This is a genomic window from Desulfoconvexum algidum (assembly GCF_055382125.1).
This window is the reverse complement of the sequence record NZ_AP042394.1, coordinates 4,379,728-4,437,398: the sequence shown is the minus strand read 5'-3', so window position 1 is coordinate 4,437,398 and position 57,671 is coordinate 4,379,728. Positions and strand designations below refer to the sequence as shown.

58 protein-coding genes are annotated in these 57,671 nt (G+C 46.6%); 45 read left to right on the top strand and 13 right to left on the bottom strand.

Annotated elements, in window-relative coordinates:
- Window positions 1-11: 11 nt before the first annotated feature.
- Window positions 12-461 (bottom strand): DUF2231 domain-containing protein, encoded by a 450-nt coding sequence (locus ACZ45G_RS20125; RefSeq protein ID WP_464172289.1) that lies wholly within the window; start codon window positions 459-461, stop codon window positions 12-14.
- Window positions 462-795: 334 nt separating this feature from the next.
- Here ACZ45G_RS20125 and ACZ45G_RS20120 point away from each other — a divergent pair, with 334 nt between their 5' ends.
- From ACZ45G_RS20120 to ACZ45G_RS20095, 6 genes are all read left to right on the top strand, one after another.
- A complete protein-coding gene (locus ACZ45G_RS20120) occupies window positions 796-1,344 on the top strand; it encodes a DOMON domain-containing protein (RefSeq protein ID WP_464172288.1) in 549 nt (182 codons plus the stop codon).
- Between the two features lie 47 nt (window positions 1,345-1,391).
- Window positions 1,392-2,798: a cytochrome ubiquinol oxidase subunit I gene (locus ACZ45G_RS20115; RefSeq protein ID WP_464172287.1), complete on the top strand. Its 1,407-nt coding sequence runs from the start codon at window positions 1,392-1,394 to the stop codon at window positions 2,796-2,798.
- Window positions 2,791-3,810 carry a cytochrome d ubiquinol oxidase subunit II gene (gene cydB, locus ACZ45G_RS20110; RefSeq protein ID WP_464172286.1) on the top strand — a complete coding sequence of 340 codons (1,020 nt, stop codon included), beginning with the start codon at window positions 2,791-2,793 and terminating at the stop codon, window positions 3,808-3,810. Before ACZ45G_RS20115 ends, cydB begins: the two co-directional genes overlap by 8 nt.
- Complete coding sequence (locus tag ACZ45G_RS20105; RefSeq protein WP_464172285.1) at window positions 3,794-3,922, top strand: hypothetical protein; 129 nt, start codon at window positions 3,794-3,796, stop codon at window positions 3,920-3,922. Before cydB ends, ACZ45G_RS20105 begins: the two co-directional genes overlap by 17 nt.
- A 28-nt stretch (window positions 3,923-3,950) precedes the next feature.
- On the top strand, window positions 3,951-4,835 hold the full coding sequence (locus ACZ45G_RS20100) for a TIGR01777 family oxidoreductase (RefSeq protein WP_464172284.1): 885 nt from the start codon (window positions 3,951-3,953) through the stop codon (window positions 4,833-4,835).
- Window positions 4,836-4,923: 88 nt separating this feature from the next.
- Complete coding sequence (locus tag ACZ45G_RS20095) at window positions 4,924-5,889, top strand: nitrous oxide reductase accessory protein NosL (RefSeq protein WP_464172283.1); 966 nt, start codon at window positions 4,924-4,926, stop codon at window positions 5,887-5,889.
- Window positions 5,890-5,905: 16 nt separating this feature from the next.
- Here the strand turns inward: ACZ45G_RS20095 and ACZ45G_RS20090 are convergent, their stop codons facing one another.
- Complete coding sequence (locus ACZ45G_RS20090; protein WP_464172282.1) at window positions 5,906-6,610, bottom strand: sulfite exporter TauE/SafE family protein; 705 nt, start codon at window positions 6,608-6,610, stop codon at window positions 5,906-5,908.
- Between the two features lie 152 nt (window positions 6,611-6,762).
- Between ACZ45G_RS20090 and ACZ45G_RS20085 the strand changes: the two genes are divergently transcribed.
- Genes ACZ45G_RS20085 through ACZ45G_RS20065 form a run of 5 tightly spaced genes read left to right on the top strand, consistent with a single transcriptional unit; the run spans window position 6,763 to window position 10,560 of the window.
- The gene (locus tag ACZ45G_RS20085) at window positions 6,763-7,332 is read left to right on the top strand and encodes a nitrous oxide reductase accessory protein NosL (RefSeq protein WP_464172280.1); all 570 of its coding nucleotides are present in this window, start codon (window positions 6,763-6,765) and stop codon (window positions 7,330-7,332) included.
- Entirely contained in the window at window positions 7,333-7,671 is a 339-nt protein-coding gene (locus ACZ45G_RS20080) for a hypothetical protein (RefSeq protein WP_464172279.1), read from the top strand. It begins immediately after the preceding gene.
- Window positions 7,672-7,709: 38 nt separating this feature from the next.
- Window positions 7,710-8,828, top strand: a complete 1,119-nt coding sequence (locus tag ACZ45G_RS20075; RefSeq protein ID WP_464172278.1) for an ABC transporter permease — start codon at window positions 7,710-7,712, stop codon at window positions 8,826-8,828.
- Window positions 8,828-9,514, top strand: a complete 687-nt coding sequence (locus ACZ45G_RS20070; RefSeq protein ID WP_464172277.1) for an ABC transporter ATP-binding protein — start codon at window positions 8,828-8,830, stop codon at window positions 9,512-9,514. Before ACZ45G_RS20075 ends, ACZ45G_RS20070 begins: the two co-directional genes overlap by 1 nt.
- An 8-nt stretch (window positions 9,515-9,522) precedes the next feature.
- Complete coding sequence (locus ACZ45G_RS20065; protein WP_464172276.1) at window positions 9,523-10,560, top strand: hypothetical protein; 1,038 nt, start codon at window positions 9,523-9,525, stop codon at window positions 10,558-10,560.
- Between the two features lie 21 nt (window positions 10,561-10,581).
- Here the strand turns inward: ACZ45G_RS20065 and msrB are convergent, their stop codons facing one another.
- The 3 genes from msrB to ACZ45G_RS20050 all read right to left on the bottom strand — a co-directional run bounded on the left by msrB (window position 10,582) and on the right by ACZ45G_RS20050 (window position 13,073).
- Window positions 10,582-11,718: a peptide-methionine (R)-S-oxide reductase MsrB gene (gene msrB / locus ACZ45G_RS20060; protein ID WP_464172275.1), complete on the bottom strand. Its 1,137-nt coding sequence runs from the start codon at window positions 11,716-11,718 to the stop codon at window positions 10,582-10,584.
- Window positions 11,719-11,831: 113 nt separating this feature from the next.
- On the bottom strand, window positions 11,832-12,875 hold the full coding sequence (locus ACZ45G_RS20055) for a phosphagen kinase (protein WP_464172274.1): 1,044 nt from the start codon (window positions 12,873-12,875) through the stop codon (window positions 11,832-11,834).
- 12 nt (window positions 12,876-12,887) lie between these two features.
- The gene (locus tag ACZ45G_RS20050; protein ID WP_464172273.1) at window positions 12,888-13,073 is read right to left on the bottom strand and encodes a hypothetical protein; all 186 of its coding nucleotides are present in this window, start codon (window positions 13,071-13,073) and stop codon (window positions 12,888-12,890) included.
- A 349-nt stretch (window positions 13,074-13,422) separates the two neighbouring features.
- Here ACZ45G_RS20050 and ACZ45G_RS20045 point away from each other — a divergent pair, with 349 nt between their 5' ends.
- The 8 genes from ACZ45G_RS20045 to ACZ45G_RS20010 all read left to right on the top strand — a co-directional run bounded on the left by ACZ45G_RS20045 (window position 13,423) and on the right by ACZ45G_RS20010 (window position 23,200).
- Window positions 13,423-14,040, top strand: coding sequence for a TetR/AcrR family transcriptional regulator (locus ACZ45G_RS20045; RefSeq protein ID WP_464172272.1), 618 nt, complete (start codon window positions 13,423-13,425; stop codon window positions 14,038-14,040).
- 131 nt (window positions 14,041-14,171) lie between these two features.
- Complete coding sequence (locus ACZ45G_RS20040; protein WP_464172271.1) at window positions 14,172-15,146, top strand: AAA family ATPase; 975 nt, start codon at window positions 14,172-14,174, stop codon at window positions 15,144-15,146.
- A 7-nt stretch (window positions 15,147-15,153) separates the two neighbouring features.
- Window positions 15,154-16,032, top strand: coding sequence for a DUF58 domain-containing protein (locus ACZ45G_RS20035; RefSeq protein ID WP_464172270.1), 879 nt, complete (start codon window positions 15,154-15,156; stop codon window positions 16,030-16,032).
- Entirely contained in the window at window positions 16,033-16,614 is a 582-nt protein-coding gene (locus ACZ45G_RS20030) for a hypothetical protein (protein ID WP_464172269.1), read from the top strand.
- Window positions 16,614-17,609: a vWA domain-containing protein gene (locus ACZ45G_RS20025; RefSeq protein WP_464172268.1), complete on the top strand. Its 996-nt coding sequence runs from the start codon at window positions 16,614-16,616 to the stop codon at window positions 17,607-17,609. The genes ACZ45G_RS20030 and ACZ45G_RS20025 overlap by 1 nt, the downstream gene beginning before the upstream one ends.
- A gap of 32 nt (window positions 17,610-17,641) precedes the next feature.
- On the top strand, window positions 17,642-19,552 hold the full coding sequence (locus ACZ45G_RS20020) for a vWA domain-containing protein (protein WP_464172267.1): 1,911 nt from the start codon (window positions 17,642-17,644) through the stop codon (window positions 19,550-19,552).
- 4 nt (window positions 19,553-19,556) lie between these two features.
- Window positions 19,557-22,133, top strand: coding sequence for a BatD family protein (locus tag ACZ45G_RS20015; protein ID WP_464172266.1), 2,577 nt, complete (start codon window positions 19,557-19,559; stop codon window positions 22,131-22,133).
- Window positions 22,134-22,174: 41 nt separating this feature from the next.
- Window positions 22,175-23,200 carry an NAD(P)H-dependent glycerol-3-phosphate dehydrogenase gene (locus ACZ45G_RS20010; RefSeq protein ID WP_464179979.1) on the top strand — a complete coding sequence of 342 codons (1,026 nt, stop codon included), beginning with the start codon at window positions 22,175-22,177 and terminating at the stop codon, window positions 23,198-23,200.
- A gap of 95 nt (window positions 23,201-23,295) precedes the next feature.
- Here ACZ45G_RS20010 and ACZ45G_RS20005 read toward each other — a convergent pair whose 3' ends face one another.
- The 4 genes from ACZ45G_RS20005 to ACZ45G_RS19990 form a co-directional block, all read right to left on the bottom strand.
- Window positions 23,296-23,754: a ferritin family protein gene (locus tag ACZ45G_RS20005; protein ID WP_464172265.1), complete on the bottom strand. Its 459-nt coding sequence runs from the start codon at window positions 23,752-23,754 to the stop codon at window positions 23,296-23,298.
- Between the two features lie 195 nt (window positions 23,755-23,949).
- Window positions 23,950-24,093, bottom strand: a complete 144-nt coding sequence (locus tag ACZ45G_RS20000; protein ID WP_464172264.1) for a hypothetical protein — start codon at window positions 24,091-24,093, stop codon at window positions 23,950-23,952.
- Window positions 24,094-24,194: 101 nt separating this feature from the next.
- A complete protein-coding gene (locus tag ACZ45G_RS19995; RefSeq protein WP_464172263.1) occupies window positions 24,195-24,395 on the bottom strand; it encodes a cold-shock protein in 201 nt (66 codons plus the stop codon).
- A 105-nt stretch (window positions 24,396-24,500) separates the two neighbouring features.
- Window positions 24,501-25,793, bottom strand: a complete 1,293-nt coding sequence (locus ACZ45G_RS19990) for a DEAD/DEAH box helicase (RefSeq protein WP_464172262.1) — start codon at window positions 25,791-25,793, stop codon at window positions 24,501-24,503.
- A 472-nt stretch (window positions 25,794-26,265) separates the two neighbouring features.
- Here ACZ45G_RS19990 and ACZ45G_RS19985 point away from each other — a divergent pair, with 472 nt between their 5' ends.
- Window positions 26,266-27,135, top strand: coding sequence for a glutaredoxin family protein (locus ACZ45G_RS19985; protein WP_464172261.1), 870 nt, complete (start codon window positions 26,266-26,268; stop codon window positions 27,133-27,135).
- An 80-nt stretch (window positions 27,136-27,215) separates the two neighbouring features.
- On the opposite strand, the gene ACZ45G_RS19980 is transcribed toward ACZ45G_RS19985, so the two are convergent.
- The 3 genes from ACZ45G_RS19980 to ACZ45G_RS19970 are packed head-to-tail and all read right to left on the bottom strand — an operon-like array spanning window position 27,216 to window position 31,693.
- Entirely contained in the window at window positions 27,216-28,658 is a 1,443-nt protein-coding gene (locus ACZ45G_RS19980) for an aryl-sulfate sulfotransferase (protein WP_464172260.1), read from the bottom strand.
- Between the two features lie 32 nt (window positions 28,659-28,690).
- Complete coding sequence (locus tag ACZ45G_RS19975; protein ID WP_464172259.1) at window positions 28,691-30,592, bottom strand: TRAP transporter large permease; 1,902 nt, start codon at window positions 30,590-30,592, stop codon at window positions 28,691-28,693.
- Window positions 30,593-30,622: 30 nt separating this feature from the next.
- Window positions 30,623-31,693 (bottom strand): TRAP transporter substrate-binding protein, encoded by a 1,071-nt coding sequence (locus ACZ45G_RS19970; protein WP_464172258.1) that lies wholly within the window; start codon window positions 31,691-31,693, stop codon window positions 30,623-30,625.
- 715 nt (window positions 31,694-32,408) lie between these two features.
- On the opposite strand from ACZ45G_RS19970, the gene ACZ45G_RS19965 reads away from it, so the two are divergent.
- The 14 genes from ACZ45G_RS19965 (at window position 32,409) to ACZ45G_RS19900 (ending at window position 46,321) form a co-directional block, all read left to right on the top strand.
- Complete coding sequence (locus ACZ45G_RS19965; protein WP_464172257.1) at window positions 32,409-33,392, top strand: AAA family ATPase; 984 nt, start codon at window positions 32,409-32,411, stop codon at window positions 33,390-33,392.
- Window positions 33,393-33,435: 43 nt separating this feature from the next.
- Window positions 33,436-34,377: a DUF58 domain-containing protein gene (locus ACZ45G_RS19960; protein WP_464172256.1), complete on the top strand. Its 942-nt coding sequence runs from the start codon at window positions 33,436-33,438 to the stop codon at window positions 34,375-34,377.
- On the top strand, window positions 34,374-34,898 hold the full coding sequence (locus ACZ45G_RS19955) for a DUF4381 domain-containing protein (protein WP_464172255.1): 525 nt from the start codon (window positions 34,374-34,376) through the stop codon (window positions 34,896-34,898). Before ACZ45G_RS19960 ends, ACZ45G_RS19955 begins: the two co-directional genes overlap by 4 nt.
- Window positions 34,899-34,905: 7 nt before the next feature.
- Entirely contained in the window at window positions 34,906-35,895 is a 990-nt protein-coding gene (locus ACZ45G_RS19950) for a VWA domain-containing protein (protein ID WP_464172254.1), read from the top strand.
- A complete protein-coding gene (locus ACZ45G_RS19945; RefSeq protein WP_464172253.1) occupies window positions 35,876-36,814 on the top strand; it encodes a VWA domain-containing protein in 939 nt (312 codons plus the stop codon). Before ACZ45G_RS19950 ends, ACZ45G_RS19945 begins: the two co-directional genes overlap by 20 nt.
- A 4-nt stretch (window positions 36,815-36,818) precedes the next feature.
- Window positions 36,819-37,514 (top strand): hypothetical protein, encoded by a 696-nt coding sequence (locus ACZ45G_RS19940; RefSeq protein ID WP_464172252.1) that lies wholly within the window; start codon window positions 36,819-36,821, stop codon window positions 37,512-37,514.
- Between the two features lie 2 nt (window positions 37,515-37,516).
- Window positions 37,517-38,881: a BatD family protein gene (locus ACZ45G_RS19935; protein ID WP_464172251.1), complete on the top strand. Its 1,365-nt coding sequence runs from the start codon at window positions 37,517-37,519 to the stop codon at window positions 38,879-38,881.
- Between the two features lie 61 nt (window positions 38,882-38,942).
- Window positions 38,943-39,650 carry an alkaline phosphatase family protein gene (locus ACZ45G_RS19930; protein ID WP_464172250.1) on the top strand — a complete coding sequence of 236 codons (708 nt, stop codon included), beginning with the start codon at window positions 38,943-38,945 and terminating at the stop codon, window positions 39,648-39,650.
- Window positions 39,647-39,931 (top strand): hypothetical protein, encoded by a 285-nt coding sequence (locus ACZ45G_RS19925; protein ID WP_464172249.1) that lies wholly within the window; start codon window positions 39,647-39,649, stop codon window positions 39,929-39,931. The genes ACZ45G_RS19930 and ACZ45G_RS19925 overlap by 4 nt, the downstream gene beginning before the upstream one ends.
- A 79-nt stretch (window positions 39,932-40,010) precedes the next feature.
- Window positions 40,011-41,540, top strand: a complete 1,530-nt coding sequence (locus ACZ45G_RS19920; RefSeq protein ID WP_464172248.1) for an arylsulfatase — start codon at window positions 40,011-40,013, stop codon at window positions 41,538-41,540.
- A gap of 104 nt (window positions 41,541-41,644) precedes the next feature.
- Window positions 41,645-42,076, top strand: coding sequence for a hypothetical protein (locus tag ACZ45G_RS19915; protein ID WP_464172247.1), 432 nt, complete (start codon window positions 41,645-41,647; stop codon window positions 42,074-42,076).
- Between the two features lie 107 nt (window positions 42,077-42,183).
- Window positions 42,184-43,452, top strand: a complete 1,269-nt coding sequence (locus tag ACZ45G_RS19910) for a cytochrome b N-terminal domain-containing protein (protein WP_464172246.1) — start codon at window positions 42,184-42,186, stop codon at window positions 43,450-43,452.
- Entirely contained in the window at window positions 43,452-43,997 is a 546-nt protein-coding gene (locus tag ACZ45G_RS19905; RefSeq protein ID WP_464172245.1) for a Rieske 2Fe-2S domain-containing protein, read from the top strand. The genes ACZ45G_RS19910 and ACZ45G_RS19905 overlap by 1 nt, the downstream gene beginning before the upstream one ends.
- Entirely contained in the window at window positions 43,994-46,321 is a 2,328-nt protein-coding gene (locus ACZ45G_RS19900) for a tetratricopeptide repeat protein (protein WP_464172244.1), read from the top strand. Before ACZ45G_RS19905 ends, ACZ45G_RS19900 begins: the two co-directional genes overlap by 4 nt.
- Before the next feature lie 105 nt (window positions 46,322-46,426).
- Here ACZ45G_RS19900 and ACZ45G_RS19895 read toward each other — a convergent pair whose 3' ends face one another.
- Window positions 46,427-47,749 (bottom strand): 3-deoxy-D-manno-octulosonic acid transferase, encoded by a 1,323-nt coding sequence (locus ACZ45G_RS19895; protein ID WP_464172243.1) that lies wholly within the window; start codon window positions 47,747-47,749, stop codon window positions 46,427-46,429.
- An 87-nt stretch (window positions 47,750-47,836) separates the two neighbouring features.
- On the opposite strand from ACZ45G_RS19895, the gene ACZ45G_RS19890 reads away from it, so the two are divergent.
- The 11 genes from ACZ45G_RS19890 to ACZ45G_RS19840 all read left to right on the top strand — a co-directional run bounded on the left by ACZ45G_RS19890 (window position 47,837) and on the right by ACZ45G_RS19840 (window position 57,426).
- Window positions 47,837-49,600, top strand: a complete 1,764-nt coding sequence (locus tag ACZ45G_RS19890) for an ABC transporter ATP-binding protein (RefSeq protein ID WP_464172242.1) — start codon at window positions 47,837-47,839, stop codon at window positions 49,598-49,600.
- A gap of 48 nt (window positions 49,601-49,648) precedes the next feature.
- Complete coding sequence (locus ACZ45G_RS19885; RefSeq protein ID WP_464172241.1) at window positions 49,649-49,816, top strand: Trm112 family protein; 168 nt, start codon at window positions 49,649-49,651, stop codon at window positions 49,814-49,816.
- A 2-nt stretch (window positions 49,817-49,818) separates the two neighbouring features.
- A complete protein-coding gene (locus ACZ45G_RS19880) occupies window positions 49,819-50,355 on the top strand; it encodes a DUF4416 family protein (protein ID WP_464172240.1) in 537 nt (178 codons plus the stop codon).
- Window positions 50,352-51,233 carry a YicC/YloC family endoribonuclease gene (locus ACZ45G_RS19875; protein ID WP_464172239.1) on the top strand — a complete coding sequence of 294 codons (882 nt, stop codon included), beginning with the start codon at window positions 50,352-50,354 and terminating at the stop codon, window positions 51,231-51,233. The genes ACZ45G_RS19880 and ACZ45G_RS19875 overlap by 4 nt, the downstream gene beginning before the upstream one ends.
- A 41-nt stretch (window positions 51,234-51,274) precedes the next feature.
- Window positions 51,275-51,601: a DUF370 domain-containing protein gene (locus ACZ45G_RS19870; RefSeq protein WP_464172238.1), complete on the top strand. Its 327-nt coding sequence runs from the start codon at window positions 51,275-51,277 to the stop codon at window positions 51,599-51,601.
- Between the two features lie 44 nt (window positions 51,602-51,645).
- Entirely contained in the window at window positions 51,646-52,215 is a 570-nt protein-coding gene (gene gmk / locus ACZ45G_RS19865) for a guanylate kinase (protein WP_464172237.1), read from the top strand.
- A gap of 5 nt (window positions 52,216-52,220) precedes the next feature.
- Window positions 52,221-52,985: a 23S rRNA (guanosine(2251)-2'-O)-methyltransferase RlmB gene (rlmB, locus tag ACZ45G_RS19860; protein WP_464172236.1), complete on the top strand. Its 765-nt coding sequence runs from the start codon at window positions 52,221-52,223 to the stop codon at window positions 52,983-52,985.
- A gap of 3 nt (window positions 52,986-52,988) precedes the next feature.
- Entirely contained in the window at window positions 52,989-54,260 is a 1,272-nt protein-coding gene (gene icd, locus ACZ45G_RS19855) for an isocitrate dehydrogenase (NADP(+)) (RefSeq protein ID WP_464172235.1), read from the top strand.
- 203 nt (window positions 54,261-54,463) lie between these two features.
- The gene (locus tag ACZ45G_RS19850) at window positions 54,464-55,063 is read left to right on the top strand and encodes a ComF family protein (protein WP_464172234.1); all 600 of its coding nucleotides are present in this window, start codon (window positions 54,464-54,466) and stop codon (window positions 55,061-55,063) included.
- Window positions 55,064-55,636: 573 nt separating this feature from the next.
- Complete coding sequence (locus ACZ45G_RS19845; RefSeq protein ID WP_464172233.1) at window positions 55,637-56,674, top strand: DUF2235 domain-containing protein; 1,038 nt, start codon at window positions 55,637-55,639, stop codon at window positions 56,672-56,674.
- Window positions 56,675-56,784: 110 nt separating this feature from the next.
- Window positions 56,785-57,426, top strand: coding sequence for a hypothetical protein (locus tag ACZ45G_RS19840; protein ID WP_464172232.1), 642 nt, complete (start codon window positions 56,785-56,787; stop codon window positions 57,424-57,426).
- The last annotated feature ends 245 nt before the right edge of the window (window positions 57,427-57,671 follow it).

Genomic DNA, 57,671 nt, shown 5'->3' with positions numbered 1-57,671 from the left:
CATCCTTTTTTCTATCCGTGCAGGGCAGCTTGCAAGAGCTGATGGGTTAGTTCGCCACCGGAGAATCCCAGGCCGATGGCCAGAAGGAGGGTTAAAAAATAAAAAAGTGTCGTTTTATCAAATCGGGGATTTTCAGGATCATCCACAATGGCGATGGTTGCCAGGAGAACCGTCAAAATAATCGCAAGAATCATTTTCAGAATGATCAAAAAATCCCAGTTGCCGCCAAAGGTATGCTGCCAGTCCAGGTATCCTGAAAAAGCTGTCGGGAACATGCCCAAAAGGCCAAGGATAATACAATGATACCCTGTTCTGGCCAGAACCTTTAACCTGGGTAAAAAAGATACCAGCCTGAACGTGACCGCACCCATTACCATTCCCATGGGAATATGTGTCAATGCGGGGTGTAAGGGATGAACAAATCCGATTTTGTTTAGAAACTCAAAAATAACTTCTGTCATGTTATCACCTTTGATTTGATTTGATTTTTTTAAATATAGCGCAGGTAAATCCTGTGGCCGAATTCCTTATGTCTTATTCTTTTACGGTTTTTTCCATGCTGAACTAAAGAACAACTCTCCCAGGCTTGCTCTTCATAAATACGTTTAAGGCCATATCATGTCAAGGAAATTAACCATTGCAACGGGTGTCATATGAAAAATCCAGAATTTAATCATTCCTTGTTTTTGTGTTGACAGCTTATAAGAGAATGATGATAATGACTTGGAATTTGCCCTTTGGTTTCAATAACTTTTCTGGTGGTGAACCGCAATTCAAGGATAAAGGAGTAATCCTATGATGAAAATGATGAAACAATTTGTTTTGATCGCTGCAGCACTCAGCGTCCTCTTCCCCGCATATGCGGGTGCAATGGAATACCAGCATACACTTGAAGCAAAAGATATGACAGTTTCCTGGTCCATTGACAAGGACCAGATCCATGTACGACTGACGGCCAAAACAACCGGATGGGTTTCCATTGGGTTTGATCCTGAATCCGCCATGCGGGGAGCTGATATTATCATTGGTGCCGTGAAAAACGGCAAGGTAGAGATCCAGGATCACTATGGCGTCCGGAGTCGGGCCCATTCCCAGGATGAAAAGCTGGGGGGGGAAAATAATGTGCTCAACCCGGCTGGAGAGGAGGTCGATGGGGTCACAACGATTCGTTTTTCCCGGGCCCTGGGCAGCACAGACAAATGGGACAACCCCATTGTTCCTGAAGGGACCAGCCGGATAATGGTTGCCTATGGATCCGGATCAGATTCTTTTAATTCCGGCCATAGATACAGGGGTGTTTACGATATCAACTATTCAACCGGCGAAACCAAAAGAATAAAATGATGCAGTTTTACGTCAAGCGTTAATCGGTCAAGCAAAAGGAAAATCTCATGACACTTCATTTGGACCCTGCCATGCTGGCAAGACTTCAGTTTGGCTTTACCATATCGTTTCACATCCTATTTCCGGCGTTTACCATAGGGCTTGCAAGCTGGCTGGCTGTGGTGGAATGGCGATGGCTGAAAACCGGCGATGAAATCTACAGGGATGTCTACCAGATGTGGGTGAAAATATTTGCTGTGACATTCGGTATGGGCGTTGTCTCCGGGGTGGTACTCTCCTACCAGTTTGGCACAAACTGGTCCGTATTTTCAGACAAGGTCGGCAATGTTCTGGGGCCCCTTCTGGGGTTTGAAGTACTGACCGCCTTTTTCCTGGAAGCCTCTTTTCTTGGAATCATGCTGTTCGGGTGGAACCGCGTCAGCCCTATAATGCATTTCTTTGCCACGGCGATGGTTGCCGCAGGAACTCTGGTTTCTGCCTTCTGGATCCTGGCAGCCAATTCCTGGATGCAGACCCCCCAGGGATTTTTGATAGGCGATGACGGTCTTTACTATCCCACCAACTGGCTGGCCATTATTTTTAATTCCTCTTTTCCCTATCGCATGATCCATATGGTGACCGCTACATACCTGACAACCGCCTTTGCCGTGAGCGGGATCGGCGCCTTTTATCTGTGGCGCAAAAAATTTATCCCCCAGGCAAGGGTCATGTTCGGCATGGCCATGCTCATGGCGGTATTTGTGGCACCGCTTCAGCTGTTGTTCGGCGATCTTCACGGCCAGAACACGTTCAAGGAGCAGCCGGTCAAGGTGGCTGCCATGGAAGGGTTGTGGGAGACCCAGCAGGGTGCACCGATGGTATTGTTCGGCTGGCCGGATGAACATATGGAAACCACCCGGTTTGCCATTGAAATCCCTAAAGTGTCCAGTCTTATTCTCACCCATAGCCTGGACGGAGAGGTCAAAGGCCTCAAAGAGTGGCCAAAAGACCGTCGACCGCCGGTTGCGTCTGTTTTCTGGTCGTTTCGGATCATGGTGGGGGTGGGCATGCTAATGATTCTGACCGGTGTGTTTGCCCTTCTGCTGTATTGGAAAAAACGTCTGTTTGACACCCCGTGGTTTCACGGATGGTGCATGCTGATGACGCCGGCCGGGTTTGTTGCGGTCCTTACAGGATGGTTTGTTACGGAAATAGGCCGCCAGCCGTATATCGTGTTTAATTCTCTTTTAACCGCTGAGGCCATATCCCCGGTGGCAGGTATCCATGTCGCTCTTTCGCTGCTTGCCTTTATTATTATTTATGGATTTGTGTTTGGGGCCGGGATTTATTATATTGTCCGCCTTGTTCTGAAAGGACCGGTTGCTGAAACGGAAACACCCTACGGCGGTCATGGCATTACACAACCCCCCATTGTTTCGGATGCTGTAAAGGCATCAGGAGGAGACCATGTTTAGTTTTCAAGGATTCATTGATCTGCCCCTTGTCTGGTATGCGTTGATCGGCACTGCCATTTTTTTATATGTGTTGCTGGACGGATTTGATCTGGGTATCGGCATCCTGTTTCCCTTTGCACCGTCTGAAAAATGTCAGGACCGCATGATGTCATCCATGGCACCGTTTTGGGATGGGAATGAAACCTGGCTTGTGATGGGCGGCGGTGGACTTTTTGCCGCCTTTCCCCTGGCCTATGCCATTTTGCTGCCGGCGTTCTACATTCCTGTCATTCTGATGCTTTTCGGGCTTATTCTAAGGGGGGTATCCTTTGAATTCAGGTTCAAGGCGCACGCCCGGTCTAAAAAGCGCTGGGGCTATGTTTTTCACGTTGGATCACTGGTTGCCACCCTGACCCAGGGAATGATCCTGGGGGCGTTTGTCCAGGGGATCAGCGTCACCGGAAGATCGTTTAGCGGCGGGGCCTTTGACTGGCTCAATGCCTTCAGTGTCATGACCGGGGTTGCTCTGGTGGCGGGCTATGCCCTTTTGGGGGCGGCCTGGCTGATCATGAAAACCGAAGATGTGACCCAAGCCTGGGCCCGCAGATGCACCGGATACCTGTTCTGGCATGTGGCCTTTTTCATGGGTCTGGTCAGTTTTTGCATGCCGATCATGGATCCGAGGATTCGGGCATTGTGGTTCAGTCTGCCCAATTTCTTTTATCTCGGGGTCATGCCGGTCGCGTGCATGATTCTGTTCTGGATGGTGTGGCACGATCTTCGTCACAAAAATGAATACCGGCCGTTCTTTCTGATTCAGGGGATTTTCCTGATGAACTACATCGGCATCGGCATCAGTACCTGGCCCTGGCTGGTGCCCTACCAGGTGACCTTGCACCAGGCCGCGGCCGCACCGGAATCACAGTCTCTCCTGCTGGTGGGGGCGGTGATCATGTTGCCGGTTGTGCTTGCCTATACCGGTTATTGCTATTGGATATTTCGGGGCAAAAGTTCTCATGAAACCGCGTACTGATACCCTCCGGCAATGGCTCTGGTTTGCCGCGCTCTGGTGCGGCGGCCTGTTATCCGTTGCCCTGTTGGCTGCCATTACCCGCTGGATTGTCCTAGTGGGAAAAATAACCTGAGAAATCTTTAACCCGGAGCTTAAAAAAAATGAATATACTTATTACCGGCGGCACCGGATTTATCGGGTCAGCCCTTTGTTCCCGGTTGCTGGACGCTCAGCATCATCTGGTGGTGTTGAGCCGACATCCGGAAACGCTCCAATCGCCTGTCCAGGGGATTGGTTCTCTGGCAGACCTGACCGACGAGATGATATTTGATGCCGTGATTAACCTGGCCGGTGAACCGATTGTGGAAAAACGGTGGAGCGACGGCCAAAAACAACGGATCCTTCGCAGTCGTCTGGATACAACACAAGAGTTGATTGCATATTTTGCCAGGATAGCGCCAAAACCCCGAGTGTTCATCAGCGGCTCAGCCATTGGGTATTATGGTACCGGCAGAACAAACGAGCCCATTGACGAAACAGGAATTGGCGATGACAGCTTTTCCAGCCAGATCTGCCGACAATGGGAAACGCTTGCCCTTCAGGCCCAGCCGCTTGGCATCCGTACCTGTTTATTGCGCACGGGTATTGTCCTTGGAAACGGCGGGGCATTGGGCAAAATGCTGGGCCCGTTTAAGCTGGGGGCAGGGGGGCGGATGGGTGATGGGACCCAATGGATGTCCTGGATTCATATCAATGATTTGATTGGTATTATACTGCATTGTATTGAACACGACAGCATTGAAGGCCCGGTTAACGGCACCTCACCCCATCCTGTAACAAACCAGCAGTTCACCGAGGCATTGGGAAAGGTGCTGAACCGCCCGACTTTTTTTTCAATGCCAGGAGTCGTCATCAAGCTTTTGATGGGGCAGATGGGGGAAGAATTGCTGCTCAAAGGCAAGAAAATTCTGCCCAAAAAAATTCAGGCAGCCGGGTATGCCTTCGTGTATGAGAACCTGGAACAAGCCCTGGCAGATGTGGTATAAAACAAGACTGCCTTCAATCACAGCCTTCAATCACAGCCTTCAATCATGGTCAGTTCAATTATTATGAACACTTTTGAAAGGATATGAAATGAGATCTCTTAAACGTCGCCAATTTTTGAAAATCCTTTCTTTAACGCCTTTGTCCCTGGCCGTATTCCTCCCTGCTGCCCGGGCAATGGAGTGTAAGGTACCGCATCCCTTGATGCCGCCGCAAACTCAGTTTCAAGGACAATGTCCGGTTTGCGGTATGGTTCGGCCCATGTGGGCCCGAACCTGGATCAGGTTTAAGCCGTTTCAGGGGGTAGAACAGGTCTGCTCTTTCCATTGTCTGGCCGACTGGAGTATAAAAACAGGTCAGGACCCAAGTGATATTATGCTCGCGGTGTATCACGAACCCGGGAAGATGATACCAGCTGGCAGCGCCTTTGTTGTTTCAGGGTCGGCTGCAGCAGGCACCATGAGTCCGGTTTCTAAAATTGTGTTTGATAATAGGACAACCGCCACAGAATTTGCGCAACGATGCGGTGGTGACCTCCTTGATTTTTCGGGCGCGCTTGCAGCGGCTAAATCCAGCGTTTTAAAAGAAAACAAGATGATCAAGGTCCGGCAGATTAAAAAGGGTAAGATTGTTGAACCGTCCGAAACAGACAGATGCCCTGTTTGCAATATGGTTCCGGCCCGCTACCCCTATGGAAAATGTCAGATACAAATAAAGAGCGGGAAAACGTTTCACTTCTGCTCGACCCAGTGTTTATTCGCTTTTATGGGCGAGTCGTCTCTATATGTTGACCCGCCAATGAACCCTTTCTTGATTTGGGTGGTGGATCGCAATTCCGGGATGTGGACCAGTGGCCGGACCGCATTCTATGTGACCGGCTCTTCAAAAGTATTCGGCCCCATGGGGTATGAGGCGTTCCCCTTCAACTCAATGGCGGAAGCGTCAGAATTTGCTGCTGAAAACGGCGGTACTGCGGTCAACTATGGTGATGTCACCATTGAAAAAATTGTGCCGGGGTGGGTGTATCCGCTCAAGATTTTCAGAACAGAGGACTGATTAAAAAAAGGACTGATTAAAAAAGGGCTGCCACCCCTTCTATGATAAGCGATGCCGCCATTTCGATCATGAGCATGCCGGAGAAAAGATCGAAATGCCGTCGGTATCGGCGGGCAATGACCGAGGCGCCCGTACCCAGCAGCAGCAGGCCGGGCAGTGTGCCCAGGCCAAAAGCCAGCAGAAACGCGCCGCCTTCCAGCGGTCGGCTGGCAGCCAATGCGCTTGAAAAGGCAGCAAAAGACAGGCCGCAGGGGATAAAGCCCATAAACATCCCGGTAATGACCATTAACCAGCGATCAGATCTCTGGAAGGCGGATCGCACAACAAAGCGGTAGCCGGGTATTCTCTGGGGATTGGATATGATAAGCCATTCAGACTGACCGATGATGCCCAGCTGGCCAAGGCCAAAGAGCGCCAAAAAAATTCCTGCCAGCAAAGAAAAAACTATCTGGATGCGGGCCAGGGTTTCCAGGTAGTTCAGCCCTGCAACAGAGACAAGTTTTGCCAGTGCCAGACCCAGACTTCCCATGAGGACCCCTATGAGCATGTAGGTGATAATCCTACCGGCATGGTAACATAGATGGGAATCGAATCTTCCGGTTTTGCCGGGAAAAGCCAGGACCAGCGGACCACACATGCCGAGGCAATGGCCTGTTCCAGAAAGGCCGAGAAGAAATAAAGTCAACAGGGAGGATGCTTCCATAATCCAAAAGGGTTCCATTGATCTGTCATGAATTAATTGCATTGATTATCACTTGTGAGTATAGTACAGATTGTTTGATATTGCGTCAAGCCAGAAGCGCCTGCCTCTTGGTGATAACAGGTGATAACAGGATTCGGGACAGCAGGACACCAGATAAAAAAGGAACGGATTTGTTAAATGTCTTTATAAAAAAAGCAATGGGATTCACGACAGTTTTATTTGCAGTGCTGCTTTTACTGTCTGTGGGATTGCCTTTTGGGGTGTCCGAGGCGTTTGACGGGAAGCATCCCCGGATCGGCCTTACGCCGTTAGACGAAAACCATCAGATGCAGGTAAGCCCCTCGGATCGTTGCCCGGTTTGCGGAATGCGGGTCATTCAGTATTCGAAATTTAATGGTGCGATCCAGTTAAAAGATACCACTACCTATTATTTTTGCAGTACCGGTTGTCTGATTCGGTCGTGGATGCACCCTGAAATTTACCTGGGGCTGGCAAGGGACAGACTTGAACGACCGATTGTTCGGGAATACTTTTCCGGCCGGCAGATGGATGGCCGTGACATGATATTTGTATATGGTTCGGATGTCATCGGCCCCATGGGACCGGCGCTTGTGCCTGTTCTGGATGAACGTCATCTCAGGGTGTTTAAACGACGGCATGGGGGTAAGACCCAGGTTCTGCTCAAGGATCTGAATGATGCCCGCTGGTATGAAATGACCGGCAAAAAAATGGCAGAATAAATGAAACCATCCTGCGATCGACTCGATACATCCGGAAACGGCCTCGTGGTGATAGCCCTGGTAAGCTTCATCGCACTTGCTGTTATTGCCATACTCAGCGTTCATACCCATCGCGATTCACAGCAGACAACACAATTGTGGATTACCTATTTAGCACTCCAGACCCCTGCTATTGTTCCATCAGGGCATGTGATGCGCAATGCCGGTTATGCTGGTCTGGCAATCGACCGGCGTCAGAGCCCCCACCTGCCATTGATGCCATTGGCGGATTTTTCCCTGGAAAACGAGATGGCGGGCAGCTCTAAACCGGCGAGAGGAGAGATGCCATTAAAAGACTAACGTTCAGTACCCTGCAAATCTGGGCCTTCCGGGATCTTTTGCGGCGGCCCTATGAAGCCCTTCTCCTAGGCATCACTTTGACATTGACCATTGCCATTGTTGGCACCCTGCTGCTGTTTCCACGGGCAGTGCAGGATACGCTGAACACCTTGTTAGACGCCTCGCCTTCCATTGTCCTGAGACGATTTGATGCCGCAGGCTTTTGCCCCCTGCCGGTTCCGGCGTCGGTTCTGGCGGCACAAACGGTTGTCGGGGTTGTTTCTGTGAGGCCCAGAATCTGGGGCCTGGTCAATGGCCCGGATGGACTGTTGACCATGGTGGGGGTACAACGAGAGGGGATGCCCCAAGGGCTGGCCGGCCAGCTGACCCGGCTGCCGGAAAGGGGGGAAGTGATCATCGGGTTTGGCGTTGCATCAGGTCAACCTGCCGGTCAATCTGCCGGCACTCTGCAATTGGAAGGGGTGGTCCGCCAAACTTACCAGGTCATCGATCGCCTGCCGGAAAAAACCAGCTTGTTTACCCATGATCTGGTCTTGATGAATCCCGAGGATGCCCGGCACCTGATCGGCCTTCCCAAGGGGTATGCCAGTGATCTGGCCATTGACGTTTTTCATGAGGAAGAGCAGGACGCCATCCTGTCAGACCTGGCCGCTGCATTCGCCTGGCCGGTGAGATGTGTCACAAGACGGCAGAGCCAGGGAATGTCTGCCAGCCGTTTGAATCGCGCAAGAACCCTTGTCGCCATCACCGTGATTCCTGCGGTGCTGGCCTTGTGCCTTCTGGTTGCGGTAAACACCCGAAAATCAATGGGGCGGCAATCGGATCTTGGCATTATGAAGGCAACGGGCTGGACCACCGGTGATATTATCCGGTTTCAAATGTACCGGGAATTGTTTGTCTGCCTGCCTTCGGCCGTTGTTGGCATCTGCCTGTCCTTTGTTCTGGTTTACGGACCCGGTGCCGGCTGGGTGGCTGATTTTTTTTTCGGTTGGAAAACCATACCCCCATCCTTTTATCTGGAAACAACGGGTGCTGCAACCGTTGTGCTGGAAGTGGCTGCCTTGATGCTGGTACCGGTGATTGCGTCTGCTTTTTTACCTGCATTAAAGGGGGCAACCTCGGATGTTCATGATATGATCAAAGGGGCAGACCGCTGATGAGTTCCAAAATTACATGCCGCGATCTAAGCGTTTCCTTTACCTTGGGAAACAAAAAAAAACGCAAGGTCCTGGACAGGATCACTGCCGGTTTTCAGGCGGGGAAAATGAGCATTATCACCGGCCCTGTTGGTACAGGCAAAACCACTCTGCTCAATACTCTGGCAGGGCTCACCCGCCCGACATCGGGCGAGGTGATGGTAAACGACCAGGCAATTTCCCGCTGGACCGGACCGCACAGGGACCGATGGCGGCGGCAGGCAGGCATTGTCTTTCAGCACGACCATCTTGTTCAGGATCTGACGGTCCTGGAAAATGTCATGCTGCCGTTGATTCCTCTGGGTCGCACCCTGTCCGCATGCCGAATTCAAAGCATGGACGCACTTGAACGAGTGGGATTGTTGAACCATGCCGGCAATCCGGTCGCCTCACTTTCAGGGGGAGAACGAAAGAAAACAGCCATGGCCAGGGCAATTGTCAACCAGCCGGACTTTATATTTGCCGACGAACCCACATCTCATCTGGATGCCCAAAGCAGCAGACAGATGATGGACCTGCTGTACCATCATACCTGCCGGAATGCGGTTGTGATCGTTGCCGCACATGGATTAGCCCTGGACACGCTTCCGGGGCCGTCTCTGTGTTACCGGCTGGAACACGGTGTCCTGAATCTATTGATTTCCTGAGGCGTATCATGTTTTGGCATCCCCTATTGCTGGCCATCCTATCTGCACAGTTTATGTCGCTGCTTCTTATGCTGGCGGCCTGCCCAACATGGGTGAACACGGTACTTAACTGGCAGCCGCTTGTGGCTGACTCTGGTCAGCTGTCCCTGGAAGCCAAAGCGGAAGGCGCCTCTATCCTGGGAAGAGCGGCTTGCGGGTTAGCCTTGTTCGCTGCGGGTCTGCTTATTTTCGGAATTGCCAATATCTTTTGCGAAGATATTCCAGGCGCAATGTGCGGTACCGGCGTTTGTCAGGCAATGGCGGCCAACGGCAGCACCCGGTTGCTGCTGTATTCCGGTCTTTTGCTGCTGCTGATGAAACTTTGGTATGAATTGGACAGACTGAATCGAATGCTCCCTGAGATGCCGTTGACCCAGACGTCTGCCCGTCTGTTTCTGGTCATCCCTGTGGTGGCTGTCTTAACCTTAAAGCAGACCTATGAAGCATTTGCAGGGATCAGACCCCACCAGCCGGTGGACTGCTGTGCGGTTGTTTACGATCAGTTTTCAACCCTGGAACAGGCAAGCAGTATTTTCGGCATAGGGGACACTGTGTGGGCGGGCGCCTTCATTGTTCTGAATATTCTGCTTTTCGTGCTGTCTGTGGGTTTAATCGTTTTAAGGAGGGATCGCCCCCGGGCAAGGTCTCTACTTGCCGCCGTCACCTGGTTGTGGCTGCCGGTTGCGGCTCTGATGCTGGTCAATGTTCTATCCGCCTATCACTATCGCGTGCTTCATCATCATTGCCCCTGGTGCCTGTTCCTTCCTGAACATCATCTGGTCGGGTATCCGCTGTATGGTGCAATGGCCATTATCGGAATGGAGGGGCTTACGATCTTCCTGCTGCCATGTTTAGTGAAGCACGACACCGGCATTTATTGGATCGGACTGGATCGCTGCTGGCACGCAGCAAAAAGAATCACCATGGCACAGCTTGTCTTTTTGATCCTGGCCGTTCTGCCGGCCATTGTCTGGCGGCTGCGCCATGGCGTCTGGATGTCTGGATAAAAATCAAAGGGATACGGCCTGCTATTCAAAAAGATGACCGAGATTTGAATACCCCTCTTTGTCCAGGTTTTCTTTTGGTATAAATCGAAGGGAGGCTGAATTAATGCAATACCGCAATTTTGTGGGGGCCGGGCCGTCATCAAACACATGGCCCAGGTGGGCATCGCCTGTTTTGCTTCTCACCTCCACCCGTCGCATGAAAAATGAATTGTCCTCAACCTCAACCACTTCAACCTTGTCAATGGGTTTGGTGAAACTGGGCCAGCCGGTTCCGGAATCAAATTTATCCGTGGAGGAAAACAAGGGTTTGTTGGAAATAATGTCCACATAGATGCCCTGTTGTTTATTGTCCCAGTAGGTGTTGTCAAAGGCAGGTTCTGTTCCGTTTTTACGGGTTACCTGATACTGGAGCTCCGTGAGCTTTTTTTTCAGATCCGTATCTGTTGGGGGAGTGGTTGACGATGGGGTTGCTGTCGAACCGGTAGCACTGTTTGGCATTTGATCAAAGATTTGACTGTTTTTGTTCCAGAAGTTTTTAATGAAACTGTCCCTGCCGGATCCGGACCGGTAAAATTTATACCGGATGGGGTTTTTTCGATGATAATCCTGATGATAGGCCTCTGCCGCGTAAAAGGCGCCTGCGGGAAGTACCTGTGTGGCAACAGGGCTGTCAAATATTTTTGCAGTGTCAATCAGCCGGATGGTTTCTTCGGTTTGGTCTCGTTGAGCCTCGGTGTGGAAAAAGACAGCAGATCTGTAATGGTCTCCCCTGTCCACAAAGGATCCCTGGCCATCCGTGGGATCGATCTGTTTAAAAAAAATCTCCAACAGGGATTTATAGGAAATGATACCCGGGTCATAGGTGATCTGGATGGCTTCTAAATGGCCTGTGGTGCCGGAGGATACCTGCTCATAACTCGGATTTTTTTCAGGTCCCCCTGTATAGCCTGAGATCACATCTAATACGCCGTTTTGTCTTTCAAATGTTGATTCCACACACCAGAAACATCCGCCTGCAAAGGTCGCTGTTTCAACTTTATCGGTTTTTTTCACACCTTCCTCCTTTGCCACGACTTTGGTTTGGTTGCCGGCAGACAGCAGAACACCTGCTGGTATGACAAGGGCCAATGTCACTAAAAATAGGGTTAATAATTTCATGGCTCACTCCGTAATTATAAGTTAAACCTAACTTTATTTTATGCATTAAACAAGGCTTGGCAAGTACCAGGTCGAAAAAAGGATGCAAAAGCCGGATGAAAAAGAATGGGGGGTTAGAGGCTTTTTTCCGCTTCAATAATGGCGGCAAGTCCTGAATGGAGGTTCTGGATGATCCGGGTTTCAGGGATTCCCAGTCGTTGTTTGTTGGAGATATCAAAAACACCCTTTTCCACAGATGTTTTTTCTCCACCGGTTCCCCGGATTTGGAGATGGTATTTGTCTACCAGTGTTTTTAAGCGGGCCTGATTTTTTTCAAGTTTTCTTAACCGAATGTGGACCCCTGCCCGCATGGCGGTTCCGATATTGGTGGGGCAGGAGGTCAAAAAGCCATATCGTTTGTCAAAGGCGAATTCAAGCCGGGTGCTCAAATGATCCAAGCCACGGCAGAGACGATTAAACACCCCGGAGATATCAGCGGAGGCTTCCATTGAGATAATCCTTAAATGATCCTCTTCATTGACCCAGATCATGAAACGTTTATCCCGGCTTGTAAAAGTTCCCCGGGAATCGGGGAATTCCCGGTTTATGCCGGCAGCATCCTGGAATCTATCCCCCTTGGGAAATGCCTGTTTTCGGGTTAGACAATCCTGCATCTGGGAAGGGCTCAGATCTTTGAACGAGAGATAATTGCCCGCAAGCTCCCGGGGCATCGTTTCTGCGGCATCTGAAACAAGGGATGCAACCCGGGCCCGGTCCCGGGAACTAATGTGGCAGGGAAAACAAAATCCTGATAGATTCCGGGCTACCCTGATTCTGCTAGACAAGATAAAGGCCTTGTCGGGATCCAGGGGGGCAAGGCGGATTTGATCAAGGCCAGTTTGATCAAGACCAGGCCTGTATTCAAACGTTTTATCCACTGCATGGTAGGCATGGATAATGGGATCGAATATAGGTGCAAAAAGAAAATAGGAGGGGGCATCGCCTGCATAGATTCCAATATGGCTGTCTGGATTCTTAAGACCCGACTGGATGGCCGTCGCAAGGGTGAAGCCGGTCTGGGTTTTCAGGGGGGCCAATAGTTTATACACAGCCGGGGTCAAATATTGTTTTACCAGGGACCTGGCGTCTGGATGAAATTTAGGAAAAACCAAAGGCATCAGGTTAAGATGTTAGTTTCTATAGGAGGAGGCCTGGGAGGAGATTCCCCGGGCAAGGGTTGTCTGGATTTTATCAAGAATCACGCATTGGTCATGACACTTGGGCAGATTCTTTTTGTTTTCGCAGGTAAGACAGGGGCTCTTGGTTAAATAACCAATTTCAAAATCAAACAAATCTCTTTTTATTGAATTTTCCATATGCATTCATATCTATATAATTAAAAACTTAACTATATATCAAGTCTTGGTGGATCGTCAATATCCAACCGATGTTTGCAAAAAAAAGAATGGGTTGTAACCGATTTCAGTTTTTTATTGCAAAGAGGAGATACATAAAATAAAAAAGAATTGGTCTGATTTTAACGGTGCATTGGGTTTTGGATTCGACCATACTTTTCCAGCCATATCAGACTCAGCCATGAAATTTTGGCTTTTACCTTGTAAGAATTGCGAACAAATGATAAATGAAAAAAAGAATTCACCAGTGCGCCTAATCCAAGCGCTCAATCCAAAAAAAGAGTAAAAACTAAAATGAGGGTTATTATCTGTGGCTGAATCAAGATTTGCAGAACTCAAAGAAAAGGAAAAACAGGCAAGAAAACAAATTGTGATCGAATCTGCCCTGGCATTATTTGCGAAAAAACCCTTTTATGAGGTGGGGATGAGGGAGGTGGCCGATGAAGCCGGTATCTCTCCTGCCACCATTTATCGGTATTTTCCCAGCCAGGAAGAATTGTTTAACGAAGCCTTTATTCAGGATATCGCCTCTGCCAGCAAAGCGTTTGAGAAGATGCTTGAAAATGATGAGCCTGTTGGGATTGAAGATTTTGCCATGACATTTGTGAAACATCTCATTGAAAATGAATCCACCTTTCAGATGATGACCTACCTGATGCTCAAGGACAACCTGACCCATCCGGTCATGGGCCAGTTTGATTCTGTCACCAAAATCTTTTTTGACCTATTTGCAACGCTTTTGGAACGACACGGCCTGGCCACAGAGATGGCACGGATTTATTCCCATTCCTTTGTGGCCTCCCTTGCCGGTATTTTAATGACCTTTCGAAATAACCCGTTAAAAGACAAGGATTCTGCACGGGATCATATTCTCAAGGTTGTTAAAATTACCTCTTCCCTGTATTCAAATCAACTTCTGGGCAACTAGGAAAATCGTGAAAAATTTCCCGCCATTGTCTTGTTCTTGACACTTTTAATAATCTTATTATTATATTTAAAATTGTTGTGCATATGGTGCCAAAATATTATTGGCATCTCACCTTAATTGTATGGGGAAGTATGGAAGAAATCAAAGAAGCCATTGAGCAAAGCCATCTGTTGATCAGCCGGATCAGGAATGAAATATCCAAACAGCTTGTGGGCCAGGAAAAGCTTGTGGACAGCCTTTTAACAGGGCTTTTGACCGGGGGGCATGTGTTGATTGAAGGGGTACCGGGTCTTGCCAAGACCAGTGCTGTAAAGGCCCTTGCCGCTGCGGTCCAAGCGGACTTTAAACGGATTCAGTTTACCCCGGATTTGCTGCCGGCCGACCTTACGGGCACCGAGATTTATCGACCCAAAACAGCTGATTTTATTACCCGAAAAGGCCCCTTGTTCAATCATATTATCCTGGCCGATGAAATTAACCGGGCCCCGTCCAAGGTCCAGTCCGCCCTGTTGGAAGCCATGGAGGAACGCCAGGTGACCATCGGAGATACGACCTATTTGCTGCCCTCCCCCTTTCTGGTGCTTGCCACCCAGAATCCCATTGAGCAGGAAGGCACCTATCCCCTGCCCGAAGCCCAGGTGGATAGGTTTATGCTCAAGGTGCTGGTGGATTATCCGGACAAGGCCCAGGAGCTTGAAATCTTGAAAAAGAATAGTTTCCAGCAGCAAGAAAAGATCCAGCCTGTGATCGATTGTGAACAACTGGCTGTCATGTCAGGGCTCATGGATCAGATTTATGTGGATGAAAAGCTGAAAGAATATATCGTGGACCTGGTTTTTGCCACTCGAAATCCAGAGGAATATGGCATGGATATGGGACAATACATAGAATACGGGGCCTCTCCCAGGGCCAGTATTTTTCTTGCCAAAGCGGCAAGGGTCGCGGCCTTTTTAGCGGGCCGGGCCTATGTTACACCCCAGGACATCAAGGGGGTGGGGCCGGATGTTCTCCGGCATAGAATTTTGCTTTCCTTTGAGGCCGAGGCCGAGGATATCTCCTGCGACCAGATTATTGCCACCCTTTTTGATTCGGTTGAGGTGCCTTAATTTATCGATGATTCCGGCAGATATCATAAAAAAAATCAAACGGGTCCATATTAAATCCCGCAGAACCGTGAACAATCTCATGGCCGGTCAGTATCGGTCCGTTTTTAGAGGATCTGGCATCGAGTTTGAGGAGGTTCGGGAGTATTGCCCGGGGGATGAGGTCAAGTCCATCGACTGGAAAGTGTCTGCCCGGCTGGGTAAGCCTTTTATCAAACGCTACCGGGAAGAGCGTGAATCTATTCTCATGTTGCTGGTGGATATGAGCTCTTCTTTAAAATTTGGCACCTTTTCAGGGCAGAAGCTTGAAACAGTGGCTGAAGTTGCTTCGGTGCTGGCCTTTAATGCCATTAAAAATAATGATAAGGTGGGGGTGATCTTCTTTTCGGACCGGGTGGAAAAATATATTCCGCCTAAAAAAGGGTCTGCCCATGTCTGGCGGGTGATCAAGGAGATATTCACCTTTGTGCCCCAGGGAAAAGGAACCGATATCGGTTCTGCTCTGGCGTTTTATTCCCGGATATCCAAAAAACGGGCCTTTGTTTTTATCCTGTCTGATTTCCTAGGCGAAGGATATGCGAAACAATTGAAAATTGCCCGGCAAAAACATGAGCCCATTGGTATTCGAATTTATGATGAGGGGGCCTATCACCTACCCTTGAAAGGAATTGTACGGTTTTCCGATTTTGAAACAGGGAAGAGTCTTCTTTTTGACGCCTCGAGCCCTCGAACAAAAGATGGTTTTTTACGGGCAAAAAGCAGGGTACACCAGGAGACCCAGGCGATATTTTCAAAGGCAAAGACAGATTTAATCGATTTGAAAACCAGTGATTCCATATCCGACACCCTGACCCAATACTTTCGGCTTCGGGAGAGGCGGTTTCGATAAATGCAGGATATTAATCCCATAAAAGCCCCGGTCATGGTCGGCCTGGACCCGGCCCTTGTCAAAATGATCCTGCTCATTGCAGGGGGGCTGGTTCTGCTGATCCTGGTGGTTTTTTTGATTTGGCGGTTCTTGAAAGCCAGATCCGGCAAGACGGAAATGGCCCAAATCCCTGTTATCCCGCCCTATACCCTTGCACTGAGGGAATTGGATCGTCTTTGCCAAAAGCCTGTGATTGATCCCAAGGCCTTTTATTTTGATCTGGGCAGTCTTATCAAGCGGTATATCGGCAGTTCCTACGCCATGAATGCCCTTGAAATGACCACCCAGGAACTGGTACGACAGATCCGGGTTAGCCGGATGGACAAGGCGCTCACACAAAATGTCGCCCAATTTTTAACGGTTTCCGACCCCTTTCGGTATGGGCCGGTGGTGCCGGAGGCGGATCAGGTGAAAAAGGATCTAGCCTCTGTCCGGCAATTGATCACCGGGATGGAAACGGATCTTGAATCCAAGCGGGTTTTATCCGAGCCAGTTGTAGCTAAACCAGCTCTGTCCAAAGGGCTGGAAGAGGAGGGCTCCTGATGTTCCGGTTTGCCACGCCCTGGTTTTTTTTGCTGCTGATTCCCGCTTGGGGAGCGTTGATCTACACCTTGAAAAAGGACGAGATAAATACAATTAAAGTTTCCAGTCTGGAATTTCTTTCAACGGTTCCGACCAGCCTTGGGGCAAGGATTTCTCGTTTTATGCCTTTGTTAAAGGTGCTGGCGGTAAGCTGCATGATCCTGGCCCTGGCCCGGCCCCAGTCCGGGGATGAGAAAATCAATGTCATGACCGAAGGGGTGAATATTATCCTGGCCCTGGATCTGTCCGGATCCATGCGCGCCCTTGATTTTAAGCGGGACAATGAAATAATTACCCGATTGGAAGCGGTGAAAGGGGTTGTAGCTGATTTTATCATGGAGCGCCAGGGGGATCGTATAGGTCTGGTGGTGTTTGGGTCCAATGCCTTTACCCAGTTGCCCCTGACCCGGGATTATAATACCATTGCCTTTATGCTGGATCGGTTAAAAATCGGTGCGGCCGGGCCCAGAACCGCTATTGGGGATGCCATTGGCATTTCCCTGAAACGGCTTGAAGATGTAAAGAGTGCTTCCAATGTCATTATCCTGCTCACCGATGGTAAAAGTAACGCAGGTCAGCTCGCCTGGCAGGATGCCGTTGAGATCGCCGCCCAACGGAAGGTGAAAATTTATACCATCGGGGTGGGGACCACAGGAGAGGTTCCCTTCCTCGTGGATGGGGTTTTTGGGCAGCGATATGTTTACCAGCACGTGGATATGGACTGGGATGCTTTGAAAACCATTGCCCAAAAAACCTCGGGCAGTTTTTTCCAGGCCACGGATCTGGCATCCCTTGAAAAAATTTATAAGATGATCGATGGACTTGAGCGAACAAAGGTAGAGGTTGAAAAATGGGTGGAGTATAAAGAATTATATTCAACCCTTCTGGTGGCAGGATTGATGATGTTTTTGGCATATCTGGCATTGAGCCATACCCGGTTTATGAGGATTCCCTAGGTACAATTATATGAAATTCGGATACAAATAGAATGAAATTTATCGACCCCGATATATTATATCTGCTCTGGGCAATCGTTCCTGTTGCAGGTCTCATGGGGTATGGAATCAGGCAGCGTAAAATTATACTGGGTCTGTTTGCAGATCCTGGGGTATACCCTTACATCCTGCCCGGGTTCGGGCCTAAGATCAGATGGATAAAGTCTGTCCTGATTCTGGTGGCATTGGTCCTGGCTGTTTTTGCCCTGGCAGGTCCCCAGGCAGGCTTTAGATGGGAAAAGACCCACCAGCGAGGGGTGGACATCATGATCGCCCTTGATTGCTCAAAGAGCATGTTGGCACAAGACATCAAGCCCAATCGCCTGGAGCGGGCCAAAAGAGAGATCATCGATTTGATCCGATTGATGAAATCGGACAGGGCAGGGCTTGTGGCATTTGCCGGCCAGGCCATCCTTCAATGCCCCCTGACCCTGGACCATGACACCTTTAATATCTTTTTGCGGGTATTGACCCCGGATTATTTGCCGGTGGGCGGTACCAATTTGACCGCCGCCATAGAAACCTGCTATTCAGGGTTTGAAAAAGGATCCGATACGGATAAAGCCATTGTTTTGATTACCGACGGTGAAAATACGATGGGGGAAAACGGGGCTCAAGAAGTGGAAGAAATTGCCAAGAAGATGGCAACCGAAGGGATAAAGATTTTTACCATTGGGGTAGGGGACCTAGCAGGCGCGCCCATACCCGATTCACCCGATTCCTCCGGGGGATTTAAAAAGGATAATGACGGCAATATTATCCTGTCCCGGGTGGATGACAAAGGGCTTGAAAAGATTGCTGCCCTCACCAGCGGCCGGTATGTCAGGTCCGTGGCAGGCAATATGGACCTGGATCTTATTTATACCCATGATATTTTAAACACCATGGAACGCAAAACATTGACCCAGGGCAAAAAAAAGGTGTGGGAACAGCGGTTCCAATGGTTTTTATTCCCTTGTGTCCTGCTCTTGCTTCTGGAAATGATATTGCCGTTGAGGAAAAAAGTTGTCCGGGTTGGGCTGGTACTATTGGTTCTGGCTCTGGGCACAGGCAGCCAGATCCGGCCTGCCTCTGCCAAGATTTTTTCTTCCCACGTAAAAGAGGGGCTTGCCGCCTATGAGGATCGCTCCTTTGACCAGGCCAAAACCCATTTTATTGATGCCCAGCTTGAAAGTCCCGATGATCTGCGACTCTATTATAACATTGGGGCGGCGGCTTATATGAATGAAGAATATGACCAGGCTGAACGAAATTTTGCCCAGGCTGCGAATTCCCCTGATTCGGATCTGCGCCATAAAGCCATGTACAACCTTGCCAACACACGATACCGGCTGGGTAAATTAGATGAGGCCATCAAGGATTATGAGGCCGTTCTGGCCTCCTTTCCCGATGATAAGGAAACCTTGGAAAATCTTGAATTTGTAAAACAAAAGCAAAAGGAAAAAAAAGAGCAGGAGAAAAAGCAGAAGGATTCCCAAAAAGATAAGGATTCCCAAAAGGACCAAAAGGACCAGAAGGATAAAGAGGGTCAAAAAAGTTCCGATCAAAAAGAGCAAAGCTCAGGTGAGCCTCAGGATCAGGGCGACCAGGATCAGGAAAATCAGGATCAGGAAAATCAGGATCAGGAAAATCAGAACCCGAATCAGGAGAACCAAACGGATCAGAACCCTTCTCCAAAGGATGAGAAGGGTTCTGATCCCCATAAAGAATCCCAGGGAGCCTCAACTGCTAACGCTAAGGACAAAGACCAGGGAGAGAAGGGCCAGGGAGATAAGGGGCGGGAAGAAAAAAAAGGGCAGGCTGAATCCGCACTTTTGGAAAATCGGCTGAATCGGCTGGAGGACAAACCCGGCATGGGGATGATGCCCGTGATCCAAAAACGAACCATTGAACGAGACTGGTAACGGCATGAAAGAAAATTTGATCCCAGTGAAGAGCTCCTTGTTTGCCATGATCCTTTTGGCCATGGTATTGCTGCTGCCGGCACCCGCAAATTGTTTTACGGCCATGGCCCAGGTGGATAAAACACGGATATCCCCGGAAGATCGGGTCTCCCTTCAGGTTGTTGTTGAGGGAGGACAAGCCGAGGTGGATCTGTCCCCCATTCAAGATTTTAAAATTGTTCGATCTGGCACCTCCACCAGTCGCAGTTATACCAATGGACAATGGCAGCACCAGGTTATCTATCGATACCAGTTGGTGCCGAGAAAAACAGGGGTGCTCAAGATTCCACCCTTAAAAATTACCCAAAAAAAAGAAACCCTTGCCACCAAGGAAATCCAGATCCTAGTGTCAAAAACACCTGTGTCGGCAAATCAACCCAGACAAATATTTGTTGAAGCCCATGTGGGCGCTTCCGATCTGGTGGTAGGCCAGCAGACCATTTATACCATTAAACTTTATACCGCTCTTAGGTTTGCCAGGGCTTCCCTTAAAACACCTGACCTTGATTCTTTTGCGGCCCAGGAAATTGAGCAACGGAAAAATTACACCCAGACCGTCAATGGCATTCCCTACCAGGTAACCGAGATATTTTATATTCTCCAGGCTCAAAAGCCGGGTCGTTTTGAGATTGACCCGGCAGTGATTATGGCAGATGTGATACAGCAGTCCGGCACTGATCCCATGAATTCCTTGTTTAATGATTCTTTTTTTTCATCTGCCCGTACACGCTCGATCCAGGTTGCTTCCAATGGGGTCGCACTTGAAGTGAGACCGCTTCCTGCCTATACAGGAGACCAACCCTTTTCAGGTCTTGTGGGGCAATTTACCATTGCGTCTGCCATTGATAAACCCACTCTTTTAGCCGGGGAATCCGCCACTTTGACCCTTACCATCCAGGGAAAGGGGAATATCATGGATGCCGGGTCTCCGTCTTTGAACCTGGATCCATTGCGGGTCAAGGTTTATGACGATACCCCCACAGAAGAGATGGCTGCTACAAAAAATGGGTTTTCAGGTAAAAAAATATTCAAGCATGCCCTGGTGCCTCTAAAGGAAGGGCCCTTGGTGATTCCTTCTTTTTTCCTGACCTATTTTGATGTGACCAAAGGGGAATATAAGACGATTAAAACCCGTGAAATTGTTCTTATGGCAGCGGCATCCATTGCGGCAACAGATTCCAGACCAGGAGAAACCCTGGGGGGGAGTGCTGGACCCGGGGGCAATAACACAGATTTTGCCGGACAAAAACAGGAAGTGGTGATGGTCAACAAGGATATACTGGATATCAAAGAGAGTATCTCCATCCTTTCCAGTACCTATCAATTGGGGTTTCCTTTGTTTCTCCTGCTGGTGTTTGTGCCGGGAGTTCTCTATGGATGCCTTTGTGTTGTGCTCGGGTTTAAAACCCGGGAAAAGTCCAATGAAACCCTGATGAGTCAAAGGGCCAGGCAGGCCTTGAAAATAGCCCAAAAACGGGCGGTTTCGGGTAAATCTTTTTTAAACCATGCCCAGACAGGGCTTATTGCAGCTATTTTGGCAAAGGGCAACAAACAAGGGGAAAGCCTTACCTGTGACGAGGCAAGACAGATCTTGACACAAGCAGGGACAAGGGCCGGGGTTATTGATGAGGTGGTGACCCTTCTTGAAAACCTGGATGCTACCCGATTTGGGGGAGGGACACAAGACAATTCAAAAGAGCCCCTTTCCCTGGGGCAGGTCAAACAGATTATCAAGCAGCTTTGTATCATCCTTTGTTGCCTGGGGTTTTTCCTTTACAATCCTCCCCCGGGTTATGCCAAGGAGGTGGCGGGAGCGATTGGTGCCCTGCATTCTGCCGGTGACCCGGCGGATCTGCCTGCTCTGCCTGATCTTACCGGGCCTTTTATTAACGGGATAAAACAATACAAGGCCGGTGAATTTAAAGATGCGGCAGCAAGTTTTGAAACCATTGCCGCTGGGGTGGTAAATCCGGATCTGTTTTATAATATCGGGAATGCTTATTTGAAAGCCGATGATTTGGGAAGTGCCATCCTATGGTATGAACGTGCAAAGCGTCTCGCTCCTGAGGACCCGGACCTGCTGTTTAACCTGGCCTATGCCAATACCCTTGTCAAAGATAAGATAGATTCCCCTGTGACCTTGACGGATATCCTTTTCTTCTGGCAGGGACTTGTGCCTTTAAAATGGATTCAGACAGTTGCCATTGTCGCTTCCTGGCTTTTTTTCCTCTGGGCTGGGGTACAACGGTTTCGGCAAAAATCCATTTTTGCAGGAATAGGCTGGTGGCTTATCACCTTGCTGGTTGTGTTGTCCCTGGTGTCAGGGATGGAAGATTACAGGGGCCGGGCTAAAAATATGGCCGTGATTGTACAGAATACAGCCGCTGTGCGGTCAGGGATAATGGAAACATCAACCAAGCTGTTTGAGCTCCATGCCGGCACCCGGGTCCAGGTAAAGGGCCATAAAAACGGATATTTAAAAATTAGGCTGGCCAAGGGCCGTATCGGGTGGGTGAAACCCGGCGCTGCCAAAGTGATATAATTTTTTAAAGACCTTATCAGGTCAGGAAGGGTATAATGAATATAGATATTGCCAAAACACGGATTGGGGTTGTGGGAGCAGGCGCTTGGGGAACCGCCCTTGCAAAACTGCTGGCTGATAAAGGATTTCCCCTTGATCTCTGGGTGTTTGAGCCCGATGTGAAAGAGCAGATTGAACAAGAACGGGAAAATAAAATATTTCTTCCCGGGTTTGAACTGCCGGAGAATCTTGTCCCTTCCAATGACCTTGAAACAGTCGTGAAAAACAAGGAATTGGTCCTGGTGGTGGTCCCCTCCCATTGTATGCGAAATGTTTCGCTGGAAATGAAAGAATTTATAAGCCCGGACACCATCGTTGTAACTGCCTCCAAAGGTATTGAAAATGTAAGTCATCAGACCATGACAGACATTCTATCCGAAAACATTGATTTTATCCCCGAGGAAAATTTTGCGGTTCTGTCCGGCCCCAGTTTTGCCAAGGAAGTGGCTGCAAAGGTTCCAACGGTTGTGGCGGCGGCTTCCAAAAACCGTGGGGTGGCCGAATATGTCCAGGCAGTATTTTCCTGTCCCACCTTTAGGGTCTATGTCAATGATGACCCCGTGGGAACCCAGATCGGGGGGGCCGTGAAAAATGTAGTGGCCATTGCCGCAGGTATTTGCGATGGCATGAAGATGGGACTGAACCCCCGGGCGGCATTGATCACCCGTGGATTGACAGAGATGAATCGTTTGGGCAGTAAAATGGGGGCGGATCCGTTAACCTTGTCGGGCCTTGCAGGTGTGGGGGATCTTTTGCTGACCTGTACCGGTGATTTGAGCCGGAACTATACCGTTGGCAAGCAGATTGGACAAGGGAAAAAACTGGATGATATCATTTCTGAAATGAGAATGGTGGCAGAAGGGGTGAAAACTACCCGGTCCGTATACAATTTGTCTAAAAAACTGGGGGTGGACCTTCCCATCTGCAATGAGGTGTATGCGGTCCTGTTTGAAGGAAGAGCTGTGGATGAGACCGTGGCGCGGTTAATGAACCGGTCTTTGAAGCATGAACTGGACGGGGTTCTCTGACCTGCTATGTTTTTTTATTAGCGGGTCTATTGTTTTAACGGGCCTTATGTTTTAACGACTTTTTGTTTTTAAAACAGGCCCGTTGACTTTTTGGCTTACCAGACTTCTGGATAGGCAACATCCACAAAACTATTTTCCATCTTAAATTTATGGTCCCGTTCCATGGAGGCAAGGTCCAGGAATACCTTCTTTAATTGTGGGTCATCACAATTGTCTGCAAGGACTGTGTATTTTTTCATGGCAAGCTCTTCATTCTTCATGGCAATGCCAATGGCACTCTTAAGATCCATATCGTCATTTACTTCAGGCATTTCAATGGTTTCAGACACCTTAAAATCTTTTTCAAAATTAAAAAAAGAGGTGTCCATTTTTTTTTTGTTTAAAATGGCGGTCAGGATTTTTTCATGTTTTGCTTCTTCTCGGGCAAATTTTTCAAACAATTCAGTGAGAAAGGTGTCCTTGATTCTTAAGGCAACCTTCGTATAAAATTCTTTTGCCTCAATTTCGCCTTTAATCGCATCTGAAATTACCTGTTTGTAGCGTTCCAAATCCATGATAGCCTCCATATGGTTTTAAGCGGTTAAAAAGTCACTACCATTCCCCTTGTCTTCGAAGAAGTCGCCATGATTTATCCCTGGTTCATAATAGACCATAATGGAAATGACCGCAAGAAAAACCCATGGTAGAAATCATTGATCCACAGGTGTCATTTTTTTGCCCCAGGGATCGAAAAAATCTGCTATAGACGGCTATTCTTCCTTGAGGGACTCATTCTCTTCTTCTATTACTGGATTTTTTTGTTTTTCCAGTTTGCGCTGTTTCTTTTCTTCTTTTTTCTTCTTTTTTGCTAATTCTTTCTGCCGTTTTTCAAATGAATAGTTTGGTTTGAACAAGATAAATTTCCTTTGAATGTTGTGGGTTGGCCGCAAAACGTCTGCGATAAAAAAAAGACCCCGCAGCGTTGCGGGGTCTTTTCAATGCTTAATACCAGTGTTTATAACTGTCTAACATTCTCAGCTGCCGGTCCTTTGGGACCGTCGACAACATCAAATGTTACCCGTGCACCTTCAGCCAGGGATTTGAATCCTTCTGCCTGAATTGCTGAATGATGAACAAATAAATCCTTGCCACCATCCTGCTCGATAAAACCAAAACCTTTTGAATCATTAAACCATTTTACTGTACCTTCAGCCATGTTGTAATACTCCTTTGCGATGGGTTCCTATCGGAACCGCTGTTTATATAGCCGAGGTATCATGTGATACGTCGACTGGACGTCTGGGTGTCCAGACAAAATCGGTTATTGTTGTGCGCCCTGGCTCCTGCTTCTGCTGTTTCTGCCGCTGGAAGCCAGGGAAAAAACACCGCTACCGCCGCTGTGCTGGCTTCTTCTTCGTCCGGTCACTGCAGGTTTCTTTCTTCTTGGTTGCCGCGGAGCGCGTTCTTTTTTCTCTTCAATCAGATCTTCTCTCGGATCATAGTCAAAACCAGGGGCTGTTTCCCTGACCATCTTTTTACCCAAGGTGCGCTCAATGATAGAAATCATTTTATCGTCTTCCCGGCCTGCAAAGATGAGTGCCTCACCGGTACACGCTGCCCGGCCCGTACGTCCGGTGCGGTGGGTATAGGCTTCAGCAGTATCTGGTACATCATAGTTGATCACATGTGAAATTCCCTGAACATCAATGCCCCTGGCGGCTATGTCCGTGGCAACCAGAATTTTGAAGGTGCCGTCTTTAAACCCGTTCAGCGCCTGTTGGCGTTTTTGCTGGGAAAGATTGCCCTGGATGGATGCCGCACTAAAGCCTGCTTTTTGCAAGAGCAGGGCCAGACTTTTTGCCTTGTGTTTGGTGCGGGTGAAGACCAAGGTGCTTGACATCTCTTTTTCCTGGATGATGCTCTTGAGTAAAGAGGTCTTTCTGGCTTTTGCCACCTGGAAAAGGACATGGGAGATTGAAAGTACCGGTTGGGTGTGGTTGATTTGAATGGTTACCGGATTTGTTAATATGTTTTCCGCCAAATGGCGGATTTCCCTGGGCATGGTGGCGGAAAAAACCAGGGACTGGCGTTTTGTGGGCAGCTGCTTGATGATCCTGCGGATGTCGGGCAAAAATCCCTTGTCAAACATGTGGTCGGCTTCATCAAGAACCAGTGCTTCAACCGCGCTCAGGGAAAAGGCCCTGTCATTCAAGAGGTCAAGCAGCCGGCCGGGGCAGGCAACGATAATCTCCACCCCATTTCGGATGGCTTTGACCTGGGGATGCTTGCCCACGCCGCCATAAATGGAAATACTGCGCAGGCCGGTCTGTTTTGCCATCTTGTCGATGTCGTCATGGATCTGTTCGGCCAATTCCCTGGTGGGCGCTACAATTAAAGCCCTTACTCGTTTGCGGGGACCGTCCAGGAGCCGCTGGAGCAGGGGTAGAACAAAGGCTGCGGTCTTTCCTGTGCCGGTCTGGGCAAGGCCCAGAATATCCCGACCTTCAAGGATCGAGGGAATGGCTTGTTTCTGAATGGGGGTGGGGGTGGTAAACCCGCAGGCGTCAATGCCGGCGGTTATTTTGGGGTTAAACTTAAACTCTTTAAAACTCATTAATACTCCTGTGTATTACGTAATGACCGGCCAGAGCGTGTCCCTGGTTTCCGATCTGCGGCGTCATTAACATCCGCTGGTAATTTTTTTATTTGTTTGATGAAATGGTTGAACAGGTTATGTTGAAGGCATCAGGGGCAATCGGCGGGTTATGGTCCGTGAAAATCTCTGTTGCAGTGCGGTAAATCTTTATGACATACAGTGTCATCTGGCTTCTCCTGTTTAATGAATCAGCAGAAACTTCGACCGCAACGAACGATGCTGTAAAAACAACGAGGTTAACGAGGACAACCTTGAAGGAAAATTTGATTCTACTTTTTGTAAAGTTAGCCTATAGCTTACACCATTGACCACAGATTGCAAGGAAAATAAATAATAGGGAAGAATCATTAATAAATATGACTTGTTGCCATGGATACAGGGGCCTGTATTTTTTATTATCCGCCTATAAATGGCACTATAATTGCTTACTATGGTTGAGGATAATAAATGGAAACAAAATAAATATCAGGAGGAGACAATGCCGTATCAGCTATTCAGTGCAACAGGTTGTGTGCGTTGCAAAATGGTTAAATCTTTTATGGATGAAAAAAAAATTACATATGAAGAATATGATATAAAATCAGAAGGGAAGGACAAATTTAAATCATTTTACAAAAAAAATCGTCCCGATATTTTCAGGGGAAAGCAAGGGATTGAATTCCCCATCCTCTATGATGGAGGAAAAATTCTTCAGGGAGTTGGGCCCATCCTTGCGTTTCTTTTAACAGGCGATAATCTTAATGATTTTGTAAAAAGAAGCGATTTAACACACGGCTGGATTAGCGGGTTGAATATTTGTACAAAGGGCCTGCAGGATGAGGAAAATTTTTTATACCTTCTTCAATTTCTTAAACAACAGGGATTGATGATTCAAATGGAAGCAGATGGGCAGAACCCAAAATTATTAGAAGCTTTATTAAAGGGCAGACTGATAGATCGTCTGATTTTTTATCTGCGTGGCACTGCTGATTTTTATAAATCTGTAACAGGGATGTCACTTACTGAGGAGGATCTTTTTCAAAGTCTTTCATTAATAGATTCATCCGTTGAATACAAAATTATCCTGCCGGTGTCTGTTTTTTATGGAAAAAATGGTGACCTCCGTTTTCTTACCCCTGAAGAAGCATCCCAGGCTGCCGAACTTGTAAAAAAAGCAACCGGCAGTACAAACCATCCTTTTTTTATAGCGCCTGTTAATCCACTTGCTGAGCTAAGTATTGAGCCGTTACCGGCGTCAGCATTTTTTAAATACAGAACTCTTTGCAGGAGATACATGGTTTCATGTGAGATAGAGACGTAAAATCCACTATTTTTCTTCTGATAACTCAACGTCAATACAAAAAATTATATTGACTTTGAGTTACATAAATTAACCTATTGTTAGGTTAATTCTTCGCTGTCTTCTGCCACACACAAAGCGACATCGCCTTGATAAGGAAGGGTTCCTGCGACTTTGGTAATATTTTTACATCCTGCTGCGCCTGCACCAGGCATACGATACGTTGTTACGTCAACAGGTTTTACCTGTGTTTCAACAGGTTTCTTTAATTGTGGAACCCATTCATAGGGAACTCTGTAAGCTCTGTATATCATATTCATTTTAAGATGTTGACCCCAATGGGGGCTGATGTATTCCCAAACAATTTCATGATCAGCTGTTACTTCGATAACTCTTCCACCTGAACCTTCTGTAATCAGGGTATTACCGTTGGGCAATCGCTGCTGTCCACTGATAAATGGGCTGTAAAACCGGTTTGCATCAGGTGGATGAACCAGGCCGGCTTCTTCGGGGGTGTATTGCCAAACAATTTTTAGGGTTGTCGGATCAATTTCAAGAACCCTTGAAAAATCCCGAATGGCATTTTTTATTCCGGTAGGAGATCCGGGATTTGGAACTCCATACCCTGCCCATCCGCCATTATCAAATATCAGAATATTGCCTTCCCCCGGCAGCCCTTTTGGAATCATGTGGACATGGTGATGCCCGATTATCCAGCCTAATTCCTTGTGCGCCTGATCTAAATCATAATAGGGTCCTACTTTCCATACGATTTTCCCGGTTTTTTTATCGGTAATCCCCATGATATTTGATTCTCTTGAACTCCAGATAATATTATCCGGATGGAATCTTTGGTCGCCTTTCTCATACCATTTATTAGGCCCCAGCAAAGACATTGAATTAATATGCATCCAGTCTCCCATCCCGCCACCAGCGCTTCTCATATTAGGATTGCGAAACAAAATATTTTTAGCTGCTTCATCAAAGCCAAGCTCATCAAAATGCTCATTTACAGACCATTCCCAGATAATATCTCCATTCCAGTTTACTTCAATAAAAACATCATCCAGTAGCAGCTTATCCGATATGTTTGAATTTTTGATATTTTTATGGCATAGAATAAGTGTGTTCCCTTTATCTGTTTCAGGGGGCATGTCGGGTACAAAATACCCAACCGGGTTTCCTTCTCTTTGGTAATCATGATGTTGCCTTGCCATCCACTGGGGTTCCTCTCCGGGATCTTCAATGTATTCATGCTGGTTAAATTTCCAGACTACATTACCTTCCCAGTCCACCTGCACGAGATCTGTCATGTCCTGCATACCGTATTTAGTGCTTCTTTCTCCAAGATGCCCTAAAACATATCCGCCCGGTAAAATTTTATGTGGAAAACCATGCAATCCTTCCCATAATTTAACTTCTTTTCCATTCATGTCTATTAATAAGGCACCCTTTTCCCTTGCAGTATAAATGGTATAACCACTCCAGCATTTATCAGGGTTATAAATTGTTGTTCCTGTCGGGTATACACTTGGATATGTCATTTGTAATTTCCTCCTAAAATAACTTTTTTAATTTAAAACAAAATATCGGGTAGAAATGTTGCAATTGATGGAAATAGAATAAGAATTGCAACGCAGATAATCATGCAGATAAAAAACGGGATGACCCCTTTAAAAATTTGTACCATTGGAATATCTTCAGCAACACTGCTTAACGCAAAAACATTTACGCCAATGGGAGGGGTGATCTGCCCCATCTCCATAACAATTACAGTAATTACACCAAACCAGATTGGATCAAATCCCAATGCCAGTATAGATGGGTAAATGGCTGGTAATGTAAGAAGAATCATGGGTATCACATTCATCAAACATCCCAGTACAATAAAAAGTATCAGTACATTGATAAGTATAACAAATCGTCCGCATGGCAATTGTGTCACAAAATCAGACAGTATAAACGGCAGTCTTGTGGCAGCAAGAAAATACCCTAAAATCCCCACGCCAATAAGAATCATTAAAAGTTTTGTGGTCAATTTTGCAGTTTCATGAAATGCCTTGATAAGATTTTCCCATGAAATACGACGTCTTGCCAGCGCATATAAGAATGCTCCCATAACACCGATTCCTCCGCCTTCGGTCGGGCTGAAAATGCCGCCAATGATTCCGCCAAGGATTACAATAAATAGCATAAGCATGGGAACAATTCCTTTTAAAGAGATCAGTTTTTCTTTAAAAGAGGCACTGTCTCCCCTGGGTGCCAAATCTGGTTTTATTTTAGCCATTAAATAAATACAAACCATGAACATTGCTGCCAGTAAAAAACCCGGTAAGATACCGGCTATAAAAAGTTTTCCAACGGACTCTTCAGTTATGATTGCGTAAAAAATAAACCCTACACTGGGGGGGATCAAAATTCCCAGAGTGCCTCCTGCTGCCAGACAGCCTGTTGCCAGGCTTCCTTTATAGTTTCTTTTTTTCATTTCAGGAAGCGATACAGCTCCCATGGTGACAGCAGTAGACATGCTGTCACCACAGACTGCTGCAAACCCTGCGCATCCTGCAACCGAAGCCATTCCCAGGCCACCGGGCAATTGCCCCAACCACTTATTGGCAGCATCAAAAAGGTCCTGACTGATCCCTGAATGAAAAGCCAGTTCTCCCATTAGAATAAATAAAGGGACAACTGCAAGGATAAAGGATGCTGTGGTATGATAAGGGGCAATGCCCAGAATGCTCAAAGGAGCTGTTAAACGGTGACTTATTAATACCATTCCTAAAAAACCGGTCAGGGCCATGGCCATTCCAATTGGCATATTTAAAAATAACAATACCATCAATAATCCAAAGCCTGCCAATCCTAAATAAAGACCGTTTGGCAGCTCTGACAGTACATTTTTTAATATAAATGGCGATGTCATTGTCAATATTGCCAGACCGAAAACCATAAACAGCCATGACCAGTGGCAGGTTTTCCGTACATTTGAAATTGATTGCAAAAAATCAATAAAAAGTACAACTATCAATAGCAGAATACCCAATGCAGCCACACCAAGAAAAATAGAGATTGGAATATTAAGAGAAAAGCTTACTTCTCCCATTTTTTTTTGAACCTGTAGGATTATCTGCCATTCCATCAATGAAAATAAAATAAATAATACCAAATTATTAAAGCAGGTCACTAAATCCTGAATCCATTCGGGAAAACGTGAAAAAAGCAGATCGATACTCACATGTTCTTTTTGGGACTGAAGATGGGAAAGACTCAAAAATACGATAAAAATCATCATAAATTCTTCAATTTCAATCACACCGGGAATAGATTTGTTCAAAACCATTCGTGACAGTACATCACAAAATATAGGAATAGACATAAATCCAACAATATATGCACTTACCGAATGGAATTTCTGGGCAACCGGCATAACTTTTTGATTCAAATTATTGATGAATGAATCGAGTCTGTTTTTTTCCATTATTTTGCCTCTTTAATATAAATCTATATATTATTCTGCGAAACCTCTTCCTGTTGTCTTGTCATATTCCTTCCCAAGTTTAACCGCTTCATTTAAGATTAACCTGGCATTTTTATATCCTTTTTTTTTCATTTTTTTGACCCAAACTTCACGCATGTTCTGAAGTTTGGAAAACCATTCAACTTTTTCATTTTCCGGTACAACATAGAACTTGTGTCCAAGTGATTTCATCCACAGAGCATCTCTTCTTGCGCCATCATCGAGGGTTTTTCCGCTCTTACGAGCAAGCCTGACACCAGTGGTATCAGTCAAAATTTTTTGCAAATCAGCTGGCAGTTCATCCCACAATTGCCGATTCATCCCTGCCCAAAAGGGACCAACATTGATATCAATAATGGTATGATATTTTACAGCGTCACTAATTTTATATGATCTTACAGGTGCAAGTGGACAAAGCACACCATCCGCCATGCCTCTCTGGAGTGCAAGATAGGTGTCTGTGGGGCTGATTTGCAATGGACTGGCACCCAATGCTGTCAACATATTGAGTAGTTTAGGACTCCACCCGATAATTTTCATTCCTTTGAGGTCATTTATATTTTTAACCATCTTTTTGGATGTATGAATCTGATAGGTCGCACTGGCCCATTGCCACAAAATTTTAATGTCCTTATATTCGTTTTGCCAACCTTGAAATTTGTTATATAAGGCCCATGTAACCAAGCTCCCTGATTCCGCACTTGAAACGATCATGGGCAGTTCCATTAACTCGTTTAAAGGAAATTTACCGGGGTTTCGTCCACAGTATTGACCTGCGATATCAACAACGCCATTAACGGTAGAATCAAAATTATTTATTGCGGGGCACAAGGTGTTAGGATTAAAATAAGTCAACTTTATCCTTCCTTTACTGAGAGCTTCAACTTCCTTTGTCCAGGGAATAAAGGCATTTTTAACAGTTGGGTGTTTGTCCATATAAATCGTTGTGAAGGTTAATTTATATTTTTTGCTTTTTGCAAAAACACACGGGCTAAAAAGAATAATAGATAAAAAAAGTGAAACCGTAATGATGGCTATATTTTTTGCTGTTGTTTTCCTCATGTGTTTCCTCCTAAAAATACAATTTTAATCTCCACGCCATATATTTATATTCTAAAATAAATAGTCACATAATATGCCAAACAGCATTAAACATGCCAGTCAATGGATTCCCTTATCAAACAGAAACTCTCTGTTCCCCGTCCATATTTGCAGCGGCTGGCACCACAAATATTGAAGGATAAAATTTATTATGCTGCTGTCAACATTATTTTCAATATGAAAACAATGTTGACAGCACAGACAAATTTTAGAACAGAACACTTACCTGGAAATGAGGTGCGAAATATTCGGGGACAAACCAAATTTGGGCAATCCCTGGCCGAGACACCATATCGGCTCGTAACGTATCGCGGATATCAACCGGGTTTTAAACGCTTGGCTTCGATTCTTAGTTCCTGTTTCCTTTCTTTATTGTCACGAGGATTCATGTCAATTATTGGGATGTGCCCCAAGGATCGGCTGTGGTGTTTTATAATTGGAGAATCATATGCAGAATCCATCAAATCATATAAATTGCTTACCTGCTGATGGTTAGTTCTGCCAAGGGTAGTGCGACTTCTTTTCTCCTATTTTTGTAAAAGGCTTTGTTGTTTTTACTTTTTATTGACGTTTATGGGATTTATCTTTATAGTAATAAAAATCATAGTAATAGTAACAAAAATCATATCGCTTTTTTGAAGTCATTGAATAACCAAAACTCATTTGGAGATCTTGAATGACAGACCATCAGATAAGTATAGTGAACAGGATTCTTGAACTCAAATCCTTGATCGGACAGTCCATTATCGGACAGGAACAAGTGGTGGAAAGAATTTTGATTGGGCTCCTTGCTGGGGGAAATATTCTTTTGGAAGGGCTTCCCGGTCTTGCAAAGACCCGTGCGGTAAAAGCCCTTGCCAAAAATATCAATGCGGGACTCAGCCGTATTCAGTTCACTCCGGATCTTTTGCCCTCGGATATTACGGGAACGGAGATTTTTTACAGTTCCGGAGACAAAGAGACCTTTACCTTTCAACCCGGCCCTATATTTAACAACCTTATCCTTGCCGATGAGATCAACCGGGCACCGGCCAAGGTTCAGGCCGCGCTTCTTGAAGCCATGGAAGAAAAACAGGTAACGGTTGCCGGAAAAACACGGAAAATGCCGGAACTTTTTATGGTGTTGGCCACCCAGAATCCGATTGAACAGGAAGGCACCTATCCGCTTCCCGAGGCCCAGATGGACCGGTTTTTAATGCATGTCACCATGGATTATCCCCGAGACGAAGAGGAACTTGCAATTATTCGTCTTGTCCGGGGAGAAGAAAGGGATAAACAAGAGAAACAGCATGCCGGCCCTGTTGAACAGGCGGTTATTTTTCAGGCAAGGGATGAAATCGGAAAACTTCATATTTCTGAAAACATGGAAAAATATATCGTTGCCATCATCAGTGCGACTCGGAATCCGGGAAAATACAGCAAAGATCTTGAGCGCTGGATTGAGGTGGGAGCAAGTCCCAGGGGATCTCTTGCCCTTGATAAAGTTTCAAGAGCCCATGCCTGGCTTGCCGGACAAGACATGGTGACCCCGGACAATGTCAGGGCCATTGCCCATGACTGCCTTCGTCACAGGCTTATTTTGACATACGAGGCCACGGCAGAAGGGGTTGATCAGGACCAGGTCATCACTGAGATACTCAAGCTTGTTGCAGCGGTTTGACAGGCATAAATAACTTCAAATTTTCTTAAACGGATTATCGTCTATGGAACAAGACCAAACGACACCCGGTGTCTATGCCAGCCTTGAAGAGCTGATCCAGATGAAGTTTCAGGCAAAAGGGTTCAGCTTCCTTTCAAATCAGCCGGTTCAAAGTCTCTTATCCGGGCGGCATGCCTCGCGATTGAGAGGCCGGGGTCTTGATTTTGAAGAACTTCGTCATTACCTGCCGGGAGATGATACAAGAACCATTGACTGGAAAGCTTCAAGGCGAACGGGCAAGCCCCAGGTCCGGGTTTACAGCGAGGAAAAAGAGCGGCCCTGCATGCTTGTTTTAGACCAGCGCCTTTCCATGTTTTTCGGGTCAAAGGTGAATATGAAATCCGTGATCGGTGCAAAATTAGCGGCTCTGGCTGCCTGGCAAATGGTGAAGTCCCAGGATCGGGCCGGGTGTGTGGTGTTCAATGATGCAAAGCTCATTCATGTTAAGCCCAGGCGAAGTCAGAAAACGGTTTTACACATCCTCAAGACCATCTCTGCTTTGAACCATGAACTGGGTGCTGACAGGGGAATCGTCACGGACAGCGGTATGCTGGACAAAGCTTTGGATACCGTGAATAGGCGAGCCCCCCACGACCACATCATCGCTGTAATCAGCGATTTTAACGGATTGACGGATGAAACCCATCGCCAGGTTCGACTGCTTTCCAGGCACAATGATGTGATCGTGTTTTTCATTTATGACCCCAGGGCAAAAAAACTGCCGGACAAGGGGAATATTGTCATCAGTGATGGAGAACGGCAGATCATGATGGATTTAGGGCAGGACAGTATCCAGAAAAGAGGCCCACAGATCCTGGTGTCCCGGTATGAAAATTTGCTGGAAAGGCTGTCTGGTTATGGGGTACCGGTACTGCCAGTGGATACAGTCCAGGATGTAGCAGAGCAGATCCGTATGCTGCTGGGAAAAAAGAAAGTCGAATTATGAGCACCCCCATAAACCTCACCGGAAACCTTTCGGAGCTTCAAGATATCATTGTTCCTGATTCCATTGGTTTCTTTCCGCCTGCCCCGGCATGGGGTGCAGCAGCATTTCTCCTGGCATTCTTTTTGATCCGCCAGGGTTACCGGTTGTTTTGGGCATACCAGGCGAACCGATACCGGCGGGAGGCACAAAAGCGGCTGGACCGGCTTGAAAAAATCATCCTGACGGATAGCGATCCTGGACAGCGAAGAAGGGCAGCCATGACACTGCCCGAACTGTTAAAACAGACCGCTATCTCAGCCTACAGCCGGGAAACGGTGGCGGCCCTGAGCCAGGACAGGTGGCTTGAATTCTTGAATGAACACGGTAGAACGACCGATTTTTCAGGTGACCCCGGCCGTCTTTTGCTGGTTTGCGCGTATGAAACCCCGGACCGGATCAGTGCGGTTTCCCAAAGTGACTTTATGGCACTGATAATAGCCATTGGCAAATGGATAAAAAAACATAAAACGGAGCAGGAATAGAAAGACCATGATTGCCTTTAACACCATATGGATGTTTATCCTGGTTCCCCTCCCCTTTATCATACCGATCCTTTTCCCGGCCTACAAAGAATCGAGGAAAGCCATTTTAACCCCGTTTTTTGACCAGATGGCACAGATGGCCGGATTGTCACCTGAACGAGGATCTGCTGTTCAGACAAAAGAAAAACACCAGATGATCCTGATTATTATCTGCTGGCTGCTGATCATCACCGCCCTTGCACGACCCCAGTGGATCTCGCCTCCCATTGTCAAAGACCTGCCGTCAAGAGACCTTCTGGTGGCAGTGGACCTTTCCGGGTCCATGGGTGCCAAAGATTTTACAGATAAAAATGGGAACAAGGTCGATCGCTTGACAGCCGTAAAAGAAGTGCTGGATGATTTTTTTACCCTTCGCGAACGAGATCGGGTGGGGTTGATTTTTTTTGGCTCTGCTGCATTTGTTCAGGCACCCTTTACCGATGACCTGGATGCCTTGAGAGTCCTGCTGGATGAGGCCCAGGTTCAGATGGCCGGTCCCCGGACCATGCTCGGAGATGCCATTGGACTTTCCATTCCCCTGTTTAAAAAAAGTCAGATGGAAGAAAAGGTATTGATCCTTTTAACGGACGGCAATGATACCGGTAGTCTGGTGCCTCCGGAAAAGGCGGCGGCCATTGCAAAGGACAACGGGATCACCATTTATACGATAGCCATAGGCGATCCGACGGCCGTGGGTGAAGAAAAACTGGATGAAGTCACCTTAAGATCCATTGCGAAAAAAACCGGCGGGGAATACTTTTGGGCTGGCAACCGAAAAGAACTCGAACAGATATACACCCGGCTGGACCAGCTGACCACCCTGAAAAATCAGACCATCAGCTATCGTCCCAAGCAGGACCTTTTTTTCTGGCCCCTGGCCGCCATGTTCCTGCTTTCCTTTGCCTATAACCTCTTCCGCGTTTTAAAAGGGAGGGGCCATGACCCTGCTGCTGAATAATTTTCATTTTTTGCGCCCCCTGTGGTGGATCGCCCTGATTCCGGCAATCCTGGTCCTGTATGCCATGCAAAGGAAAAAGGATCGGGCTGCCTACAAACAGATCATCGCGCCGCATCTGCTCGTCCATCTGATTGTGGGAGAAGACCGCAAAAATCGCTTTCACCCCCTGATGATTTTGTCTGCTGTATGGTTTTTCGCTATTGCTGCCCTGGCGGGTCCTGCATTTCAGATGGAACCGTCTCCCTTTTCCGAGGATACAGCAGCCATGATGATTGCCTTAAAAGTGACCGATTCCATGCTGTTAACAGACGTTCAGCCATCTCGGCTGACCCGGGCTGTTCAGAAAATAAAAGACCTGTTGGAGCTGAGACCGGGTGCAAAAACAGGTCTTGTGGCCTTTAGCGGCAGTGCCCATCTGGCAATGCCGCTGACCACTGACCCTGCTATCATCACCACCTTTGCAGGAGAATTGACACCTGAGATCATGCCCCAGAAAGGTGATGATATTGTCAGGGCGCTGGAACTTTGTGACCAGTGGCTTGAAAAATCTAATAGTATCGGTTCCATTCTCCTGATTTTAGATGATATCTCTCCGAACCAGGCAGACCTTTTAAAAGCCTACCGCAGTCAGTCAAATACAGCTGTCCATATTTTTGCCGTGGCCGGTGCCCAAGAGGGGCAATTGAATCCAGGGAACCTGAAAAAGGCGGTCAGTGCCCTGAACGCCTCTTTAACCGTTGTCACGGCAAATGACAATGATGTCAAACAGCTGGCCTCAAACATTCAGGTTCATTTTTCAGCTGCTTTAGCGGAGAATGAGAGCAGCCGTTGGAAAGACGCCGGATATTTCCTGGTGCCCCTGATTGCACTGCTCGGGCTTTTCTGGTTTCGTCAGGGATGGATTATACAATGGGAGTAGACACGTGATAAACAACCTGGGCCGTGCTAAATATATGATGAAATCCTATAGCCTTGTGCTGGTATTGAGCCTTTCCGCCGTCTGGATCTTATATGCCTATCTCTCTTTGCCCGTTGACAGTTCAGGAAGGCGATCATTTTTGTCCCTTATCCTGACCGCTGACCAGCAGGGGCAGTGGTACATGAAACAAAAGGCCTACCCAAAAGCCGTCACGGCATTCACGAATTCAGGATTAAAAGCCGCCGCACTATACAGGGACGGAAAGTTTAAAGATGCTGCGACCTTGTTTTCCAGAAACGCATCCGCTATTTCTATTTTTAACCAGGGGACCGCCTTTATCATGGCAGGACTTTATGATGATGCCATAAAAAGCCTTGAGCAGGCACTTCAAGCTGATCCTGGTCTGGAACCTGCCCGGATAAATCTTGAAATTGCAAAAATCAGAAAAGAAAAAAATTTGCCGCCCGAAGATGATAACGGGGGAACAGGTGGGATGCTTGCGGCGGATGAAATTGTTTTCAGCGATAGAAAACCATCGCCCAATCAAGATCAAACTGAACAGATTGATAGCGGGATACCCATGAGTGACGCCCAGATGCGCTCTCTTTGGCTCAGACGGCTTGAATCCAGTCCCAAAGATTTCTTAAGGGTCAAATTTGCCTATCAGAACGCCACACAAAAGAATCAGGGGAAAAAATAAACATGCGAAAAAAAACAGATATCCATTGTTTTGTGATGACCTTGATCTGTTGTTTTTCATGGCTGTTTACCCCTGTCTGTTTTGCAGAGCAAAAAAATGCCTTTATGCAAACCGATATCAAACAGGCAGAACCCTTGTATGCCGGCCAGCGAATCCCGTTTTATATTACTCTATACTCAAAAACACGGTTCACCGGCGTACCCCGGTTTGAACTGCCCCAGGTTTCCGGTCTCATTCTCATGGAAATAGAAGACCGGCCTGTTCTGGGCAGTTTACGAGAACAGGATATGGAATTTTTGACCAAAACCCATGAATTTGCCGTCTTTCCCCAGCAGGAAGGTCGGTTTTCAATCCCTTCCTTTACCGTATCCTTTGCCTATATGGATACCAGCACCAACAAGGCCGTTGAGGGCACCTATAAAACCAAAGAGATACAGATTAATGTGACCCGGCCTCCCGGAACAAAAGACATTACCCCCCTTATCGCCACCCGTGAATTTACCGTTAAGGCCCAATGGGACCCGAAACCTGAAAATCCCAGGGTCGGGGATGCCTTCAAACAGACCATTACCCGTACAGCCAGGGATATTCCTGCCATGGTATTTTTGCCGGTCAGCCCCGAAAAAATTAACGGACTTGGGATTTATGAAAATCCGTCTTCGGTTGATGACCGCATGGAACGAGGCGAATTTTCAGGAAAACTCAGGGAAATCATCACCTATGTCTGTGAACAGGAAGGTAAATACGAGATTCCGGAAATCGTTTTCTACTGGTTTGACCTTGAAAAAAAAGAATTAAGAACTGAACGCCTTGACCCGCTTGTACTGAACGTGTCTGCCAACCCCCAGTATACGAAAGCCGATCCGGCCATGGATAATCAGTTAAAAATATTTGATTCGATTTCCCGACAAGCTGTTTTGTTGATCTTCATCGTTGTGCTGATGTGTTTTGGACTGTTCTGGATCAGGAAATCGATTCTGGGACGATATGCGCAATGGAATCAGCGTCGTGCCGTATCTGAAAAAAAATTTTTCAAAACCTTTGAAACAGCCTGCCGGTCAAACAATGATGAGAAAACCCTGCAAGCCCTTTTCGTTTGGATAAATCGACTGAGATCTGACACCCTGCCCTTATCGAATTCTTCTTGGTCAATAAGGAAGCGTTTCGCCACATTTCATGACCCTGACCTTCTGGTGGTATTTACCGCCCTTGAGCGGCAGGCCTATGGTGAACCGGGGGTGGAAAAGAACATAGACCCTGGACTGGCAGTCAAACTGCTGGATCTTGTCCGGCAGTACCGCAAATATTACTTGAAAAGCCGCGGCGAGGTAACAAAGCCCAACAGGCTTGAACCCTTGAACCCTTAATTGAAATGATGAAGCATATGTCTTTGGAAGACAGATCAAAAAATCACAAAGGAGACTAAAGATGTGGAACAACTCTGTCCGTTTATTAAAACCTAGAAATTCTGCCATAGTCATACTTGTTTTGACAGTTTTTCTTGTCCTGTCATGGGGAGGTGCTTCAAACAGTTTCGCAGGTCCGCCCACATCAGCGCCGAAGCTGGTTCTTCAGATCACCATTGACCAGATTCGGGGGGATTTTCCCTTTCGGTATTATGACCGGCTGCCCGAGGGCGGATTTAAATATTTGATTGAAAAGGGAACGGTTTACATGGATGCCCACCATGACCATGACCATGACCATGCAAATACAGAAACCATAGTGGGACACACCACCCTTGCCACCGGCGCCCATCCGTCAGCCCACGGCATGATTGCCAATGTCTGGCTGGACAGGAAAAAAGGACGGACCGTTTATAATATTGAAGATGACCGGTATGAACTGCTTTCTAAAGATGCCGATGTTGACAAAAAAAACGAGATTGACCCCACCCAGAAAAAAGCCGGCACCAGCGGTCGTTCCCCTTCAAACATAATGGTATCCACATTTTCTGATGAGCTTTCCATCCATACAGCCGGAGAATCAAAGGTATTTGGTGTTTCCGTAAAAGACAGGGGAGCTGTATCCATGGCAGGCCATTCTGGTAAGGCATTCTGGTTTTCAAAGTCCACCGGTGAATTTGTTACCAGTTCGTACTATTATGAAAAATACCCCGAATGGGTGAAATTTTGAATAATTTTAACCCCATGCGATCCGGCGATATTTATATTGTTTTTGAACCCCACTGGTTTATCAATGATTTTGACGGGCTGGAAGTCACCTGCACCCATGGTTCCCCCTGGCGATATGATACCTTTGTCCCCATTATGTTTGCAGGTGCTAGGATTCCACCAGCTCATATCTACCGCCGTGTGCATGCAATAGATATTGCCCCGACCCTTAGCCGGTATGTGGGCGCGAAACCTCCGTCAGGTTCTTCCGGGTATGTGCTGGAGGAGATTTTCAGCCAATAAACAGGTGTTTTTTAAAAATGAAGAAGCGTCTAATGAAAAGAAAAATATTCATTAACACTTTACTAAAGGAGAATTTATCATGATTTTGGAAAAAAAATTTCTTCAGCTGGCTGTGGTTTTAATGGCTGCTCTCATGTTGTCAGGAACAGGGTTTGCTGCTAATAAACCCAATATCCTGGTGATATGGGGGGATGATATTGGCTGGTCCAATATCAGCAAATACAATCATGGCATGATGGGCTATAAAACACCCAACATCGACAGGATTGCCGATGAAGGGGCCATGTTCACCGACTGGTACGCCCAACAGTCCTGTACCGCAGGGCGTGCGGCTTTTATTCTAGGACAGCATCCTTTCAGGACCGGGTTACTTACCATTGGAATGCCCGGTTCTGAACATGGAATAAAGGAAAACCAGCCAACCATTGCAGAACTTTTAAAGCCTCTGGGATATACGTCCGGCCAGTTCGGGAAAAATCATCTGGGTGATCGGGATATGCATTTGCCCACCAATCATGGATTCGACGAATTCTTTGGCAATCTTTATCACTTAAATGCTGAAGAAGAACCAGAAACCTATTATTATCCAAAAGATCAAGAATTTCATAAGAAATTTGGCCCCCGGGGTGTGATCCACAGTTATTCTGACGGCAAAGTTGAAGATACCGGCCCAATGACGCAAAAACGAATGGAAACGGCTGACGATGAGTTTACGAGTGCAGCCATTGATTTTATAGAAAGAGCGCATAAACAAGATAAGCCTTTTTTCGTTTGGCTCAGTGCAACCCGTATGCACGTATGGACTCGCCTGAAAAAGGAAAGTCAGGGTGTGACGGGCATAGGACTCTATCCCGACGGTATGGTCGAACATGATACGGCCGTAGGAAAAGTTCTAAATAAATTGGATGAACTGGGGATAACCGATAATACGATAGTGATGTATTCCACGGATAACGGTGCTGAAAAATTCACCTGGCCGGATGGCGGAACCACTCCTTTTTATGGTGAAAAAGGGACCACCTGGGAAGGCGGTTTCAGGGTGCCCAGCCTTATCAGATGGCCGGGAACCATTAAACCGGGAACAGTGGACAATAACATTTATTCCCACGAAGACATGCTGCCCACCATTCTTGCCGCAGCCGGTGTCCCTGATGTTAAGGAAAAACTGTTAAAAGGGTATCAGGCAGGGGATAAAAATTTTAAAGTTCACCTGGACGGGTATAATTTAATGCCGTTCTGGACGGGTGAAGTAGAAAAAGATCCCCGAAGGGAAATTTTTTATTTTGACCAGATGGCAAACCTGAATGCCATCCGGTATGATAACTGGAAACTGCATTTTGCGATTTTAGAAGGGGCTATCAATACCGCCTACCGCAAGCAGCCGGCATGGCCGATTCTGATCAATTTAAAAGCAGATCCCTATGAAACTGCCTGGAAAGAATCAGCCATGTATATTCGCTGGTTTGCAGACAACATGTGGACATTTGTACCGGCCCAGGCCATTACCGGTGAATTTTTAAAGACATTTGTTGAATTTCCCCCGGTTGAAGGGTCAGCGCTGGGTATAGATAAAGTGTTGAAACAGCTTCAGACCGTTCCTCAAAACTAAGGGGAAGAAAAGTATTTTCAATGCAGGGAACACAACCAGTGGCAAAATATGTCTGCCACTGGTTGTTAATTTATGCTTAACTACAGATATAAAAAAAGGATACTATGTGTGATACCCTTTACACCCCCCGGCAAGTCATCATTGTTTTTTTGTTTTTTGCAGGCTTTTTTTTACCCATGTTGCAGCCGGCATTTGCCGGTGAAGGGGCTGCCACCGGGGTTAAAATAGATTATGGCATCATTGCCGGTGACTGGCAGCGAACAGACGGCAGCTATGTGGTCAAAATCAGAGATGTGAAAACAGACGGCCAGGCAATTGTATCGTATTTCAACCCCAAGCCTATCCATGTCGCAACGGCAGCCGTTTCAATTGAAAAATCGTTGATCAAACTGTTTGTGAAATTTCAGGACAAAGGCTATGAAGGATCAACCTATACACTTTACTACTATGCCCAAAAAGACGCTCTGGTGGGATTCTACTACCAGGCTGTCATGGACAGGACATATGAAGTGATTTTTTTGCGCAAGACGCCATGATTTTATGTGTTCCCAGATTGTTTTACCCTGGTTTTTAGTGTAAGGGTGGTTTAAAATAATTCATTTTTTACGGAGGCAGGAAAATCGGGCAGGTCTCAGATACAGTCTTGAGTTTTATCAAACACGTTCATCCTGTAAAGGTTCCTTTAAAAGCCCTTGAATTAAAAAGCACTTGGGCTTTGGGGGGGATGTGTCTTGTCCTGGTGACGCTTCTCGCAGGGTCAGGGACGCTCATGCTTTTTTCCTATCAGCCGTTTCCAGAGTTTGCCTATACCTCTGTTGAATACCTTGAAAACCAGTTTACCTTTGGCCGGATGATCCGCAGCATGCATTATTTTTCTGCCAATTTGCTTGTTTTAATGCTCTTTTGCCATATGCTCAGGGTGTTTTTTACCGGAGGATATCTGGGTAAAAGAAGGTTGAACTGGATCATCGGCCTCTGCATTCTCAGTCTGGTATTGTTGTCATGCTTTACTGGTTATCTGCTGCCCTGGGACCAGACTGCATTCTGGGCCGTGACCATCTGCATGAACATGTTTGATTATGTCCCGGCCGGCAGTATGCTCAAAACCTTTTTCATCACAGACGGCGGTATCAGTGAAAAAACATTACAACTTTTTTTTACCCTTCATACCACCGTGATTCCAACACTTCTGATCGGCTTTCTGGCCACCCATTTCTGGAAAGTCAGAAAGGCAAAAGGCGTTGTAACATCCAGATTGGCCGGCATGGGGGAAGATGATAAACCGGTCATGGTTGCTGTACATCCAAACCTGCTGTTGCGGGAAGCGGTTGTCGCCCTTGTGCTGACTGCCGTCATTATGGTGCTTGCCCTTGTCTTTAAAGCGCCCCTGGATGAGATGGCCAATGCCGGTTTGAGTCCGAACCCTGCAAAGGCACCCTGGTATTTTTCAGGGTTTCAGGAACTTTTACTGCATTTTCATCCATCTTTTGCCGTGTTCTTGATTCCAACTGTCATTTTCTGCATCCTTATCGGCATGCCGTTTCTGCGAGGGGATATCCAGAATGAAGGGGTCTGGTTTATGTCAGACCGGGCAAAAACAGCAGCAAAAACAGCGGTTTTAATTTCCATGACCCTCACCCCGGTGCTGGTTTTTTTTGATGAGGCTGTTCTTGATTTTCAAAAATGGTTCCCGGGCATCCCTGGGATTTTGTCCACAGGGCTTGTTCCCTTTGTCCTGGTTATATGCTTGATTTTGGTTCATCATTTTGGGATGAAACAAAAATTTAAGCTATCTTCCTCTGAAGCCTTTCAAACTTCTGCTGTGTTTTTAATTACTGCATTTGTGATTCTTACTTTGATTTGTATCTGGCTCCGGGGAGCTGGTATGAAGCTTTATTTCTGGGGTGCCTGATGGATAAGAATAATAAGACTGCCGGCGGACGGACCGGGAAAAGGAATTTTTTGAAAACTTTGTGGACTCTCCTGGGGCTGGTTGCCCTTGGCGAGCTGATCATGGTGATTATTTCTTTTTTCAGACCGGTCACCAGAAAAAAAACTTCAATTTCTACAATCAGGATGATCGATGCCGGTTCTACCGATACGTATGAGCCGGGATCTGTCTCGGCATTTGTCACGGGACAATTTTATCTGGTGTGTCTTGGGGACGGTGGCTTCCTTGCTCTGTCCGGCAGATGCACCCACCTGGGGTGCGCCGTCCCCTGGGATAAAGAATTGAAAAAGTTTGTCTGCCCCTGTCATGCATCTGAGTTCGATATCAGGGGGAATGTCCTGAGTTCACCCGCTCCAAGGGCTTTGGACCTTTTTGAGGTAAGTATTGTCAATAAACAGATCCAGGTGAATATCGGCAGTCGGATAAAACGCAACCGGTTTAACAAAAGTCAGCCGGTTTATCCGGAAACAATAACGATCCTGAAAGAGAGCCGGAAAAAAGGATGACTGCTGATTTTTCAACACACCCGGATTCTAAAAAAAAATGGATGCTCACTGGCATTGCGGCAATCCTTGTGATTGTGCTGATTATTCCGCTGGCCTATATAAAGTCCCGGCAAAAAATGTATCGCAGTTCTATCGCAACCGGCCAGGATATAGAAAAAGGTTCTACTTTTGTGGGCAAAGAAAAATGCAGGGATTGCCACAGGAATGAGTATGAAAAATGGCAGAATTCCGACCATGACCGGGCCATGGAAAAAGCAGACAATTTAACCGTGCTGGGGGATTTTAATGATACAGAATTTACCCACAACCAGATCACCACACGTTTTTTTAAAAAAGAGGACCGGTTTTTTGTCAATACCATCGGTCAGGACGGTGCCTATAAAGATTTCCAGATTACCCATACCTTTGGGTTTTCTCCCCTGCAGCAGTATTTGATTCCCTTTGAAGGCGGACGGCTGCAATGCCTGACGATTGCCTGGGACGATGTGAAAAAAAAGTGGTATGCCCTTCCCAATCATACGGATGATTATATGGACTGGCTCCATTGGACCGGGCAGGGTCAGAACTGGAACGGCATGTGCGCCGAATGCCATTCGACAAATTTGAAAAAAGGATATGATATAACCACGGATCGGTTTACCACGACCTGGTCTGAAATAGATGTGAGCTGTGAAGCCTGCCACGGCCCTGGGTCTATGCATGTGGTCTGGGCTCAGACGCCCGAAATGGGTCGGAAGGATGTTGATAATTTCAACCTGGTTGTTCAAACAAGAGATATGACGTCAGAAGATTTCATCCAGGTTTGTGCGTATTGCCATTCAAGGCGGGCGTCCATTGCGGATTTTTCCCATAGTCGTGACAATATCATGGATTATATGGTCCCCAGCCTGTTGACGGAACATTTGTATTATCCGGATGGACAGATCCTTGATGAAGATTATGTGTACGGGTCTTTTATGCAGAGCAAGATGTTTTTAAATGGTGTCAAATGTAATGACTGCCATGATGTTCACAGCCAGAAGCTTAAGGTGGCAGGCAATGATCTATGCATTACCTGCCACAGGAAAGATACCTATGACACGGTAAATCATCATTTCCACAAGAAAATGTACCAGGGGAAGGAAAGTCAAGGGGATGACTGTATCCAATGCCACATGCCCGAGACAGTATATATGGGAATTGACAAGAGAGCGGATCATTCCATCCGTATACCCCGGCCGGATTTAAGCCGCACCCTCCAGACACCCAATGCCTGCAATGCCGTTGGATGTCATTCTGATAAATCCCTTGAATGGACCAATGAGCAGATGACCACCTGGTACGGCAAGAAAAAGCGACCCCATTTCGGGGAAATTATTGCACTGGGCAGGCAGGGTGACCCCGCGGCCGTGCGCGATCTGATATCGCTTTCAAAAGATTCGCTTTTTCCCGGTATTGTCAGGGCAACAGCATTATCCCTTTTATCTGCCTATCCGTCACAGCAAAGCTATACAGCCCTTGAAACAGCGTTGTCAGACCCGGATGCCCTGGTACGGCAGACCGCTATTTCCACCATCAATATTTTACGCTTTGACAAGGATGCCTCCCTTATGTTTCCGTTGCTCTATGATCCGGTAAAAGCTGTCAGAATCCAGGCCGCTCTTGGTGTTGCCTCCATAAATAATTTGAAATTGACTAAAGATCAGGACCGTGTATTTGAATCAGTCAAGAAAGAATATATTTCCGCCATGGAATATTCGGGTGACTTTCCCGCCGGACGATATAATCTGGCGTTATTGTATTCTGCTTTGGGACAGAATGATAAAGCCATTGAAAATTATAAACAGTCCATCCGAATCGATGGCTTGTTTTTCCCGGCAAAAAACAATCTGGCGATGCTGTATAATGCAAAAGGAGAAAATGAAAAAGCGGAGACGCTTTTTATCCAGATTCTTGAAGATCGGCCACAAATGTATGATATTGCCTATTCTCTGGGGTTGTTAATGGTGGAAGAAAAAAAATATACCCAGGGGTTGATATATCTTCAAAAAGCAGCCGACGGTCTTCCGGACAGGGCAAGAATTCAGTACAATTTTGGGTTGCTGCTCCAGTTTCAGAAAAAAATGACCGCGGCTGAAAAATATTTATTGCGCGCACGGTCACTGGAACCGGATAATTTTGATTTTCTTTTTGCCCTGGCAGATCATTATATTAAAGGGAATCGACTGGACAGTGCCCGGATGCCAGCGGAAAAAATGATCCGGCTTTTTCCAGAAAATAAAATCGGATATGATATTTTGAGATATATAAACGAAAGGAATAAGAAAACAGTTAACCCTAATTAACATAACACAGGCTGTCTTTTTTCTTAAGAGAAAAGCATGGTGCGAGGTGAGGGGTGATGGGGTATTAAATAGTTTTGCCCGCAAGGGAGAGGCAAAGCCGTCAATTTACTCTGCGGATGACAAGCTGTTTGATACCATTTCCATGTCTGTAGGCTGTTGCTCCAACGCCTCTAAAATAACCTGGCAGGCCATCTTTGTGCCGCCCTGGTTTTTTTGAATATAATTTCGGGCCTTTTGTTTTTGTTTGCCTCTTTCGATGGGGACCTTAAGGTGACCGATCATTGCAAGGGCAACCGTTTGACTGTCATTGCAGATGGTGACAAGTTGTTGGTTGAAAAGTTCTTTTCCGGCCCAGGCAAAGTCATCCAGATAAGGGCCGGTGACCGTGGGGGTGCCGAGAACGGCCGGTTCAATGAAATTTTGGCCCCCCAGGGGGCACAGGCTGCCGCCCACAAACACAGTGCGGGCAATGCCATAGGTTTCTCGTAATTCCCCGAAGGCATCCCAGAGGATGATGCCGGCGGTTGTGATCTGTGCGGTCATTTCCGATCTTAAATGGAATGGAATCTTTTTTTTGCAAAGTTTTTTCTTCCAGGCATCCATCCGATGCATGTGGCGCGGAAAGATGGCCACTACCTGGGAGGGGTATCGTGCCAGCAGCTCGTCCAGAATTTCCAGGGCCTGTTTTTCTTCCTGTCGCCGGATGGATGCCAGGATGGACAGGGGAAGATTTTTTGAAATTATGTTTTCCAGAGTCAAGGGCTTAGAAGGGGTGTCAAGGCCGGATTCCATGAGATCAAATTTGATATTGGGCATTTGAGTAACCTGGGCCTTGTCAAACACCTGGCCGTATCTTTTGGCATCCAAAGGGGATATGGCAAGAATTTTGTCCGGTGATAGTTTTGCCCATAAAAATCTTGTCCATCTATAGTGCTGGCCACTTCGCTTGGACAGCCGGCCATTGACAATGAAAATTTGGGTATGGTTTTTCTTTAAATAATGGAGAAGGGCCGGCCAGATTTCGGTTTCAAGCAGGATCATGACCCTGGGGTTTACCTGGTTGACAGCCCCTTGGATGGTCCGGGGAATGTCAAAGGGAAACCAGTCGAGAAAATATTCAATATTGGGGTTGATCTTATTATTTTCTATACCTGATTTTAAGATCTTCATGCCCTGGGAGGTGGTGGATGTGATCAATATTTTAATTTTTTGCCTTGGTTCCAGGCAGGAGAGAAGAGAGAGGGCGAGAAATGCTTCTCCGGCCGATGCCGCCTGGATCCAGATATCCGCCTTTTTAAGGTGGTCTGTTGTGACCCTTTTTTGAAAAGAAGGCCCCAATCGTTTGTTTTTCTTTAAAAAAGGCAGGGCCGCCTGCCAGAGGATATTGTAAAATTTAAAAAAATTAGGTATAAAGGCACACGTTTTCATGGGGACATATGCTCTCATGTTTTTTGATGATTGACAATACCCGGTTTAGAAATCGGGTGTATACTATGGATGAACCAAATTTAATTTATGGAAAATAAACGAGCCAGTCTATCCAAATCCCGGCAGCGGGTAATTTTTAATCTTGTATCCCGATACTGGAAACGGCTCGCCTTTGCCGCCGCGTGCATGGTCATGGTGGCCGGGGCAAACGGGTCTATGGCCCTGTTGGTCAAGCCGGTCATGGATGATATTTTTATCGGCAAAAATCGGGACATGCTCCTCATCATACCGGGACTGGCCGTTCTGGTTTTTCTGGTCAAAGGCCTTGGGTCATATGGGTCTGAATATCTTATGAATTATATCGGTGAGAAGATTATCCGGTATTTCAGAAACGCTCTCTATGAAAAAATAACCGACCTGCCCATAGCCTTTATCCACAAGGAAAAAACCGGGGCCCTCATGTCCAGGATTACCAATGACGTCAATATTGTCAAGGGCATGGTATCCACAGCCGTGATCAACATCTTCCGGGATTTTTTCAGTGTGATCGCTTTCTTGGGAGTGATCTTTTACCGGGACTGGCAACTGGCCTGCGGGGCTTTTCTCGTGCTACCCCTGGCTTTTTATCCGATTCTTATTTTTGGCAGGCGGGTGAGGCGCTTTTCAACCGGTTCCCAGGAGACCATGGCCGATTTAAATTCTTTCCTCCACGAGACCTTTTCCGGTGCCAAGATCATTAAAATTTTCAGCCTGGAACCCCTTGAAAAAAAGAGGTTCAGGTTAAAAACCGGAGAATTGTTCCGGCTTGAAATGAAAAAGGTTGTTGCAAAGGCCCTGTCTTCGCCGATCATGGAATTTCTAGGGGGCTTAGGAATTGCCTTTATTATATGGTTTGGCGGCATGCGGGTGATCAACGGAACCTCTACTCCCGGCATCTTTTTTTCATTTTTAACGGCTGTCATGATGCTTTATGATCCGGTTAAAAAATTGGCCGGGCTCAATAACACCATTCAGGAAGGGGTGGCAGCCGCCTCCCGGATATTTGATATCCTGGAAGAGAAAGAAACCATCCAGGAAAAAAATGACCCGAAGATCCTTGAAGGGAAATCCTTTGACCTGGAATTTGATAATGTGAGTTTTTCCTATGGGGCGGATGAAACACCGGCCTTAAAGAACATCAATCTTCGGGTTGCCCCGGGTGAGGTGCTGGCCCTGGTGGGAATGAGCGGGGGGGGGAAAACCAGTCTTGTCAACCTGATCCCCCGGCTCTATGATGTGTCTTCGGGCAGGATATTAATCAGCGGCAAGGATATCCGGGATCTGTCCATAAAATCTCTGAGGGACACTATTTCCATTGTGACCCAGGAACCCATTTTATTCAATGAATCGGTGAAAGAAAATATCCGGTATGGACGAATGGATGCCACAGAGGAACAGATTGTTGCGGCGGCAAAGGCCGCCTTTGCCCATGAATTTATCCTGGGGTTTCCCAAGGGGTATGACACGGTGATAGGGGAACTTGGTTCCCGGTTGTCCGGTGGGGAAAAACAGCGAATCTGCATTGCCAGAGCCATGATCAAGGATGCGCCGGTGCTGATTCTGGACGAAGCCACCTCGGCGCTGGATTCCCAGGCGGAACAATTGGTGCAAAAAGCCTTGGAGAATCTCATGAAGGGCAGGACTTCGTTTGTTATTGCCCACAGACTTTCCACCATCGACTATGCCTCCCGGGTTATTTTGCTCAAAAATGGTTCCATTGCCGAACAGGGAACTCACCAGGAGCTGATGTCATTAAAAGGTGCCTACTTTGATTTACAGTCCATGCAGGCGGCAAAGACAGCGAAAATTTAAAACATTGAATCTAAAATCCATAAAATGAACCCTAAAAGGAGAACCCCCATGGCGGTTTCTAAAGAATTATTGGAAATACTGGTCTGTCCCAAATGCAAGGGAGAGGTCGTTTTAACCGAAAAACAAGACGGACTTGTTTGTGAAGCTTGTTGCCTGTGTTATGAAATTCGAGATGATATTCCCATTATGCTCATTGAAGAAGCAAAGCCTGTCTAAGGATGAGCACCCCGAAAGCACCGGATCCGGCAAAATTGGTGGTCTCTGTCTTTATGAAGGAGCGACAGGTCTTTGATCAGATTTTTGATCGGCTTGAGCAGATTGCAGGGCCCTGCGATATCATCTCAAAATGGCTTGATTTTGACTTTACAGACTATTATTATAAAGAAATGGGATCTCCTCTTTATAGACGGCTGATTGCCTTTAAACCCCTCATTGAACAGGACTCCCTTGCGTCCATTAAGCTTGCCACCAATTCTTTGGAACGGGAGTGTTTGGATGATGGCAACCGGCAGGTGAATATTGATCCGGGATATCTATTGTCATCCCGGTTTGTCCTTGCCACGGGAAAAGAATATTCCCACAGGATTTATATCGGCCACAATATCTATGCAGACTTGACCCTGATGTATACCAAAAAGGGATTTAAAACCCTGGAATGGACCTACCCGGACTATGCGTCAAGCGCTGTCACGGGGTTTCTTGAAAAGGTCAGGAACAAGTATCTTCTGGATTTAAAGGAAAGGAAAAGTTTATGATAAAAAGCATGACGGCTTTTGCAAAGGCATCCCATACCAAGGAGTTCATTACGGCGGATGTGACCATCCGTTCTTATAATTCTCGGCATTTGGATTTTGCCATTCACCTGCCAGAAGCCTGTCAGTCCTTTGAGGAACAAATCAAACGATTGATCGCCAAAACCCATGACCGGGGACGGATAGAGGTCCGGTTGAATTTCACGGATGACTCTGAGGCATCAGACCTTTTTGAGGTGGATGAGGTAAGGGCCAGGGGGTATTATTCGGCATTAAGCCGGCTAAAGGATTCCCTGGCAATAGGATCTGATATCTCCCTGGACCATATTCTGGCGGCCAGAAATATTATTATACCGGCCCAAAAGCAGGTTGATACAGACCTGCTGGGAGAGGTGGTATTGGCTGTTGTTGAAATGGCCGCCGGGGAGCTGGATCTCATGCGGCGCCAGGAGGGGGAAAATCTTTTCCAGGATTTGAGTTCCCGCATGGATTATATTGAAGGATCCATGGAGACCCTGACCAAGGAGGCCGGAAAAATTCCCGGGGTTTATAAAAACCGACTCATGGAACGGATCGCCAGGCTGACCCAGGATGCAGCGGAGATTGATCCGGTCCGGCTGGCCCAGGAAGTGGCGGTTCTCTCTGATAAAAGTGACGTGTCCGAGGAAATCGTTCGCCTTGCAAGTCATATCAGCCTGTTTCGGGAAGTCATGGATGCAAAAGACTCCCAGGGACGAAAACTTAATTTTTTGATCCAGGAATTCAACAGAGAGTTTAATACCATTGGATCAAAGGCGGGGAATGCGGTTTTGTCCCACATGGTGGTGGACCTGAAGTCAGAACTGGAAAAGATTCGAGAACAGGTTCAAAATATTGAATGATTTTATTTTGATAACCATCAACAAGAGCACAAGGAAATGATATGGAACAGCTCCTTTTAAATATTGGATTTGGAAACACGGTGGTGGCCCAACGGGTGGTGGCGATTTTATCCCCTAATTCATCTCCCATGAAACGGGTCAAGGATGAAGCAAAGGACGCCCGCAGTCTCATTGATGTCACCCACGGTAGAAAAACCAGGGCAATTATTATCACGGACAGCAATCACGTGATATTGTCTGCTATCCAGGCGGAAACCGTGGCGTCCCGTTTTGAGGCCCTCATGAAAGAGGGGGAAGAAACGGCCAAAGGGCCGGGCAAAGAACCCGCCAAAGAATCAGGCAAAGAATCAGGCAAACAGGGCAATTAAATAAATTGATACACCAGACAAGCCAAGAAATGGGCAGACAGAAAATGGAAAAAAAAGGAACCCTATTTGTGATTTCCGCTCCTTCGGGGGCCGGGAAAACCACGTTGATCGGGCAGGTGTTAAAACAATTTCCCCAATTGTCCTATTCGATTTCCCATACCACACGCAAACCCCGGCAAGGGGAAATCCATGGGCGAGATTATTTTTTTATAGATGAACAAGAGTTTCAAACTAGGATAGCCCGGGATCAATGGATTGAATGGGCACAGGTCCATGGGAATTTTTATGGAACCGATAAGGCCTTTGTATCGGAAAAACTGGACGAGGGAGAGAACCTTCTTTTGGATATCGATGTCCAGGGCGCAAAACAGATAATGAATTCTGATTTGAGGCTTGTTTCTGTTTTTATTTTGCCCCCCTCCATTGAGGTGCTTGAACAACGCCTTGAAAGCCGGGGCACCGATTCCCCTGATGTCATCGTACACCGAATGGAAAATGCCCAATGGGAGATGGATCAGCAGCGGGTCTATGACCATGTAATTGTCAATGATGGTTTAGAAAAGGCTGTTGCGGATTTGTGTTTGATTTTTGAGACAAAAATGAGGTGTTTATAATGGCCATGGAAAAAACAGAGATACTATTTGGCTTCCACTCCGTGTATGAGGCATTGCGTGCTGCAAAACGACAGTTTGAAGTTGTTTTTATTTCCAGCAAACGGTCTGCCGGCAGGGCAGACAAGGTAATTATGCTTGCTGAAAAAAGGGGCATTAAACTCCAATATGCAGACCCAAAGGAATTGGATACGCTGACCCAGTTTGCCCCCCACCAGGGAATTGTGGCCAAGGCCTCTTTTTTCCCCACAAAAAAAGCGACTCAGATACTGCCCCTTCTTGCGAAGAGAGACACCCCTTATTTTATTTTGGTGATTGAGAGCATTGAAGATCCCCATAACCTGGGGGCATTGATCAGAACCGCCCTTTGTGCGGATGTGGATTATATCATGATTCCCAAGGACAGATCCTGTCCACCCTCATCCACGGTTTCCAGAAGTTCGGCCGGAGCCATGGAACATGCCGACATCTTCATGATCACCAATACCGCTTCTCTTTTGAGGGATTTAAAGGATGCCGGGGCATGGGTTTCCGGACTGGATGCCGATGGGTCCAGCGGGTTATATGAATCCGATCTCACCGGCAATGTCGTCCTTGTTATCGGGGGGGAGCACAAGGGCATTCGACCCGGGGTTAAAAAGGAGTGTGATTTTGTTTTGTCCATTCCCATTTCAGGAACAATCAATTCATTAAATGCTTCTGTGGCAGGCGGAATTGCTATGTATGAGGCCAAACGCCAGCGCAGTATTGCATTTACACCTAAAGGAAAATAAAGAATGTCAGCACCCACACCCCTGGAATCCATACCACAAAAATTCCTAACACCAAAGTCCATAACAATGGACGATACCCTTGAACTGAACGTACCGGACAACCCCATCATTCCCTATATTGAAGGGGATGGTATCGGACAAGATATCTGGCCCGCAGCAAAACTTGTGTTGGATGCCGCGGTAAAGGCTGCATTCGGATCCAGGAAAAAAGTAGAATGGCTGGAGCTTACCGCCGGTGAAAAAGGATTTGCAAGGACAGGACAATATTTGCCCGATGAAACCTTGAATGCCATACGAACCCATCGGGTTGCCATTAAAGGGCCGCTTTCGACCCCGGTTGGAAAGGGAATGCGGAGCCTGAACGTCAAAATCCGGCAGCAGCTGGATTTATATGCCTGCATCCGCCCTGTTCGGTATTATCCGCCGGTGCCAAGTCCGGTTTCCCATCCCGAACGAGTGGATATGGTGGTCTTTCGGGAAAATACCGAAGATCTCTATGCCGGTATTGAATGGGATTCCGGGTCCTTTGAGGCAATAAAATTATTGGGCCTTTTAAAAACGGAACTCAATTGTGATTTGCCGGCCTCATGTTCCATCGGTATCAAGCCCATGTCTCCGGAAAAAACCAAGCGACTTGTGATCAGGGCCTTTGAATATGCCTTTGAAAACAATCGGAAGAGTGTGACCCTGATGCACAAGGGGAACATCATGAAATTCACCGAAGGGGGATTTCGAAGGTGGGGATATGAAGCTGCCTTTGAAACCTTTGGAGACCGGGTGATCACCGAGGAAACCTTGTTTGAGACCTATGAAGGCATCTTGCCAGATGGATTTGTGGTGATCAAGGATAGGATTGCCGATATGGTGTTTGCCGAAGTTTTGCTGCGGCCTGAAAACTTTGATATTATTGCCTGCCCCAATCTGAACGGGGATTATATATCCGATGCCCTGGCTGCCCAGGTCGGAGGATTAGGGCTTGCACCGGGTGCCAATATCGGAGATACCTGTGCCGTATTTGAAGCCACCCATGGGACGGCCCCGGACATTGCCGGACGAGACATGGCAAATCCTTGTTCTCTTATCCTGTCCGGTGCCATGATGTTTGATCACATGGGGTGGCAAAGGGCCGGGGATATTATTCGGGAGGGTGTGACCAAGGCGCTAGCCTCGGGCAGGGTCACAGCGGATTTGGCGTCCCGGATTACCGGGGGAGAAGAGGTGACATGTTCCAGATTTTCAAGGAGTATAGCAGAGCATATTCTTTTTGGGCAATAAAGAGGTTCCCTTTTGCATTTGAGACCTTGGTTTTCCCCTGCCAATGTCTTAAATGCAGGGCCTATATAAATTGTAAGATTCTCGACAGCCTGTCGGCCTGTTTTTGTGATAGGTGTTTGCCGGCCGACCCTCCTGGATTCAGACCTCCCTTTTGTCCCAGGTGTGGTCATGTCTTTGATCAAATCTCTGAACCGGTTTCCGATTTGGTCGATGAACAGGAAAATGGGAAAAATCATCTTTGTGAAACTTGCCTGATCACCCCGCCTTTGGTCAACCAGGTCAGGGCCGCCTTTCAATACCAGGGAATTATACGAGAGGCCATCCCTTTGTTTAAGTATCAATCAAAGCTCTCCCTTGCCCGGGTGTTTGAAACCTATATGTTTGATGCCTTTATCCGTTTTTTTGATGGTTTATCCATTGATCTGATTCTGCCCATTCCCCTGCATCGAAAAAAAATGAAACAGCGGGGATTTAACCAGTCTTATCTCCTGATTCGTAACTTTAAAAAACAATATAAATCGGTTTACGGAAAAAATCCCCCATGGCAGATTGACACAGGTGCACTCAGGAGAATCAAATTCACCCGCCCCCAAACCGGGTTTGATATCAAACAGCGAAAAGCCAACCTTAAGGGCGCATTTCGCCTTGGAAAAAAGATTGGGAAAAATATATCCATTGCAGGAAAAAATATATTGTTGGTGGATGATGTATATACCACGGGTACCACCTGTGGGGAAGCGGCAAGACTTTTGTTAGACGCCGGGGCAAACCAGGTGGATGTCCTGGTCCTTGCCAGGGCCTGATATTTGGTTCAGGTAACTCTTCAGGACAATCGCAAGCAAATAAAGCCTTGGTGACATGTTCAATTATAACCTGGTTAGCACTTTTGTTTGCCTCTGGCTGTATCCCTTATGCGAGATTCTAAAATCGTTGGGAAAAGTTGTACTATAGCTGATTGTCTGTGTAATAATTCACCAACCACAAGATCTGGTGTCCTCTTTTGATTCAGAACTATCTGGATTTATAAATTATTATTAATAGCCCATTCCTTTAAATCCAGCCTTTTACGAAAACAAAAATAAATTTAGTCCGCATCCTTTCAGGATGTATTGCCAGTTCCTGTTAGTCCAATTAAAATTTACCGGGGAATTGATTTATTCGTTTTTGCTTTTCCCCATATAATTTAATATTTCTTTACACAAATTTGAAACATTGATACTGATTTACAGATCATTTCTTTTATTGTTGCTGGTCGTATAACTTTCCAAATTATATGATACCCAGTTCTGCTCATTACTTGTTCATTTCTTTTATTGAATTTGGAGTTTTATTAGAAAATATATTTTTGGTTAATTTGAATATAAGGAGATAAAATAATGGCTAATATAGTTATCTGCGCAGATGGCACATGGAACCGCCCAGAAGAAGATATTGAAAAGGATTTTCCGACCAATGTCCTCAAACTTGCCCGCGCTGTGAAACCATCTGCCGACGGTGTCAAACAGCATGTCTTTTATGATTGGGGATTGGGTTCATATCATAACAGTGTAAGTGCTGGAGCAACCGGTCGCGGCATCCATAAAAATATCCTGGATGGATACCGCTATATTGTTCAGAACTATGACCCAGAAGACCATATTTACTTATTTGGTTTCAGTAGAGGTGCCTACACTGTAAGGGCTTTGAGTGGCTTGATAAACAACTGCGGTATATTGAAGAGAGCTGATGCCAATCTTATTCCCCAAGTTTGGAAAATATACAAAAGTTCTTCTGCGAAAAACCAACCAAATGCAGATGCCACAGCATTTTTTCGCGAGAACCACTGCTACACTTCCAGAAAGATTCATTTTGTAGGTGTTTGGGACACAGTCGGGGCTTTGGGAATCCCGTTCAGCCTGATGGGGCTATTCGATCGCCATGATGAATTTTATGATACCAAAATGGGTTCAAATGTATCTATTGCGCGTCATGCACTGGCAATTGATGAGGAACGAGAGGATTTCGAACCAACGGTTTGGACTTCCAGGCCGGGGGTGGATCTGAAACAAGTTTGGTTTGCAGGAGTTCATTCTGATGTCGGAGGTTCGTATCCTCCTGACAAGCAAACCGGGATTAGATCATCAGATGCCCCGCTGGCATGGATGCTGGACGAAGTGACAGGTGCAGGATTGGAGATCGAGCCTCATATAAGGAATTCCTTAACAGACGGGGTAAAAGGCAATCTTCACAAATCACGGAATCATGTGTACCGTTTGAAATCTCCATTACGGCGGCCGCTGATTATTGAAAACAAGCCCACCAGGATTCATCCCAGTGTCAAAACTCGTTATCTGGCCGACAGTAGCTACCGCCCGCCAAGACTAAAAAAACTCGTTGACCAATTAGGCTGGGACAACATAGATGTGGGGCAATGATGTTTGGCTCTGAAAAAATTACTTTAAGAATTGAATATGTATTTCAACAATGAAAATGAACTGGGTGATACCTATTGTTTTCGTATATTAAATTCAATGGAGATGATCTGATGAAATTTTTAGATCCAAACAAATCCATTGCAACGTACATATTTGAGACATGTGATAACCTCACCGTTCAAAATGCTCTGCATTGTCATTTTACACTCAGAGATTTGATATACTTTTTTTTGATTGCCTCACCTGCCTTTTTATTAGGGGGAGGCGGAATCTACCATATAAATGGATGGATGTTGATTCCATGGTTAATTTTGATAATCGGTTATTTCGGCTTTGTTGAAATCCGGGTCATGTGCTCCCATTGTCCTCATTATGCTGAGGAAGGAAAATCGTTAAAATGTTGGGCAAACTATGGTTCACCCAAAATTTGGAAATATCGACCCGGTCCAATGATATTTTCGGAAAAGGTTATATTTTTTGTTGGCTTCGTATTTGTCTGGGGATATCCTCTTATTTTCCTTATTGCTGGCTTTCAATTGTTTTTACTCATAGTTTATCTTTTGACAGTCGCAGGTTTTTTTATGACATTAAGAACTTTTCTCTGTTCTCAGTGTATGAATTTCGCATGCCCATTGAATAAAGTGAACAAGGAAATTCGAAGTGAGTTTTTTGAAAATAATCCCGAAGTTGCAAAAGCATGGACTATTGATACTAAACACAAGATTGGAAAGGATTCTTCGAAAATCCGGTAATTAATATAACAAATTTATAGTTGTTGAGTCAGAATATCATTTTCTGAAAATTTGGACAAAATCCTGTTACTCTCCAATATAGGTTAATGGAAGCTTGATTAATTCAATTATACTTGGTCAAATATAATTGAATATTTCTTTACACAAATTTGAATCATTGATACTGATTCACAGATCACGTTTTCATCGTTGTAGTTCGGATAGCATTCCAAATTATATGATATCCAGATCTGCACAGAACTGAT

Coding starts and splice junctions, on each gene's coding strand:
- ACZ45G_RS20125 (WP_464172289.1), bottom strand. CDS start 461: ATGACAGAAGTTATTTTTGAGTTTCTAAACAAAATCGGATTTGTTCAT.
- ACZ45G_RS20120 (WP_464172288.1), top strand. CDS start 796: ATGATGAAAATGATGAAACAATTTGTTTTGATCGCTGCAGCACTCAGC.
- ACZ45G_RS20115 (WP_464172287.1), top strand. CDS start 1,392: ATGACACTTCATTTGGACCCTGCCATGCTGGCAAGACTTCAGTTTGGC.
- cydB (WP_464172286.1), top strand. CDS start 2,791: ATGTTTAGTTTTCAAGGATTCATTGATCTGCCCCTTGTCTGGTATGCG.
- ACZ45G_RS20105 (WP_464172285.1), top strand. CDS start 3,794: ATGAAACCGCGTACTGATACCCTCCGGCAATGGCTCTGGTTTGCCGCG.
- ACZ45G_RS20100 (WP_464172284.1), top strand. CDS start 3,951: ATGAATATACTTATTACCGGCGGCACCGGATTTATCGGGTCAGCCCTT.
- ACZ45G_RS20095 (WP_464172283.1), top strand. CDS start 4,924: ATGAGATCTCTTAAACGTCGCCAATTTTTGAAAATCCTTTCTTTAACG.
- ACZ45G_RS20090 (WP_464172282.1), bottom strand. CDS start 6,610: ATGGAACCCTTTTGGATTATGGAAGCATCCTCCCTGTTGACTTTATTT.
- ACZ45G_RS20080 (WP_464172279.1), top strand. CDS start 7,333: ATGAAACCATCCTGCGATCGACTCGATACATCCGGAAACGGCCTCGTG.
- ACZ45G_RS20070 (WP_464172277.1), top strand. CDS start 8,828: ATGAGTTCCAAAATTACATGCCGCGATCTAAGCGTTTCCTTTACCTTG.
- ACZ45G_RS20065 (WP_464172276.1), top strand. CDS start 9,523: ATGTTTTGGCATCCCCTATTGCTGGCCATCCTATCTGCACAGTTTATG.
- msrB (WP_464172275.1), bottom strand. CDS start 11,718: ATGAAATTATTAACCCTATTTTTAGTGACATTGGCCCTTGTCATACCA.
- ACZ45G_RS20055 (WP_464172274.1), bottom strand. CDS start 12,875: ATGCCTTTGGTTTTTCCTAAATTTCATCCAGACGCCAGGTCCCTGGTA.
- ACZ45G_RS20050 (WP_464172273.1), bottom strand. CDS start 13,073: ATGGAAAATTCAATAAAAAGAGATTTGTTTGATTTTGAAATTGGTTAT.
- ACZ45G_RS20040 (WP_464172271.1), top strand. CDS start 14,172: ATGGAAGAAATCAAAGAAGCCATTGAGCAAAGCCATCTGTTGATCAGC.
- ACZ45G_RS20035 (WP_464172270.1), top strand. CDS start 15,154: ATGATTCCGGCAGATATCATAAAAAAAATCAAACGGGTCCATATTAAA.
- ACZ45G_RS20030 (WP_464172269.1), top strand. CDS start 16,033: ATGCAGGATATTAATCCCATAAAAGCCCCGGTCATGGTCGGCCTGGAC.
- ACZ45G_RS20025 (WP_464172268.1), top strand. CDS start 16,614: ATGTTCCGGTTTGCCACGCCCTGGTTTTTTTTGCTGCTGATTCCCGCT.
- ACZ45G_RS20020 (WP_464172267.1), top strand. CDS start 17,642: ATGAAATTTATCGACCCCGATATATTATATCTGCTCTGGGCAATCGTT.
- ACZ45G_RS20015 (WP_464172266.1), top strand. CDS start 19,557: ATGAAAGAAAATTTGATCCCAGTGAAGAGCTCCTTGTTTGCCATGATC.
- ACZ45G_RS20005 (WP_464172265.1), bottom strand. CDS start 23,754: ATGGATTTGGAACGCTACAAACAGGTAATTTCAGATGCGATTAAAGGC.
- ACZ45G_RS19995 (WP_464172263.1), bottom strand. CDS start 24,395: ATGGCTGAAGGTACAGTAAAATGGTTTAATGATTCAAAAGGTTTTGGT.
- ACZ45G_RS19990 (WP_464172262.1), bottom strand. CDS start 25,793: ATGAGTTTTAAAGAGTTTAAGTTTAACCCCAAAATAACCGCCGGCATT.
- ACZ45G_RS19985 (WP_464172261.1), top strand. CDS start 26,266: ATGGTTGAGGATAATAAATGGAAACAAAATAAATATCAGGAGGAGACA.
- ACZ45G_RS19980 (WP_464172260.1), bottom strand. CDS start 28,658: ATGACATATCCAAGTGTATACCCGACAGGAACAACAATTTATAACCCT.
- ACZ45G_RS19975 (WP_464172259.1), bottom strand. CDS start 30,592: ATGGAAAAAAACAGACTCGATTCATTCATCAATAATTTGAATCAAAAA.
- ACZ45G_RS19970 (WP_464172258.1), bottom strand. CDS start 31,693: ATGAGGAAAACAACAGCAAAAAATATAGCCATCATTACGGTTTCACTT.
- ACZ45G_RS19965 (WP_464172257.1), top strand. CDS start 32,409: ATGACAGACCATCAGATAAGTATAGTGAACAGGATTCTTGAACTCAAA.
- ACZ45G_RS19960 (WP_464172256.1), top strand. CDS start 33,436: ATGGAACAAGACCAAACGACACCCGGTGTCTATGCCAGCCTTGAAGAG.
- ACZ45G_RS19955 (WP_464172255.1), top strand. CDS start 34,374: ATGAGCACCCCCATAAACCTCACCGGAAACCTTTCGGAGCTTCAAGAT.
- ACZ45G_RS19950 (WP_464172254.1), top strand. CDS start 34,906: ATGATTGCCTTTAACACCATATGGATGTTTATCCTGGTTCCCCTCCCC.
- ACZ45G_RS19945 (WP_464172253.1), top strand. CDS start 35,876: ATGACCCTGCTGCTGAATAATTTTCATTTTTTGCGCCCCCTGTGGTGG.
- ACZ45G_RS19935 (WP_464172251.1), top strand. CDS start 37,517: ATGCGAAAAAAAACAGATATCCATTGTTTTGTGATGACCTTGATCTGT.
- ACZ45G_RS19930 (WP_464172250.1), top strand. CDS start 38,943: ATGTGGAACAACTCTGTCCGTTTATTAAAACCTAGAAATTCTGCCATA.
- ACZ45G_RS19920 (WP_464172248.1), top strand. CDS start 40,011: ATGATTTTGGAAAAAAAATTTCTTCAGCTGGCTGTGGTTTTAATGGCT.
- ACZ45G_RS19915 (WP_464172247.1), top strand. CDS start 41,645: ATGTGTGATACCCTTTACACCCCCCGGCAAGTCATCATTGTTTTTTTG.
- ACZ45G_RS19905 (WP_464172245.1), top strand. CDS start 43,452: ATGGATAAGAATAATAAGACTGCCGGCGGACGGACCGGGAAAAGGAAT.
- ACZ45G_RS19900 (WP_464172244.1), top strand. CDS start 43,994: ATGACTGCTGATTTTTCAACACACCCGGATTCTAAAAAAAAATGGATG.
- ACZ45G_RS19895 (WP_464172243.1), bottom strand. CDS start 47,749: ATGAAAACGTGTGCCTTTATACCTAATTTTTTTAAATTTTACAATATC.
- ACZ45G_RS19890 (WP_464172242.1), top strand. CDS start 47,837: ATGGAAAATAAACGAGCCAGTCTATCCAAATCCCGGCAGCGGGTAATT.
- ACZ45G_RS19885 (WP_464172241.1), top strand. CDS start 49,649: ATGGCGGTTTCTAAAGAATTATTGGAAATACTGGTCTGTCCCAAATGC.
- ACZ45G_RS19880 (WP_464172240.1), top strand. CDS start 49,819: ATGAGCACCCCGAAAGCACCGGATCCGGCAAAATTGGTGGTCTCTGTC.
- ACZ45G_RS19875 (WP_464172239.1), top strand. CDS start 50,352: ATGATAAAAAGCATGACGGCTTTTGCAAAGGCATCCCATACCAAGGAG.
- ACZ45G_RS19870 (WP_464172238.1), top strand. CDS start 51,275: ATGGAACAGCTCCTTTTAAATATTGGATTTGGAAACACGGTGGTGGCC.
- gmk (WP_464172237.1), top strand. CDS start 51,646: ATGGAAAAAAAAGGAACCCTATTTGTGATTTCCGCTCCTTCGGGGGCC.
- rlmB (WP_464172236.1), top strand. CDS start 52,221: ATGGAAAAAACAGAGATACTATTTGGCTTCCACTCCGTGTATGAGGCA.
- icd (WP_464172235.1), top strand. CDS start 52,989: ATGTCAGCACCCACACCCCTGGAATCCATACCACAAAAATTCCTAACA.
- ACZ45G_RS19845 (WP_464172233.1), top strand. CDS start 55,637: ATGGCTAATATAGTTATCTGCGCAGATGGCACATGGAACCGCCCAGAA.
- ACZ45G_RS19840 (WP_464172232.1), top strand. CDS start 56,785: ATGAAATTTTTAGATCCAAACAAATCCATTGCAACGTACATATTTGAG.